Here is a 56,767-nt window from a genome sequence, read left to right on the forward strand (position 1 = left end):
AAAGAGTTAAATGTGTATCTTCGAGCATCTCGTGAGCTTGCACAGAAGCTGGATCACGAGCCATCTGCAGAAGAGATTGCTAACTTGTTAGAGAAGCCTGTAGAGGACGTCGAACGGATGCTGGGGCTCAATGAGAGAGTCACCTCCGTAGATACCCCTATAGGCCCTTCTTCCGAGAAGACGTTGGTTGATACTATACCCGACCAGCAGGAGTCTGATCCGGCAGAACTCCTTCAGGATAGCGACCTTTTCGATAGCATTAATCGCTGGCTTGGTGAGCTTCCCGACAAGCAGTGTGAAGTTGTTTCCAGGCGCTTCGGATTACGTGGATTTGAGGCGAGCACCCTAGAAGAAGTTGGGCGTGAGATTGGTCTCACTCGTGAACGGGTTCGCCAAATCCAAGTTGATGCACTGAAACGTTTAAGGGAAGTGATGGAAAAGCAGGGACTTGACGGGCAATCCCTGTTTGGAAATCTCTAATTTTGGCCCCTAAATAGGGAGGCCCCATGAAAGGTGTGTTTCGTGGGGCTTCCTCAAACTAACTGTGATAGCGATGTAATACGTCACAGTTTCCGTTTTTCTAATCCAAGAGCGCTTATTTTCTCACCCAGCGACCAAGGTTGTCCTGGTAGTACTCCCCATGGGATAGGCGGGCCTCTAGTTTCTCGGCAGCACGTGCCGCAACTTGGGCAATATCGACATTGTGGCTTTTGGCTATCTCGGTATAGGCCTGCTTACGTTCCGCATTTATTTTTTTTACCAGCTTCTCCAGTTCAGGCGAACTGGCGTCCACAATAGCGATATAGCCACTGTTTGCTTCTCCCACTAACCCTTGCTTTTTGGCCTCTTCTAAGGAAATCGCCATTGCGGGTAACGCCATTATCAAGCCCAGAACTAATAGAGCTTTCTTTACCATACTCATATTCTATCTCCTCAGAAAATGCCTTCCTTGTCGTCAAACAGGTTTTCAAGATCCTTGTCCACTTTGACCCGGATTTCATGTTCAATCTTAACATTCAGGTTTACAGTAATTGGCTCGCTGGGGGCCTTCACTGCTACAGTAGGTGTGCAACCTATAGCAATCAAAGTGTACAGTACTCCTAAAAGAATCAGCCGGCTGGCCCTCATCTGATACTCCTTATGGTGCCACTTAGGCGCCTTTTATTTGTTGCATCTTCAGCAGTTACGTCAAAAATCAGGCCAGGTTCGCCAACTGCGTCGGGAGTGACCACATTTGGCAATTGTAATGGCTCTACCTTAACCCGCTCTGAATTAGTCGACCTTATGCACTAGTGGGGAGAGCCTACTGTACTAGCAACCTATTGGTCCAGCTGCTTTTCTAACGCAGTTGTCAGGTCACGGCTGGCCTGTAACGAGCGCAACATTGCAGGAATATTATTCTCAAGGTTGAGGTTAATAATCAGGTCTCTTTCTGAATCCATCGATTCACTACGCCCGACAAGTTTTAAGTTGAGTAATAGGTCTCCACTGGGAGGATATTGCAAATTGCCTTCCAGGGTGCGGAAGTCATAGTCTTCAAGGGCATTTGAGATCAGTTTCAGTTGGGGATTGCCCTTGAGCATCTGCTGAGAAAATGCACCATAATATCTTAGCTCTCCGCCAGGCTCGACTGCTTCCAAATGACCATTTTTAACGGTAATCCCTTGGGGGCCTGTGGTAATAGGTATGGTTAAGTTTAGACGTCCTTTGGCCTTGAAACTTTCCGATTCGGTTTCTTGAGCTAGCTTTTCAAGAGATACATGCTCTGCGTACAAGGTACTGTTGCGCTCTATATTATCCAGATTCCAATACAAAGCTTCGGAAGACAGTTTTCCATCAAGAAACTCTGCAGAAAAATCGTTTAGGATAAGATCTTGTGTTTTATTTACAGACAGAGAAAAGGACAAATTATTTAGAGGTAATCCTGCGTTGATGGATTCTATAGTCAGAGGCTGTGGTTTAGATGTAAACCATTTTCCTCTATGAGTTTCCACCAGAACATTCCCATTAACTCCTGCAGCGAAGCTACTATCGTAGATCGCAGCGATATTAGTTAAACTTATGTCGATAGTATCAGTTGATTGACGAGGCCATGATATAGCGCCATTGGCAGAAAGCCCCCCAGAAACGATATCTAAAGGTAAGCCTTGGAAAACCTTACTGAGGGGTGCTGCGGAATTGAACTCAACATATGGCAGTGAAAATTGAAAAGCGCCAACTGCTAACTCGATATCATGATGCAAACTTGAGGTGAGTTGTAAATTACCGGCCTTAACTTGGCTTTGTCCCTCAAGCTTACTCCCGTCCAGGGAGAGAGAGCCAGTAAGAGAAGTCTCAAGGGTATAATTTTCAGGGGTAACGACCTTAAGTCTGTTACTACTAAAGTCACTGCTGAACTGTGTGCTATCTCTTGAAGATATTACTTTTATATTATTCAGATCTAGTGTTCCAGATAAAGTCGCATGCTCACTAGAGAGATTGCTAAAATGGTTGCTTGATTTTTCAATAATGCAACTTTTGATACCTGATAAAATTTCACAGCTGACTTTAGGTGCTATAAGTTCCGCTTCCCTAATCTTGAATTCTTTAGCTTTCAGCTCTCCAAGTGAGGCTTTAACTTGTTCCAGTTTTAAATTCTGAATGTCGCCATCTTCCTGGAAGTGAATGGTAGATGAAATATCCACTTTTCTGAGAACAGCACCCGCGGGCATATCAATTATTACAGGAGATTTGGCCTCGAACTTAAACCTGCACTCGGTAAAATTTTTGATGTTGCACTGAATGTGTTCAATTTTTGAAGAGGCTGAATTAGGGGTGTTTTTGGCTTTTAGCTGAGTGACAATTAATCCATCGTGAATTTGTAAGTTGAAGGAGTTGGATTCCGAGGGGCTCCCGGTAATATGAATGTTCTTCTTAACTTCGGCTTGAATTTGATTATGATTTAACCCGCTGGTGAGTAAGGGAGACTCTTCTTTCAGACCGGTTATTTCTGCATCAAACAGTAAATTGCTTTTTGGTAAGATAGTTAGACGAATTTGCTCAAGCCAGTTTTTATTTATAGATGATGTTTCGGTAAAATTTAAGTGAGCCTCACTTTGAAAGCTGAGATATCCTTTGGGATTGGTAATTTCGAGTGAAGGAAAGTAATTCTTAGTCAAAAGGGGCTTGATTAGTGGTTCTGCGCCAGCCAGATCGACAGAGCCCTTCAATTGGAACTTAGGGTTGGGTATTAGATCGCTATATTCGAACCTAAGATTTGCCAAAAGATTTTTGCTGCCAGAATCTTTTAGTGTTGAAACCTCAATTGAGCCAGAACCAGTGACGGACTCTAACTGAATAGGATTTAGAGTCTTTAGTTTGAGTTCTATGGGTGACTGAGTTGACAAGTGAGCTTGTATCTTTTTATTGGAAGATTCAATGGGTAAGCTCAATCCCAGGTTATCACTCTCAACTTTAAATAGAATATCCCGATAGTTTGCCTTGGATAAGATTTCGTCTGGAATGAAGGCGCGAGCATTAATCAGTATATTCCCACTGGCTCTCATCCCATCTACAGGGGTTTCGGCCAATACTTCAGAGATGTTTAGAATCGACTCAATGGAATTTAGGTTTGATGATGCACTCGCATCTAGTTTCCATTGATTTTTATGGGTTTTGGATATATCTATTTCCAGTCGAGAAGGTTCTTTAATTAAGTCAGAGCTTATTTCTGTAACTGTAGTAATGTCGCTTGAAGTCAAATTGGCTTTAAGTGAAAGTTCGTGATTTCCGGTTTTGATTGAGCTGAAAGGTGTTTGTATATGGATCTCTGTATTATGCCGGTTAATTTTCAGTGGGCCAGCCTTCAAATCATCACCAAATTCAATTTCTCTTACGAATACTGATCCAGGTATAAAGCTTATTATATTCTGAGTTAAATTACTTAAGGTGAGAGCGTTTTCTTTAGAGGGTATCTTTTCGGTTTTGTTAGGTTTGCTTGATGTAGAGTTTTTTATTTTAGAGTATGTGAGTTTGCCAATTGATAGCTCAATCTTTTGCGTATTATCCCGATCAAAAATAATATGAAAAGGATAGAGTATTTTAACCTTGTTCAGGATAAGGCTATTTTTTCGGTTGGACTGAAGGCGGACTTGTTCGATAGAAGCTTCCTTGATGCCTAATTTCAATCCGGATAATTGCTGAATAACAACTTCGCCTGCAAATAGGTTGATCATCTGAGAGACAACAATATCTTTTTTCCACCAACTACCAACTAGAGAGGTAGCTAAGAGTACTGTAGTCACAATGATAAGAATACGGGGTTTTCGCACTTTAAAACTCTTAACTTATAGAGTGGAGGTGATTTCGTATAATCGCTAAAAACTGTAGCAGTCATGTAACGGGTTAATAGCGTCTTTTGCAGATCTGTAACAAGATATCTTATCAGACTGTCAGGATAATACTTTGTGAGATTTAGATTATTGACTACAAAGATGGTTCACTTGCCCACCAAAATGAGAAATGAATATTGGGTCATAAGGTGTAAGCCACTCTGTCCTGCAGCAGTTTTAGGTGTCATTGCATCTGTTATTATTCTCCGGCTTTGGGGGTAAAAGCCAGAAAGCAACAGGTTTAGCCATGCAGTCCCATTCGAATGAAGTATTAAGGCTGTATTGGGCTTTGATAGCAATGCAGATACCTCATGAGGGAGGGGTATCTTGACCTGCAACACCTGGAATCTTTTGTAGGCTCACTCAGTGATTAAGGTGCATGTTAAATAGTTTGAGGCTATCAGTAAGAGCCTTATAATTGCTTTTGCTGTGAAGGTCCTCACGTACGATAGGGGGTAGTCCGCACGTGGTTAGAGTTGCTGTCCAGGCTGAAATCTGCCACAGGAGTGGCGGGCGGGTAACTAGAAGTTTTCATTGATTAGAAGATAGCCGATCAGTTTACCCCTACTAAACCACTGCCTCTGTCAATGGACCAACAAACAGTCCAAGAACCCCATTCTTATCAAACTAAAAATATAAGATTTTTAGTCGGTGATTGGTGGAGAGAGGCTTAAATAGCTAAAAAATTGACCATCCGCTAGAGGGATAAACACGGCGATGATTCTGGGTGGGTATTGAATCTGTTTAGGAGGCGTTGCTTGAGCTGTGCAAAATTAGCCTAATTTGTGATTGGTAAACGGGGGATGGATCTTAGAGATATTCAAGATTAGAAGAGGTATTATCTATTTATGTTTTCTTTAGCCTGTGTTGGCATATACGAGCCCAATTTACACGGAATTAATCTTCCATGGGGGCGAATTGAATGAGGATATTTAAAAAATGCAAGACGCTCAGCCGAAGACTATTTACCTCAAAGATTATCAAGTACCAGATTATCTGGTAGATAGCACAGATCTTCATTTTGAATTGGAGCCCAAGGCGACTCTGGTAAAGTCACAGCTAAAAATCCGTAGGAACCCCAAGGCGGGTCAAGGTTTGCCGCCTTTACTTCTGGATGGCGTCGATTTAGAGCTGTTATCTATTGCAATTGATGGTTCAATTCTTCCCGAGGTCTCATATCAAGAAACCCTCCAGGGATTGTCTATATTGGTGGATAAGCCTGAATTCATATTAGAAATCCATAATAGAATTAATCCTGAAGATAATACTTCTTTAGAAGGTTTGTATCTTTCAAATGGTATGTATTGCACACAATGTGAGGCAGAAGGGTTTAGAAAGATAACTTTTTACCCCGATCGTCCGGATGTGATGTCGAAATTCACCACTACTATCGTTGCGCCAAAAGATTATCCTGTATTGCTATCCAATGGTAATCAGATTGATTTTGGCGATTGTGAGGATGGTCGTCATTTTGCGACCTGGGAGGATCCTTTTGCGAAACCATCTTATCTATTTGCTTTGGTGGCAGGGGATTTGGAAAATGTAGAGGATACTTTTACTACTAGTAGCGGGCGTGAAGTAAAACTGCAAATTTTTACTGAAGCAAAAAACATCGGTAAATGCGAGCATGCCATGCGCTCCCTGAAAAAGGCTATGAGTTGGGATGAGGAAGTATATGGCAGAGAATATGATCTAGATATTTTTATGATTGTGGCGGTAGATCATTTCAATATGGGGGCGATGGAGAATAAAGGGCTAAATATCTTCAATTCAGCTTGTGTGCTGGCGAGTCCTGAGACAGCAACCGATTCTGCCTTCCAGAGAATAGAATCTATCGTTGGGCATGAGTACTTTCATAACTGGTCGGGAAATAGAGTTACATGCCGGGATTGGTTTCAACTCAGTTTAAAAGAAGGTTTTACGGTGTTTCGTGATGCCGAATTTTCTGCTGATATGAATTCTCGGGCTGTTAAGCGTATCGAAGATGTTTCACTATTACGAACCAACCAGTTTGCTGAAGACGCGGGCCCCATGTCTCACCCAATAAGACCAGATTCTTACATAGAGATTTCCAATTTCTATACATTAACAGTATATGAAAAAGGTGCGGAAGTAGTCCGGATGTTGCACACCCTATTGGGGAAGGAGAAGTTTCGCAAAGGTAGCGATCTCTATTTTGAACGACATGATGGAAGTGCAGCAACCTGTGAAGATTTTATTCTGTCGATGGAAAATGCTAATCAGGTAAACCTCACCCAGTTTCGACATTGGTATAGTCAAGCTGGAACTCCAATCTTAGAGGTTACAGACAGCTTTGATCAAGCAACGGGCAGATATAGCCTTAAAGTTTCTCAGTCTTGCCCAACTAGGGCGAACCAGGATAAAAGTCTACCACTTCATATCCCGATTAAAATTGGTTTGCTGGATGTGGATGGAAATAACTCTATTCTCAACAATGAAGGGGACATTGAGGAAGTTCTGGAGGTTACTCAGCCTGAGCAACTCTTTGAGTTTAGTGGATTTCGGAAAAAACCCCTGCCATCACTTCTGCGTGATTTTTCTGCGCCTGTCAAGGTTCGTTACCCCTATACCGGGAAACAGTTGATTTTCCTGATGCGTAATGATTCAGATACGTTTAACCGTTGGGATGCATCGCAGCGTCTTGCATTTATGGCCCTTACACAACTACAGCAAGACTATCGTAGTGGAGAGGCACTTCAGTTACAGCCTGAACTGATAGAGGCATACCGGGATGTGCTAAAAGATAGCACACTAGATCCCGCCTTAGTGGCAGAAATACTACGATTGCCAAGTGAGCAATCCGTTGCAGAGATGAATGATCTTATTGATGCTGAAGCGATAGTTGTAGCGCGAGACTTCGCATTAAAAACTTTGGCAACGGCATTGGCTCCTGAGCTGTTACAAAGATATACAGCGTTGGATCACCAGAAACCCTATAGTCCCAATGCAAAAGATATTGCTGAGAGAAGCTTGAAAAATACTTGCTTATCTTATCTTGCAGCTACAGAAAAAGATGATGCGTTAAATATTGTACAAAAGCAGTTTGAGACAGCTGGGAATATGACTGATAGCGCCGCAGCACTGAGTGCATTGATTAACTACGGAAGTGCTCCGAAGGTTGATTCGGCAATACAAGAATTCTATCAGCGCTGGAAAGATGATACTCAAGTTGTGGAGCTTTGGTTAGGGCTGCAAAGTAGCAGTGCCCGAAATGGAACTCTTACCAATATCAAAAATTTAACAAAGCATCCATCCTTTGAGATTAAAAATCCAAATAAAGTTCGAGCGGTACTCGGTGGCTTTGCTAATCGAAACTTTAAGCAGTTTCATAAGGAAGATGGTAGCGGCTTCTTCTTTATTGCTGAGCAGGTCGTTATGCTAGATAAAATTAATCCACAGATAGCAGCACGGCTTGTTGTGCCGATTACACGCTGGCAAAAATACAGTGATGATCTTTCGGATAAAATGAGAGAGGCTCTTCAGGGTATTCTTGATTCTGGTGGGTTATCTAAGGATGTTTTTGAGGTGGTGAGTAAAAGTATAAACTAAAGCTCAGTTGTCGAGTTCGTTAAATGGGGCGATAAATTGCCCCATTTTTGACTTGAGCGTGAAGCGCTCTAAATTTCTTTATAATATTGGTCTTATCCGCTCGCTGCCAAGTCTAACTAAGTTAAGTTTTTCGTTGAGTAGTTTTAGTTCGGTGATGGATGTATAGTCAGGACGGAACTGCTGAATTTTAGAGTTATCCAGAACATGTGCTACTACAGAATTGATTACCATAAAGTGGCAAAATACTATAGTGTCTTCTTGAACACTCAAAAGATAGTGAATGATTCCGTCACGCCACTTCTTTTGTTGTGTATTGTTGGGGTCCCAATTCTGATCTAATAAAGAACGTAGCCAAGGTAAGCGTTGTTGTAGTGTGACCCCTTTGGGTGTAGGGATTTCGCTGACTCTGTTTTCTAAAGTAACGATTTTCCTCCACTTCTCTGCTAAAGGTTGCGCAGTTTGCTGTGCGCGTAGTTTGGGACTACTAACTATATTGAGATCCGTATTTTCAGTGAAACTTTGAGCTAAAGTTGTGGCTTGTTTATGTCCCAAGGTGGTGAGAGTTGGGTCAGGTATTAGAGGAGCTTTTGCGGCCTCACCATGACGGGCAAGTAGAATTTTTATCATGCTTTTGATTTTATAGGTATTTATTTAAGGCTTCATTGGGAATATCTTGCCATAAGTTGAGTAAATCCGTGGCATTAAATTCTCTAGAGGTTGAATTTTGGCCTAATCGCTTACTGTTGGTGCCTGAATAGACAGCCCAATCCCCTCCAGGAGTACCTATTTCAGCAAAGCTAAGCCAGGATCCCTGAATAGAGGCGCTGAGCAGATGGGCCTCGGTTTCTCCACCGTACAGCATCTTAAGAGAATCTTCGCCATGGGTTCCAAATACATAGCCGAGCTCTACTGCATGACAAGCCCCTAACAGAGGTTGAGAGGCAAGGGGTTGTGTGAAATGGTAGTGAAAACAATTACCGGGATATCCATTGAGATGCCTGAGGCCTGGGAGGGTAAATACCATATCTGTAAGCATTAGATTCCAGGTTTTACTCCATATTGGCCAATGATTATCTTTAGTTATAGAGGCTTGTTGATAATAATAATTGATAATGGGTTTTAGCTTATCTTCAGGAATTAACCACTCTAGGTGTTTACAAATCTTTTGATAAGTAAGTGTATATATTTCCGGATTGGATGCACTAAACAAATTCCATTCTTCTAGATTGCTTCCTAAAAGGAGTGGGAGGCCTTTTTCTGTTGGTTTTCTACTAAGTTTTGTATCTTCTATAAGTTTATTGTCAATAACGGGTTTAAACGGAAGTTTTCCCCATTTTTGATGTAGCTGTGTATCTTCTAGAATTTTTTTCTGTGCTTGTAAAAGTTCTTTTGCTGTATAGTGATAAAGTGATTTTCCTTTACTTATTTTCCTGAGATGAAAAGTAAAGGCTTCTGCCATCTGGTTTGCCTGCTCGATAGAGTGAAGGGCTCTGGGGTGGCCGCTTTGCACAATGGCACGGGCATATAATCCTTGGCATTCAGAAATATTCAAAATAGAGGCGATACTCATAGCGCCTGCAGACTCGCCAAAAAGTGTAATATTGTCTGGATCTCCACCAAATACGGAGATGTTATTCTTTACCCACTTAAGTGCGGCAATTTGATCCAGAATGCCCTCATTACCGGTAGAGGGAATCTCGCTGATGTCCTTGAGGCGTAAAAACCCAAAAGAGCCTAGTCGATAGTTGAATGTAATGATGATGGCCCTGCCACTGGCAGCTAAGTAACTACCATTGTAAATAGGTTGACAGCCAGAGCCCATATAGAAAGATCCCCCATGAATCCAGAACATAACTGGTAGCTTCTGTGAGGGGTTGACTGGGGGAGAAAAAATGTTGAGATGTAAACATTCCTCCCGCTCAGGAATTTCGCCATCTCGTCCTCGGACTTCCATTAATGTGGATGGGTTTTGCGCAGCCGGCATGCCGAATTCTTCTGCATGATATGGAGTTGTCCAGGGGGGTAGCTCTTCAGGAGGACTCCAGCGTAGTTCTCCTACGGGGGGGCGGGCATAAGGTATCCCAAGAAACTTATGGATCCCCAATTTCAAATCACTTTTACCGATGATGGGGCCAGAGCTAGTTTCAATTATTGGCGTCAGATTTTTATTTAAGTGTTTGCCAATATCTGGATCCTTAGTCATTTCTGGCGCCCCTATCTCTAAAGCGAAATCTCAGATTTGTTTTTTCAGTGTGAATGGTTGCATGACTGTTACAGGCTCAACTGAAATCATATTTACAAAAAGGCGCTGTTGGGGAGTGCATACTTCTACCCTGAGTGTAATTTTAATGAGGTGAATTATAATTTAGTCAGCGGATTGCTGGCGGTGGGGTATTAGCTGTCTATTAGTCTGAGGTTTGTTTAGATTAGGGTTTTGAAGGATGATTAGTCATGGGGGAGTACACTGCTGGTCGGGTATTAAGCGATGGCCTTAAGAAGTGGTTGGAGATTTCATGAATTTTATGTTGCAAGCTGATTGGTCATGTTACATTCATAAAAAATTCATATTTTCAAATTTCTTGTCTTTGAAAACGCTGACTTCACTATTTATAACGTTTATGAGAAACATACCTCGTTCGAGATAATTTGCCCCACTTTTTAGTCGCTTGTTATTCTTATGAGATTGAAGATCTTCATGCGTTCCCTTAATGATGACCACTGTAACTTAGTTTGTGTGTTTAGTGATCATATCCAGTTGATATGTTGTGGTGGAGAGATGGTTGGTTGTCGCTTGGGCTTCGCATTCAAATTGATTTTTTGAAGTTTAGAGACTGCCTCTTCAATATTGCCATTCATTGCATAGATGATACTAATTACTGCTGCTATGCGATATAAAACTTCGTTACTTGAGTTTGGTAAACTTATCTCTAATTCTCGGTTTGGCAACTGTAGGGAAACCGAGTTATCATTGCCGTTTGCGCATATTTTATTGATACGGACTTCGGCATTAGTGCTTTCCCCAAATAGAATAACTCTTCGAGCGTGTTTCTTAGCCTTTTTGAATATATAGTCAAAGCATTGAAGGTGTTCTCCAACTATTGCAATAGCAGGACCGATTAAACCTTCAAAGATCCGGGAGCACAATTTGGCCATGTCGGCTACTGAAGTTGCCATTTGGTTAGTGGACGGTAAATCAATTTCAGTAATTAAAGATATTGTCGGTTTAATACGATGTGTAATTGGCCCAGGCTTCATACTGAGGGCACTTTGCGTAACTTCAATAATCGCAGCTTCATGATCCTTATTTAGACTGGCCAACACACATGGGGCTGCTATGCATGAGTTGTCTGCACCAGAATTGGTTAGAACTTTATCCTTTGGACCAAGTGTATGTGTGATCATGTTTCGTATAGGAAGCTCCTCTGATGTTCCAGTAATAGCAATGACTTCACCATCGAAACGCTCGCGGGCTGCAAAACCTAGCTCTATGATCGTCTTAAGAGGGTCATCCACCTTTAACACTGGCAGTCCTTTAGGCAGTCCGGGGATAGGGCGTGAGACTATTGCTCCGGCAATTCGGTCAGCAAACGATGGTAGTTTTTTATGAGAATCCCAGAATTTTGCTGAGACCTTCGGAATCGGCGCATGGTAGGAGCGATCCAAGTTTGTATGTGCAACGAAGAGAGCTGGCTCTGATGATGCTTCAATAAGTCCACTATCTGAAACTACACTGCTTACGAACCACTCTTTATCTTTAGGGGGAGGTTCCAGCCAGGTGCCTCCAGAGATAGTGGCCAGCTGTTCTGCATTCCAAGTTTGCCCAGGTAGATGATCATAAATAATGTCTGGAAACTTGGTTCTATAAACTGGAATTTTGCTCTTTTGGTATTCACGTTGCGGAGTGAGGCTTAGTTTGCTCATTACTCCTGGAATAGGTATTGGCTTGATTTTAGTTTTATTGGAAATCAAACCGACATATAGATGTAGCTCCGCATCACTAAGATCTCTGCTTGCAGGGGCTCTAAGCCCAAAAAAATCGCGGTAAATCGTGTTGGGCTCCCAGTGGCTAGTGGGGAGCTGCCAGTCACAGGGGTCGTGGTCCATAGAGGTTCCCCAGCAGGGCATGGAACTCTGCAAAGTTGGTATAGCGCGGAAGTCCAGTCTGAAGTCCTCAGAGAGTTTACTTTCGATTTTCCAAAAGGACTCCACCCATAGCATCTGCCGGGATATTAGCTCTCTAGGAGTTAATTTAACCCCCAGTAGCACTAGAGGGCCAATTTTTTGGGGGGGGATTTGGGCATCAACAGGTACCGAAGGAACCTGCCATTGGGGGTTTATTGGGCGTTTTGCCAATATCTTTTCTTGCCGATAAGTGGTTTTCCTACTAATAGAGAGTTTTCCTGCCAGGCGTGAGGGCGGAGTAAGCTTTAGATTGGCTGTGCCGTCTTCACATAAATGGAGTTGAGTTCCCAGTGACAAACAAATTTGGGAAAACCTTTTACAGTGTGCTTTAGCAGCTTCACCATATAACTGCTTTGAGTAGCCAAAACCAGCTTCAACAGGAGCAAATGTAATTTGCTCAATGCCACTGGTACTTAGATGCAGGCGAAAAACGCCACTATCGGACACGCTTTCACGGATACAATCAAAGAGTAAGTCCCCGGCACCGTGGATAATAGGGCGCTGTTGATAGAGTTCTATACCTTGTAGATTGTAACTGCCAGAGCCCAGAATACCATCTGCGCCAGCCTCTATAATTTTGTGGGCTGCGATGACTTGCTGCGGACAGGGTTGAGCCTTATGGTTTGCTTCCCAGTGCACGGCTACCAGAACCACCTGGGCTTTCTTGCGAGCTGCAGTAATAAGGGGCCGCAGAGTGTCGTACCATAGCTCTGGTACTGATAGGGGGAGGTGAGCACAACCAGGATGCGTGGGGCCGGCAGCATAACGAGGCTGGGTGGCATCAAGAGAGAATATCGCTACATTGATATTTCCAGCAGGTCTGATTACAGGGCTGAGTGCCTCCTCTAGATTCCTGCCGGAACCTGAATGTCCAATCCCTGTGCAATCAAGCCACTGCCCCTGTTCCATTAATGCGGTAGGCCCATAATCGCCACTGTGATTGTTAGCAGTACAGGCTATATCTATTCCTGCATTAATGAGTATGGACAGCATCTCTGGTCTAGCGCGGTAATAACATGGGGAGGCCTCTCCCTTTGGAATACCCTGCTCACCGCTAGTGGCGATCACGCACTCCAGATTGATAACGCTGAGATCGGCATTATTCATTGCTGGGACATGCCCCAGAACCTGTTCAATGCCCAGCTGGGCTGTACGGTAGTGTTGTCTGCGCCCCAGATTTACATCACCGCCCCAGGCAATCACTGGCCGATCTTGAGCGACAGAGGGCGCGGTGGCTTGCCCATCAGTAATGATTTTGGAATGGTATAGATTGGCGGTAGCCCCTGTTTTTTTAGGTGCTTGGGATAAAAGATATTTCCTATAGGCGATCAAGCTAGAAAGACAATGACTCACTTCGTCTAATCTGACCCTGAAGTTTTCATGACGAGTAAAAAAACTGCCAGTGACTCTCGTCGGATTCTTAAAGAACATGGCAATCTCAGGCCAAAAATAGCCGTTTAATAGGTGATTGGCCCTACCATGTAATGCACGATAAAAGTGTTCAAGATCAATTTGGTCCAGTAGATATTGATATGCCTCTTGGGTGATTAGATCCGAGATCATCTTTGCCGCAGCCACCATTAACTCGAGTAACCTTGGGGATGCAGTTATATGCTTCTCGACAAAGTCCAGAATACTGACAAAGTTACGGATACCGAACTGATAGTATTTCTCCTTCGGCCTATAAATCGTGAGCAGGTTTACACAGTGGCTCACCCAGTGATCGTGAGTGCGCCAGTGCTCAGTCGCTATAAAATGATCCAAGCTTTTCTCTACCAGCGTTAACCAGCGCGGATTCTTATCCCAGCCATAAAGGCATATTAATGCGAAAGCTGCTTTACCCAGAGGGTTATTCGAGGCCGGCTGTTGATGTTTAATGGTGAGAGAAGAAAACTCCAGAACAAGGGGAAGCTGCCCACTGTCCAGGCTCTGTATAAATTCTATGCCCCTGGCTAATTGCTCCATCAGGTCTGCATAAGTCCTGCACTGCAAAGCCTCAGAATATTTAACCAGGGCTAATAGGCTTGCCGCGTTACTAGCTAGGTTGATTTCACTATGCTGTTCTACCCAAAAGGCAGCGACTTCACTTGTGTTTGGGAAAGTTATTTGGATTAATTTAGAGGTAAGATATTTCAATGCCTCCTCTATGGATTCCAATAGAGAATACTCTTTGGTGACTTCCCAGGCCTCAACCATCGCGCAGATGCTACTTGCGTGGCATAAGTTTTTGTCATTGATGATCTCTTGATCGAAACAGGCATGCCATCCATAGTGAAAATACCCACTGGGCTTTACCTGACCAGCTAGATAATGGCTGCTACTTTCAATAATCTTTGTAACATTCTGGCTATCCAGCTCTTCAATAGCCCGGCGTCCAGTATTCAATCCCGATTCATATAGGCACAAAGGCTCCAGTTCTTTTTCGCAAAAAAGCCCTGCAGTGGTCAGAAGTACAATGCTTCGTTCATCGGAGAAATCCAGATCTTCTTGCTGGTTAAAACGTTTCTTGAAGTATGAAGTAAAATTCTTTTCATTGAGGAATCCATGCTCGATTTTATCGCCGCCATGTAGCATGGCATTCCCGTTAAGCTCTTGTTCGAGAAAAGCAAATTTGCAATCGACATCCAATGCAAGGCCGTAGCGGAAGTAGGAGCGCTTGGTGTCCTGGAGAAATTCATGTAAACCGGCAAGAGTCATTGTGCTCCTGCGGGTAACCCAATCTACCCGTAGCCAGCAGGGTTCTATTTTGGAGCTTTTAGCTGCCCTACGGGTAATTTCAGTGAGAGTCTGCCAAGCGCTTGGGAAGTCCTTAGCATGGGTGTGCCGTACTTGAGCTCGTTGCTTGGCGTCACTGATAGAAAAAAAAAGCGTATAGGGTGGGCTGAGATCACGCAGTGCCCGTTCTACCATGGGGCGTGCTCGTCTAAGCATGCTGGATAGGGACATGTCGCTGTTATTCTCTGTGGATCGGGGTGACGGCTACATTATTCGTATAGCTTTACTGGGTAACTAAAAGAGGACTTTCCTGCTGGAGTATAGACATGCGAACAGATTCTGCTGGTAATGAGAGAAATCTTGCAGGAAAAATCTGATTAGATAAATTTTTTATGAATATAGAAAATTAGGTTTTCAAAACTAATTCACTTGGATAGTATTAGGGATACCGCGCTTAAGAATGGAAGGCACGCAAAGTGCCGAAGGTTCTCACAATTAACCCTTAAGCAACTTAAAAGGGTTAACTCCAGGTTGAATGAGTTTGCAGGTTATACGCTTGCCAATCCCTAAAACCCGAAAGGCGACCCTTTCGGGTTTTTTGTCAGAAAACTATTAACCGACCAATTAAAGATTGGTTCTCGCGGTTGATTACCCTGTCGACTTTTAAGGCGGCACATGGGCGTTAAGTCTGTGCGAAGGGTTGTCCTCCCTGGTTTTGTTTGAATCTTACTACCTGGTGCGGAGCTCAAAGAGTCTTAGAGGACCTTTAGAGAACAAGGAAGAAATAGAAGTGGAGTATTAGGCAATGCGTTGGAATTGGTGGCAGAACCTCAGGGGATTTCCTCCTCTGGTCTGGATAATATTAGTAGGCAGTTTTTTTAGTCGTGGCACTTATTTTATGGTTTGGCCTTTTCTGGCCATTCTTCTTTTCAATAAATTTGAGTTGGGTGCAGCGGAAATTGGCTTGATTCTCAGTGCCTCAGCAATTGGTGCGGCGCTATTGGGCTTTTTTGTGGGGGCCTTGTCTGATCGCTATGGGCGTCGGAATATCCTGCTATTAGGTTCGCTAATAAACTTATGTTCTTTTGCGCTGTTGGCAGTGACCCAGACATTAGCGGGATTTATTCTGGCGATGACTCTTTGCTCAATTGGTCGCGCCGTTTGGGAACCGCCAGCCAGCGCATTGATTGGCGACTTAATGGATAACCAGGCGAGTCGTGAGTTAGCTCTGCAGCTGCGTTACTTCCTTATTAATGCGGGAGCGGCATTAGGGCCCATTGTTGGTGTCTGGGCGGGGCTAAGTGCGCAGCAGTCCACCTTTGGCTTAACTTCTCTCAGTTATCTGCTTTTGGCACTGGCGTTTATTTGGGGATTTGCAAAAACAGAGAAGGGACAGCTCTCAAAGAGCAATGGTGATGGTTCTGTCGATTTAGGCAGTACCCTGGCGATATTGCGCAGGGACCAAGTGTTTATGGTGGTGATTGTTGCCAATATCCTCACGATGTTTATCTATGCCCATATGGATTCCAGTCTGGTGCAATATCTGACACGGGCTGAGGCTCCGCGATTGGTTGAGCTGATATCCAGTATGATCTTTGTGAACGCAATGACCATCGTGTTATTGCAGTTTCCACTCATGCAGTTGATGCGCAAGCTGGATATTAATGGGCGAATTATGATCGGGCTGGTGATATTGGCTGCGGCACAAATGTGGTTTGCCCTCAATCCGGTGCACTGGTTTTGGGGCTGGATGGGGGCGACCTTTGTTCTCAGTTTGGCTGAAGCGATTCTCTTTCCAACCATGAGTGTACAGATAGACCGGTTGGCGCCTGAACATTTACGCGGTACCTATTTTGGGGCCTCTTCCTTTTACGCTCTCGGTTGGGCCCTGGCTCCTTTGGCTGGAGGGGTGGTTTTAGAGTGGTGGGGTGGACCGACGCTTTATTGGATGTTGCTGGCGCTTTGCTGTGTCGTATTCGCGCTTTATCGCACAACAGCTTACCTCTCCCGCCCACAGTGGCCGGAGCAGAAAGAGCAGACAATCTCTTCAGGTGAAAGTGCCAAAATCACTGGATAGTTAAAAAGAGGTTTTTCAGATATAGAAATAGATGGTGTCTGTGAGGCATAAAAAACGGGAAATCCAGTAGTAAGAATGGAGTTTCCCGTTCTGATTTGCCTGAGAAAATCCCCGACAAGAATATTGCCGGGGAATTTTTTTAGATCTCTGCAGCGAGGCGTGAGCCTTGGTCAATGGCGCGCTTGGCGTCGAGCTCCGCGGCCTCGTCGGCACCACCGATCAGGTGGGTCTTCACTCCGCGCTCCTGCAGTGCTTCATAGAGTTTGCGAGCAGGTTCCTGGCCAGCGCAGACAATAATGTTATCCACCTCTAGCAATCGCTCTTCATCGCCTACGCGAACATGCAATCCCTGCTCGTCAATTTTGTCGTAAAGAGCACCGGCAATCATCTCAACCTTGCGGTGTTGCAGACTGCCACGGTGAATCCAGCCAGTGGTTTTACCCAGGCCCGCACCCACTTTGGTGGTTTTACGTTGTAGCAGATAAACCTGGCGAGGGGTGCTTACCGCTTCGCGGGGTTTCAGGCCAGAGCGCTGTTCCAGCTCAATATCCACACCCCATTCACTAAAGAACTCTTCTTTATCGCTGGCAACCACTTCCTCTTCGGTGGAGTGGGGGCCGTCGTGAGTCAGGTATTCCGCTACGTCGAAACCGATACCGCCCGCGCCGATAATGGCCACTTTTTCGCCGACTGGTTTCTTATGCTTCAATACGTCCAGATAACCCAGCACCTTGTCGCTCTCAATACCGGGGATCGGTGGAGTGCGCGGCTCGATACCGGTGGCGATTATCACTTCGTCAAAAGACTGCAGGTCTTCTGCGGTAGCGATAGTGTTGAGTTTGACCTCAACGCCAGTCACTTCCAGGCGGCGTTTGAAGTAGCGCAGGGTTTCCTGGAATTCTGCCTTGCCGGGAATCTGCTTGGCGATATTAAACTGGCCACCGACTTTGTCGCTGCCTTCAAACAGGGTTACCTGGTGTCCGCGCTCGGCGGCAACGGTGGAGGCAGCCAAACCAGCGGGGCCGGCACCGATAACAGCAACTTTTTTCACGTTTTCGGTAGGCAGGTAGTTCAACTCAGTCTCATGACAAGCGCGTGGGTTGACCAGGCAGGAGGTGAGCTTCAGCTGGAAGGTGTGATCCAGGCAGGCCTGGTTACAGCCAATACAGGTATTGATTTCATCGGCGCGGCCCTCTGCGGCCTTGTTGACGAAATCGGAATCTGCCAGGAATGGACGCGCCATGGAGATCATATCGGCCTGCCCGGAGGCCAGCACTTCTTCGGCCACTTCCGGCACATTGATGCGGTTACTGGCAACTACCGGGATAGACAGGTGATGTTTCACCTTGGCGGTAATATCGGTAAATGCGGCGCGTGGTACATTGGTGGCGATAGTGGGAACGCGCGCTTCGTGCCAGCCGATACCGGTATTGATAATCGTGGCGCCGGCTTTTTCGATAGCCTGGCCCAGGGCAACTACTTCGTCGAAGTCACTGCCATCTTCCACCAGGTCCAGCATGGACAGGCGGTAGATAATAATAAAGTCTTCGCCAACAGCCTCGCGCACACGGCGAACGACTTCGATCGGCAGGCGGATACGATTCTCGAAGCTGCCGCCCCACTTATCGGTACGCTTGTTGGTGCGCTTTACGATGAACTGGTTAATAAAGTAACCCTCGGAGCCCATGATCTCTACGCCGTCGTAGCCGGCTTCGCGGGCCAGGGTGGCGCAGCGTACGTAATCATCGATCTGGCCTTCGATTTCCTCACTGGTCAGCTCGCGCGGAGTGAAAGGGTTGATCGGAGCCTGGATGGGGGAGGGAGCAATCAGGTTTTCGTTGTAAGCGTAGCGGCCGGTGTGCAAGATCTGCATGCAGATTTTGCCGCCTTCGGCATGAACGGCCTCGGTCACTTCCCGATGCTGTTGAGCCTCTTCTGGGGTGTTCATTTTAGAGGCACCCTTAAATACGCCACTCTCTTCGTTGGGCGCGATACCCCCCGTTACAATCAGGCCAACGCCACCGCGGGCGCGCTCAGCGTAGAATGCCGCCAAACGGGTAAAGCCACCGGGGTGTTCTTCCAGGTTGGTGTGCATGGAGCCCATCAGCACCCGGTTTTTCAGGGTGGTGAAGCCCAGGTCCAGGGGGGCAAGCATATTAGGGTAGGCTTGGGACATGGCAAAATTCTCTTCTTGTAACCTTTGGGGTTCATTTATATATGCAAAAAAGTGCATATCGTTGCCCAGCAGGATAACAAGAGCCTTTGACGCGAAACAGTGACCTTTCCGGTCGAATTCAGTGATCAATTCCTGACGTTTTATTAAGCTATTTGCGTCCCATTCTCATTTGGCTGAAATGCTTGTTTTTAAAGGGATTTTCCTCTGTTCACTTATACAGCCAAAACCGCCAGAAGTTGCTCTCGCAGCCAGCGATTGGCGGGATCTTCTTGTAGATTTTTGTGCCACAACAGATGCCAGTCCATTAGGGGTATTTGGAACGGAAGTTCAAATAGGCGTGCCGAATACTGACTGGCCAGACTCGCTGGCACGGTCAGAGCTAAATCTGTGCGTAATACGATTAAAGGCGCTACTCGGTAGTGTTGTACACGCAGTTTGATGGTGCGTCGCCGCCCAAGTTTGTTCAGTGCTATATCCGCCAGGCCAGGACCCGTGCGCCTACTGGAAACATGGATATGTTCCAGTTGTAAATACTGTTCCAGTGTCAGGCTCGACTCCCCAGCCAAGGGATGCTCATTGCGCAACATACAGAGATAACGGTCCTGGTGCAGGCGCTGTTGTTGCAGTTGGGGCGCTGTCGCCAGAGGGACATCCAGGGCGAAATCCAATGTATTGGCGGCCAGTTCCTTGGCAAGCTGATCCCTGGGAACGTGAAATGACTCTACTGTTACACCCGGCGCTTCTTTTTCCAGGCGCTCTAATAGAGGCGGCAGCAGTAGGGTTTCTGCCATGTCGTTCATAGATAGTCGCAATGTTTTGCGTGCCAGGGCGGGGTTGAATTGGCGGTGTTCATTCAGGCTGGTGCCCAGTAGGGAAAGGGCCTGCTGCACCCTGGGCATGATGGACTCCGTAAGAGGGGTGGGAGTCATGCCGGAGGGGCCGCGAATAAATAATGGGTCGTCCAGGGTACGGCGCAGACGTGCCAGGGCATTACTCACTGCCGGCTGGGTGATATGCAACTGCTCAGCGGCTCGGGTGAGGTTGCCCGAGTTATAAATGGCCTCCAGAACCAAGAACAGGTTCATATCCATTTTTTGCAACTGCATCTGTGCCTCAATCATAACCAGTGTGAATGATCATATATTCGCACAATAAACTTTGATGATTCAAACGAGAGGACTAGGGTTGGAGTTCCATAAAAAGAGGAACTCGCTGTGGCCGAATCAATCGTGGTGCGCCATGGACAGGCGTCCTTCGGCGCCGATGATTACGACAATCTCTCCGATATCGGCTGGCAGCAATCCCGCTGGCTGGGGGAATACTGGCGGGGCACTGGCCAGAAGTTTGACCGGATTTTCTGCGGCAGCCTGCGCCGTCATCGGCAAACTACCGAGGGTATCTGTGCAGGCCTTGGCATCGACTTAGAGGGCCACTTGACGGTGGTTCCCCAATTGAATGAGTTCGACTTCCTTGAAGTAGCTCGCCTCTACAGTGAGAAAAAACCCACAGCTACCCCGGGCCCCAATGCACCCCGTGCCGACTTTTACCGCTTTCTAATGCAGGGCATGCTCGCCTGGTCTGCAGGGGAAATTGCACCGGCAGAGAGTTGGCAGGCATTCGAAAATCGTATTCGTGAAGTTTTGGATTTCATCAGCGATAGTCCCAAGGGCAGTAAAACTCTGGTGGTCAGTTCTGGTGGGGCTATTGCCATGATGGTGCGGCAGGTATTGGGCGGTCCCCCCGAGTCGGTGATCAAACTCAATATGCAGATACAGAATACCGGTACTACCCGTTTTTTCTCTAGCGCAGGGCAGGGGCTCAGCTTGAACAGTTTTAATCACGTGCCTCATTTGGAGAGAGATGAGCGCCACACTTCCGTGACTTACAGCTGAATTAAAACCTACAACACAATTAAAGGTGAAAAGACATGGAGTTTGAATATTCAGAAAAGGTACAGGGCCTGTTGGAGCGGCTCAAAAACTTTATGCAGGAATATGTGTATCCCGCTGAGAGTACCTATATACAGCAGTTGCAGGATGACCCCTGGGGCGAGCCCCCTATTATGGAGGCTTTAAAAGAAAAAGCCCGTGAGGCTGAGCTGTGGAATTTATTCTTACCCGATTCCCGCTATGGTGCCGGCCTTACAAACTTGGAATATGCGCCTTTGGCGGAGGAGATGGGGAAGGTCTTATTTGCCTCAGAAATTTTTAATTGCAGCGCTCCGGATACCGGCAATATGGAAGTGCTGGCCCAGTACGGATCGGAAGCGCAGCGGGAAACCTGGCTGAGGCCATTGCTGGAGGGCAATATTCGCTCGGCATTCGCCATGACTGAACCCAAGGTGGCCTCCTCCGATGCTACGAATATTGAAACTTCTATCGTGCGCGATGACGATGAATATGTGATTAATGGTCATAAATTTTATATTAGTGGCCTGATGAATAAGCGCTGTAAGGTCATGATTGTGATGGGCAAGACCGATCCCACTAATCCGGATCGGCATCGACAGCAATCGCAAATCCTGGTTCCTACAGATACCCCTGGGGTAAAAATAATTCGGCCCATGCAGGTATTTGGCTACGACGATGCTCCGGAAGGTCATGCGGAAGTGATTTTTGAGAATGTTCGGGTGCCTGCGTCTAATCTGATTTTCGGAGAAGGGCGTGGTTTTGAAATTGCCCAGGGGCGTTTGGGACCGGGCAGAATCCACCATTGTATGCGTCTGATTGGCCAGGCCCAGCGCGCCCTGGAAATGATGGCAGGCCGCGCGGAAAATCGTATTGTGTTTGGTCGCCCGATGAGCAAGCAGGGCTCAGTGCGGGAGGATATTGCCAGATCTGCCTGTGAAATTGAGCAGGCACGTTTGCTAACTTTAAAAGCTGCGGCGCAAATGGATCGACTTGGCAATAAAGAGGCCAAAGACCTGATTGCCATGATTAAAATTGTTGCACCGCAAATGGCCTGTAAGGTGATTGACCGCGCTATCCAGATTCACGGTGCGGCAGGGTTGAGCCAGGACTATAGCTTGGCCCACCACTATGCTTACGCGCGGACTATCCGTTTAGCCGATGGACCAGATCAAGTACATATGATGCAGCTGGGGCGCAACTTGGCTGCCCGTTATGCCGCAGAGACTGCACAGGGAGAGGAGCATGTCTGAAACCGTAAAGGAGTCACGTAACTCAGTGGAAGCTTTGCCGCTGGAAAAGTTGCAGGAATACCTCAGCGCAAATGTTGAAGGTTTTTCCGGGCCACTGAAAGTCAGTAAATTTTCCGGCGGTCAATCCAATCCCACCTTTAAGCTGGAAACGCCTTCAAATACCTATGTATTGCGTCGGCAACCCCCGGGAAAACTATTGAAATCTGCTCACGCAGTGGATCGTGAGTACCGTGTTATGTCTGCACTGGCAGATACCGATGTACCGGTGCCCAAAGTTTTTCATTTATGTGAAGACCGGGATCTGATCGGCTCCATGTTTTACCTGATGGAATACTGTGAGGGGCGGATTTTCTGGAATGCGGCAATTCCTGAGGTAGATGCTCCTGCGCGCAGTGCTATGTACGATGAAATGAATCGGGTGCTCGCCGCATTACATAGTCTCAACATCGACGCCATGGGCTTATCCGATTACGGCCGCCCGGGAAACTATTTTCAGCGGCAGCTGGAACGCTGGACGGGGCAATACCGGGCTTCCGAGACACAGCCTATTGCGGCGATGGAAGAGTTGATTGAATGGCTTGGCAGTGCGCTCCCAGAAGACGATGGTCGGATAGCTCTAGTGCACGGTGATTACCGCCTCGACAATATGATTTTCCACCCTAAAGAACCCAAAGTGATCGCCCTGCTGGATTGGGAGCTTTCTACGTTGGGCCACCCATTTGCCGATCTTGCCTATCAGTGTATGCAAATGCGTATGCCTGCTGGGGGTGACAAGATGTCCGGTCTGTTGGGGCTGGATATTGCCTCGCTGGGTATCCCCTCAGAGCAGGCCTATGTGGCCAAGTATTGTGAGCGTATGGGGATTGAGGGCATTGACCACTGGCCTTTTTATTTGGCGTTTAGTTTTTTCCGTTTAGCGGCGATAGTCCAGGGCGTGGCCAAACGCGCACAGGATGGCAACGCCTCTAATCGCAATGCGGCGAGCCTCGGCGCCCTGGTAGCGCCACTGGCACAAACGGCAATGAGCATTGCCAGTGAGGCGAGTTAGTTAGAAGGTCATCTCGATACAATTTATTTCGCTTTTATTGTGCTTTGGAAAAATGATAAGGATAAAAAAATGGCAAAGAATCTTTTTGATCTCACCGGAAAAATTGCTCTGGTAACCGGTGCTAGCCGGGGTATTGGTGAGGCAATTGCAAAACTTTTGGCAGAGCAGGGCGCCCATGTGCTGGTATCCAGCCGAAAAATTGAAGGCTGTCAGGCTGTTGCCGATGCGATTGTCGATGCCGGCGGTAAAGCGGAAGCGGTGCCTTGCCATATCGGCAATATGGAAGATATCCAGAAAATGTTTTCCGATGTCCGCGAACGCTTTGGGCGGCTGGATATCCTAATTAACAATGCGGCTACCAACCCCTATTTTGGTCATATTCTTGATACCGACCTCGCGGCTTTTGAAAAAACGGTTGAAGTGAATATTCGTGGCTATTTCTTTATGTCTGTGGAAGCGGGCAAGTTGATGCGTGAGCAGGGTGGTGGTGTGATTGTGAATACTGCCTCGGTCAATGCCCTGCAGCCTGGTGTGGGGCAGGGAATCTATTCCATCACCAAGGCGGCAGTAGTCAATATGACCAAAGCCTTTGCCAAGGAGTGTGCCCAGTTTAATATCCGTGTTAATGCCCTATTGCCTGGGCTGACCAAAACCAAGTTTGCCGGGGCACTCTTCACCCACGAGGATATTTATAAAACCGCAATCGGCCATATCCCTATGCACCGTCACGCCGAGCCTGAGGAGATGGCGGGTACAGTACTCTACTTAGTTTCCAACGCCTCCAGTTACACCACGGGCGAATGCGTAGTGGTGGATGGCGGAATGACTTCCTGTGGGGGAATTTAATATGCAAGATCCAATATTGGATTTCGACAACCAGGTTGCCCTAATTACCGGCGTCGCCAGTGGTTTTGGCAAACTGCTGGCTAAAGAGTTGGGATCTCGCGGAGCGCGCTTGGTACTTGGAGATATTAATGAAGAGGGCCTGATGCAACTCGCTGATGACCTGGGTAGTGATGGTATCCAGGTGCGCGCTCAACGTTGCGATGTTTCCTCTGAAGCGGATTGCGTTGCTCTGGTGCGACTGGCCGAGTCTGAGTTCGGTGGCCTGAATATGGCGGTTAATAATGCCGGTATCGCTCCGCCGATGATGTCCCTGAAGCAGACTGACGAAGCGATGATGGACCATCAATACAATGTAAACCTGAAGGGCGTATTTTTCGGTCTCAAACACCAGCTGCCATTAATGAAAGATCGTGGCGGTGTGGTTCTCAATGTTTCCTCTATGGCAGGGCTGGGGGGTGCACCCAAAATTGCCTCCTATGCGGCCGCCAAGCATGGGGTTATTGGACTGACCAAAACTGCAGCAATGGAAAATGCCAAGTACGGTATTCGAGTGAATGCCATTTGCCCATTCTATTGCCTGACGCCAATGGTGACTTCTGTGGAGGCCCCAGGGGCCAGCCCGGAAGAGGTTCAGGCTTTTCTCGCCGAAGGTTGTCCGATGAAGCGTCTTGGTGAGCCGGAAGAAGTAGTAGCGGCTATGTTAATGCTCCTCTCTCCGAAGATGACTTATGTTACCGGCCAGGCACTGGCTGTGGATGGCGGTTTATCGGCTTATTGATAGCTGAGGTGGATCAAAATAAGTGTTGTTAATACCTGCACTGCCACCCCTGAAGGTTTATTGCCGAGCAAGGGAGAAGGCAGGTAGGTGTTAACAGCCCACAACCTGATATTTTTTGGGTTGATGAAAACCAGTCCGCGATGGAGAATCCTAAAAGCAAGCTTATTGCGAAAGGTTTTTGCAGATGTTGGCTTCTGGTGCAACGCTATACCGCTTTAGAAGAGCTTCGTATATTCCTTTATTGCATAGCTGTCTGAGACCGTGATTGAAGGCATCTCTGTCTGCTTTATTTTTAAATGCCATTTTAAATGTCAGAACAGGTACAACGATTGTATGGATATCGACCTCATTCATAGAGTGGCCATCTTTAGAGGAGAAATAAGAAAAAATACTTTTATCAATGATTATAATTGAGTTGTCTTCCCTCCAGAATTCCCTTACCTGATCTTGAGAGCTTTCTAATTCTACATAATTCTTTGCACCTATCTTTCCGGGAGAGAAGAGCTGGCTAAATTCTGGCCCAAGATCCTTGTGTGCTCCTGTCCAGGTTATTACGTGGTGTCCTACTAGATCCTTTAGTTGATTGATTTTAATTTGATCTTTTTTACGGCTGATTGCGTAGTTGATAAAAGCTATATAGTCATTTGAATAATAGAGGTCTCCATTATTTCCGTGTACGTTCGCTTCGGCCTCTGCCATACCTCGCTCTATTGCTCCAAGAATCTCCCCCCAGCCCATTTGGATAAATGAGATGGTGTAATCTGGAAGAGACTGGGTGATGACATCGACTTCTAACCCACTCTTCGCCTGATTGATGACATAGGGAGGGGCATCCTGAGATATGGCAATTTTCAATTCTTTGGCGTGGCTTGAGAAGGCGAAGCAGATCAGGAGTAGGCTAAGATGCGATAATATTTTTGATGGCATATTGATTTCACTTGCTTAGCGGATATCTGAGGTTAATAGGGTAATGTAGATATATTAGGTTAAAGACAATATTTTGTTTGATATAGAGTTGTTATCTTTTTTTGAATGGGTGCAGGAATATGAGTCTTCAATGTAATAAGTTATCAATGAAGATAGTGCTCTAAAGGGAATATTCCCAGTCAAAATTAATTTCCAAAAAGAATATGGGAAGTCTTTAATGCGCTGGGAGAGACTCTGTAAGAAGATTAGAGATTACTCAGCGATGCATTAATTGTTTCCCTAAGTGAATCATGGGTAAACCATCTATTGATACGAACCCAGAAGCAGCCAAGAAACCAGTTTGGGAGTAGATGGTTGAAATTAAGTGATTACTTATGCTGAGGAAAACTGCTGGGGTTTATGAGTAGGTTATCCTTCTGCTCTGTCTGGGGTTTTAAGGATGAAGAATTTTTGTTGCTACTTTTTATCGCTGTCTTTGAGTTTAAGAAGTCAGAGCGAAGCAAGAGATTGACGGACGATGTTTAAATGGGAAACCGGCATCCCTCTTCTAAAGAATGCACCGGTAAAGTCAATTTCTTGAACTTTTATAAAGTTAGAGACTAGTGGGCTTCCCCAGTAGGGATTTGTTCCCCACCAGCCATATCGACCAGCGCTTCTGGGGTTTCTCTGCAGAAAATTGGTAGCTTGCTGAACATTGTCATATCTGAGATAAAAAATTCTATTATCGAAGACACTATGTGCATCGAAGATTATCAGGTGGTTTAGGGATATGCCTTTGCGACCGAGTAAATTGGCCAGGTTGATGGCCGTGGTTCCCCCACGGCTGTAGCCAAGCAGTAATAAGTGCTTCTGCTGTAGAGATGCCCCCACTAGAAAATCCCGGGCTTTACTTTTTTCAGTTGGACCGAACATGGCCCCACCCATTTCGGTAACCCAAGCTCTCAAAGCTTGGTTATCACCGGCATTGGAGCCACCCGCGCCATAGATGCCCACCACGGCCAGCTCACCCTTTGTAACTTTATTGTTTATAAGTGTCATTTTGCACTGCAACGACACTGATGCTTAAGTGTAGAAATAGGCGTAGCACACTGGTAAGAGAGCTACTGTTTCTATGGCAGAATCCGACAGCGTTTCTGCGCTGCCTTACGCAGTTCTCGGGGTAAGACCGGTTCCGCAATATTATTTTGTTGTTGGCGCCATTCTTGGCAAAGAGCAACATAGTTTTCGGCACTAACCTGGCTGCGTAATGTTCGCCATGGGTCTTCCTTTACTTCAGGTTCTGGCCGAGGAGGTTGCCACTGGGCAATTTCCTGAGTGGTTAGTTGAATCTCATGATTCTGAGTCATAGCGGGGGTTCGGGCACCAAGGTGCTGTGCCGGATGTACCAACATTAAAAAAGCGGTCACCAAAGCACAACTCAGGGAGGCTCCGGATAAGATTCGGCCTATATCCTTTTTCGGTTGATAGCCTTTTGCCTGTAATAAGATTCCACTGTCTAACTGTTGCGGTGAGGTAAAAGCTGACGCCTCTTCGCGGTATTGGTGCTCCCAGTTACTCATGCTTCTACCTCAATCACTCTTTTATGGCCTCCACTTGCCAGGGTTTTGCTTGAGATCCGTAGATCAGGGTTTCAATTTGTTGTCGAGCCAACTGGTAATACTCTCGACATTTTTTCAGTGAAATACGCTCTATATCCGCTACTGAGGCCAGGGAGAGTTTGCACTCCATATGCAGTAGCAATACGTTGCGCTGAAGCTTGGGGAGTTTTTGAATAGCTGCGACAACCTTACTCTCACTGGTTAATGCCTCAGATTGTGTAGTGCTGTCTACGTGTTCCCGCAGAGCTTTGTTGACTTGAATAAACAGCCAGTTTCTAAATAGCCGGCCATGAAGTTGCGGAGGGTTCTGTAAGATATTTTCCCACAGGGCCTGTAGCAACTGTGTGGTTGAAGAGGGTGCCATTTGTACGCAGTAGCGATAGAGAGCGTCTTTGTGGCGGTTATACAGTGGCTCAAATACAGCAAGACTGCGTTTCTCCCGGTAATGCTCGAGCAGTTTTTCATCAGAAAATTGTTGGAACGCTTTGCGAGACAAAGTGTTGTGCCTCCGTACGCAGTGAACCCGAAAGCCAGAGGTGGCTTAGGTCTGGATTTATGCGTCGTTGATCATAAAAATTGTAGTCGGTTTAGACATTAAATTTTTTATCCAAGTGAACAACTTTGGGTGCCTATTGCTTTTAGATCCGCCCAAGTTCTCTTGGCCTGCGAAGTATAGATGCCCCTGCTTAGCCAGGGCTTACAGAGGGTAACGGGTAACGCCATAACTTGATGAACGGTCGTTTGGCGCTTTAAACCTTTTTCTGAGGGGTAATTGGCGCGCAATGAATTTTTTTGACTCAAAAATTCTCTTAATAAAGAGTGTTTTCTTTAAAATTGTCGATGTTCGCTTTGTTTGAAAATATGACAGAAAAAATCCGACCGGTTCTGCGGGGGCAGGGCAAACTATTTATAAAAAATAATTTGCTTGAGAAGTCTCCCGGTTAGTGATGTGTCGGCAAATCCGGCAGTGGTAGAGGCAGTTGTAAGGGACCGTGTTCGGCGCGCAGATCTGTTAGCCTCAGACCTACGCCAAGCAGGCGAATGGGAGTCGATCGTTTATCCCAGCATTCCTGCAGTAACTGGCGAAATTCAGAAATTCGACCTGCGCGACTATTGCGTTCATGAGTACTCTGGGAAAAGTCAGCATATTTTACCTTTACGGTGGCACCATTTACCTCATAACGATCGCCGAGTTTTTCCAGGCGTTCCAGCAGTCGCGTATACAGGTGAGTCATTTCCTCCAACCATTCGTTAAACTCACAGAGATCCTTGTTAAAGGTGCGCTCCACACTGACACTCTTGCGAGAGCCATCTCCACTCACTGGGCGATCGTCGATGCCGCGGCTCAGTTCATAGAGACGGCGCCCAAACTTCCCAAAGGTTTTACTCAACTCCACCTGGGAATAGCGCCTGAGGTCGGCACAGGTGTGAATTCCTTGGCGGTGCATTTTCTCTGCTGTTACTCGGCCCACACCATGGATTTTGTTCACCGGTAAACGCAATACGAATTGATCCACTTCCTCTGGCGTGATTACCGTGAGTCCATCGGGTTTACGCCAGTCACTGGCGATCTTGGCCAGGAACTTGTTTGGGGCAACGCCGGCTGAGATCGTAATGCCAAGGGTCTCTCTCACTCTTTGGCGGATCTCCTCCGCCATTAATGTAGCGCTACCGTGGCAGCGCCCACTATTACTGACATCTAGAAAAGCCTCATCCAGCGATAGGGGCTCAATATCGTCACAGTAATCGAGGAAAATTTCGCGGATCTGCTGGCTGACTTCACGGTATTTGGCCATGTTGCCGGGTACTACAATCAAGTCAGGGCAGAGTTTTTTGGCCTGGGCGGTTGGCATGGCGGAGCGCACACCGTAACTGCGAGCTTCATAATTGCATGTGGAGATTACCCCGCGGCGGTCACTGCTACCACCTACGGCGAGCGGGCGCCCGCGAAGATTGGGATCGTCTCGCATTTCGACCGAAGCGTAAAAACAATCACAGTCGCAGTGGATAATCTTTCTCATGCTGTGATTATATACAGTGTTTTATGGCGCCAGGAAGTTATTTCTACCATTAGACAGAGCCGGTTTGACAACGGATAGGTGAACGATGAGTAGCATTCCTCTAGTGGAGACCCCTGATTCAGATGAAGCCATCAGGGTATTTGCAGAAATTCAGGATGAGCTGGGTGGGATTCCCAGCCTGTTTAGGATTTATGCCCACCACCAAGGACTGCTGCTAGCTAATTGGCAGAAGTTCAAGGCAGTGATGTTACACGGCTGTCTTTCCGCCCAGCTGAAGGAGGCTATTGGCTTGGCGGTCTCTGCGGATAATCACTGTGATTATGGCATTTACCACCACAGTACCTCCCTGCAAATGCTCGGGGTAACCCCCGATGAAGTCATGCGTATTCGCACAGATCCAAAGAATGTGCACTTTTCCGAGAAGGAGCATGCGCTGTTTGACCTAGCTCGCAACGCCAATACATCCCCAGACGATCACCGGCAGCACCTGATCGCTGAGGCACGCAAGCTGGGAGCGGGGGATGATGAGTTATTGGAAGCCTTGGGGGTTATGGAGCTGGTGCTGGGCTTCAACCACCTGGCAGAAGTGCTGGATCTGGTGCCAACCAGAACGCCCCACCAAAAATAACCCCGGTGAATTGCCGGGGTTAAATCTTGTATAGCGCAAGGGTACTACTTGGGTGGCCGGCCCCTGCCAAAAATCAATGTCAGGACAAAAAGCACAATAAAGATGAAGAAGAGGATTTTAGCGATTTCTGTCGCTGTGGTGGCGATACCACTGAAACCGAAAAATGCGGCTATCAGTGCAATAACCAGGAAAATAATGGCCCAACGTAGCATGGTGGTCTCCAGTTAAGATAGAGGGAACCGGTTGCAAAACTTTGGGGGCAGACTCCCAACCTCTTAATTGGTAGTGAATGGAGTCGGTAATTACAAATTTCTATCACCGCCAGTGTCTGTGACCTTATCCAGGCTAACAAAGTAAAACCCCTGTTTCGTGGTCTGCGCATGGATGAGAGGCAGTGCTGCTGTCACCTCCTCACCATGCGCATACATTGGGTGCAGCATCACCACGCTGCGGTCTTTGGCATTCTGAACTATGTAGTCGGCGATGAGCTCGGGCCTGCTCATATCCACATGCAGGTGAGGCTCCAGGTCCCATTGAGCCAACTCGAAATTTTGTGCAGCCAGAAGGCTGCCAAGTTCTTCAGAGATACGTCCAAAAGGGGGCAGGATCGCCGGTTTTTCTCGATAGCCATGATGCTGTAAAAGCAGACAGGTCTTTTTAATCTCTGCTTTGGCACTACTCAAAGGTAGATTTGCCAAGTCGACATAAGAGTAACCGTGACTTCCCACCTGGTGGCCGGCACGCACTATGGCGTGTGTTTGATTGGGATAACGCTCCATATCCTTGCCAACCAGAAAGAAAGTTGCGGGTATTTGCAGGGCTTCAAGCTGGTGTAACAGGGATTCGGTTATGCCCGGCACAGGCCCGCCACTAAAAGCCAGGGCAATACGTTTTTTCTCTTTGGGTTCTGCCAGTACTGCCAGAGACAGGCATAGGAAAATGCTCGATACCGTAAATATTATTATTCTCATTTAATGCGGCAATTTTATCTGGACCAGAAAAGAAAAAAGCCGTCAGAGACGGCTTTTTGTGCTTTGCTATCGCTCGAGAAGGTCGAGCTTGCCTTTCTTGCCATCCCACTCTTCGGCATCGGGTAGCGGGTCTTTTTTCTCGGTGATATTTGGCCAAACCTCGGCGAGTTCGGCATTCAACTCGATGTATTCCTGTTGATCATCGGGCACTTCGTCCTCAGAGAAAATCGCATTGGCGGGGCACTCCGGCTCGCACAGGGCGCAGTCGATACACTCGTCGGGATGGATCACTAGAAAGTTAGGGCCTTCGTAAAAACAGTCTACCGGGCAAACCTCTACACAGTCGGTGTATTTGCACTTAATGCAGTTTTCCCCAATTACGAATGTCATGATTGTCCCTCAATAGTGCACTGATTCTTTCGTGCACGGATTCTATCAATTACTGGCGCGAATTGTAGTGGCTTTTCAGTCGATTTAGTTCACTGTTTATAACAAGTTGCACTGGGCGACAATTGCCGCCCGGCCTTTTACTTCAATAACTTGCGTAAAGCATAGAGCGCTTCCAGGGCCTCGCGCGGGGTCAAATCGTCTGGGTCCAGCTCCTCCAGCGCATCCACTGCCGGGTGGCTGGGACTGCCGAACAGATCGACCTGTTGGGGAGAATCAGCTTGAGTTGGTGCTGAGAGTACTGGCGCTATAGTCGTTTCCGTTGCCTGCTCAGGTGCTTGAGTGGACTTGGGAGTCGCTACGGGTACATCTACTGACTGGGCGCCGGCCTCCAAGGCCGCCAAGCGAGTACGGGCCTCTGTGAGTACATCGGCAGGAATCCCCGCCAACTTGGCCACCTGCAAACCGTAACTTTTGGAGGCGGGTCCCTCCTGAATGCGATGCAGGAAGACGATGCCCTCACCGTGCTCCGTGGCGTCCAAGTGGATGTTGGCTGCTTCGGCACATTGATTGGGTAGATCGGTCAGCTCGAAGTAATGGGTGGCGAATAAGGTGAAGGCGCGCACTTCTCCGGCCAGGTAATGAGCGCAGGCCCAGGCCAGGGAAAGACCATCATAGGTACTGGTGCCGCGGCCGATTTCATCCATCAGCACCAGGCTGTGTTCACTGGCATTGCGCAGGATATTCGCGGTCTCGGTCATTTCCACCATAAAGGTGGAGCGGCCACCGGCCAGGTCATCGGCACTGCCGATACGGGTAAAGATGCGATCCAGCAGACCGATCTGGGCGCTGTCTGCTGGGACATAGCTGCCGCAGTGCGCCAGCAGGGCAATCAGCGCAGTCTGGCGCATATAGGTAGATTTACCACCCATGTTCGGGCCGGTAATGACCAGCATACGGCGATCGTCGCGCAGCTCGATATCGTTAGCGACAAAGGGTTCGTCCAATACCTGTTCCACCACCGGGTGACGTCCACCGGTGATATGCAGGCCAGGATCGGTGCCCAGCTCAGGGCGGCACAGGCGCAGGTTGTCGGCACGTTCAGCCAAGCAGGCCAGAACATCCAATTCAGAAATACCAGCCGCAGCGGCTTGCAGCTCAGCCAGAGACTCATTCAGTTGATTAATTAGCGCCTCATAGAGGGCCTTCTCTCGCGCCAGGGCGCGGCTTTTGGCTGAAAGTGCCTTGTCTTCGAACTCTTTTAATTCGGGAGTAATAAAGCGTTCGGCATTCTTCAGGGTTTGGCGGCGGATATATTCCGCCGGTGCCTTGTCACTCTGTCCACGGCTGATTTCAATAAAGTAGCCGTGGACCCGGTTGTAACCCACCTTCAATGTGGGGATACCGGTGCGCTCTTTTTCACGCAGTTCCAGCTGTACCAGGTAATCCCCTGCGTTCTCACTGATAGCGCGCAGCTCATCCAGCTCTTCATCGTAGCCGGTGGCGATTACGCCGCCATCACGTATCACGACAGGCGGATTTTCAATAATCGCTTTTTGCAGCAACTCAACGGTTTCAGGCCATTCACCGATCTGACCGCATAACTCTTTTATTAGAGTGGCATTTGATTCATTTAGCTGATGTTGGATTTCGGGGAACTGTGCCAGAGACTGACCCAGCCTTGCCAGGTCGCGGGGGCGTGCGGAACGCAGTGCCAGGCGGCCCAGAATGCGCTCCATATCACCCACGGGTTTGAGGGCGTCGCGCAGGGGCTCGAAACCATACTCTTCAATCAATGCAGCAATGGCATCCTGGCGGTTGCGCAGGGTAGTGAGCTGGCGCAGCGGGTTGTTCAGCCAGCGGCGCAGCAGGCGACTACCCATGGCGGTTTTACAGCTGTCGAGAACCGACAGCAGGGTATTATCATCGCCGCCATTCAGGTTCAGATCGATTTCCAGATTGCGACGGCTGGCGCCATCCAGGGCCACGGTTTCATCGCCGCTTTCGGTGTGCAGGCCGCGAATGTGTGGCAGCTCGGTGCGCTGGGTATCCCGTGCATATTGCAGCAGGCAGCCGGCGGCCACTATGGCGCCGTGCATATGACTGCAACCAAAGGCTTCCAGGTTCATGGTGCCAAATTGTTGATTGAGCAGGCGCAAAGCGCTCTCCAGCTCGAACTCCCAAGGTGCCCGGCGGCGCACGCCCGCGCGGCGCTCGATCTCAGCCGGTAGGCTAAGGTCTTCCGGCGCAAGCAGTTCAGCCGGGTTATGGCGCTGAACCTGCTCGGCCAGGGCTTCCAGAGAATCTGTTTCCTGAACCACAAAACGACCAGTTGCCAGGTCCAGCAGTGCCAGGCCAAATGCATCGCCCAAGTGCGAAATAGCAGCCAGGAGGTTATCGCGGCGATCGTTGAGAAGTGCCTCGTCCGTGACCGTGCCCGGAGTAACAATACGTACTACCTGGCGCTCAACCGGCCCTTTGCTAGTGGCGGGATCACCGATTTGTTCGCAGATGGCAACGGAAACACCAGCTTTAATCAGCCGCGCCAAGTAGCCCTCAGCTGCATGGTAGGGAATGCCGGCCATGGGTATAGGCTCACCCCCCGACTTGCCACGCGCAGTAAGAGTGACATCCAACAGCTCAGCTGCCTTCTTGGCATCATCAAAGAACAGCTCGTAAAAGTCCCCCATACGATAGAACACCAGCTCTTGGGGATGCTGGGCCTTGATGCGCATGTATTGCTGCATCATAGGAGTAAGTGCGGAAGTCTTTGATTTATCTACAGTTTTTGTCACTTTTCTGCCTTTTGTCTAAAAGCTGTCTAAGGCTGGGGCCGGCTACATTATCAGTTTCGCGCAAACGAATGTAGCGCTCTGTCATAGCTGGACTTACGTGTCCCGCTAGGACCTGGGCGTCGATGCCGGAACGCTTTGCATCTGTCAGTGATTTAGCCCGGATATCATGAATGGTTGTATCCTCGACCCCGGCTTTAACGCGGGCTCTCTCGTAGGCATCTCTAATACCTCGATAGCTGTATCGGGTGTTCTTGCCTCTAGGGTGAAAAAGGAAGAGGCACATCACTTTATGCAGCTGCTTGGCCTCAGTAATTATCCGTTCTAGCTCAGGCTCCATCTGCACTAGTAATCTTTTCCCGGTCTTCTCTTGCTGGAACTTAATGCCATCTTTACTGATGTCGCTGTGTTGGATTGCCAGTACATCTGATATGCGCTGCGCTGTCAGGTAGCACATGTCCATCACCAACTTGATGGTTGGGTTGGCCTTCGAGCGAATAGCCCTAAATTCACCATCAGTGAGATAGCGGTCTCGCTTCTTCTCTTCAAATCGTTTGATACCAAAGGCCGGGTTGATGTCGGCAATACCTTGCCGAACAGCTCGCTCAAAAATTGCCTTGACCACCGTTAGCATTCGGTTGGCAATATTGGGTGTATCTTCATATAGATCGAGGAACTGAGTTATATCACTGGTGCGGACAATGTCGGGCGTGAAGTCTGAAAATCCATACTCAATGCGAGGACGCATGCTCTGGTATTGCTTGAGTGTGTTGAGTGCTAGCTTCCCGTCTGCATGCCTGCGTTCATATCGTTCGTACACTTGGCTAACCAACTCACTCCATTGTGGTGTTGGTGCCTCAATGGCGGCAACCATGGCCAAAGACTTATGGTACTCCTTGGCTAAAGGTCGCCATTTATTTTTTTGGACGTAATAGTAGCGACCATGCTTTTGGTGCATTCGAGGGGGCAAGGGTCGTCCCTGACTATCCTTTCTCATAACCTTTTAACCGTTGGGCGCGGGAAATCTGATTGATTCATAGGGGCTAGACTCTGAATAAGAACAACAGGGCGGCCCCCAATCATCCTGAATGGAATTTCAGCTTTCTTGAGTTCTTCAGCTTGGCTCTTTGCACGTTTCTTTTTAGTCAGTTCTTCAAGCTGAGCGTCGGTGAGCCATGGTAACTGCTTTGCCTCGCTGGGTGGAAAACCGTTTTTTAGTCTCGCGGCCTCTTTTTTCATGGGTTCTCCTTACTTAGTTTTGAGCCAAGGCAAAGCCCTGGCCTTTCCGCTCAAGTGCGCCTGTCTGTTGCAGGGCGTCGAAAACGGGTTTAACGGTTCTGTATCCGCCGGTGATGCTGTTGCTGATGTTGCGCAACACTGGGCGGTTGCCGAATTCACCGGTGCGGATGCGCTGGGCTAGTAGCTGCTGTTCTTCGCTCAGGTGGCTGGTGTGTTCTGGCTGTTGTTCAGCTGTTTCGGGCTGCTGAAACGGTTGTAAAACACGTTTACCAACCGTTGCAGCGGCGTTAAACGCGAGTAACGCGACCAGTCCCACTATGTCGGTGATGATCGCCAGGGCGAGGTAGCCGATATGCTGAAGCCGCGCGGGGTCTGTGTTTAGGGTGTTGGCGAGACTGTTAAAGGCGCTGTGTGTGTTGGCGGTTTGGCCGATGGTGGATAACTTCTCTATCAGCTGGGTGCGCTCAGTCTCCAGTGTGAATAACTGCGCTGCGGTATTAAGGGCGCGCTGGCGGTAGCCGTTATTGGCATCGGTGTTGATCAAGCCGTTTAGGGTGTTTATCTGTTGTTGCAGGCTGTTGAGCTGCTGTTGCAACGCTCGGTATTCCTGGCTGTTGCGGGCGCTGCGTTGTTGCTGCTCTTCGCTGTGGGTGGCTAGGAATCCAACGGTGGCGACAATGCTGATCACTACCAGCAGGGGCCAGAGACAAAGCAAGGCATAGCCGCTCTTTTGCCCTTGGCTGCATAACCAGAGGCCCAGCGGGGCGAAGCTGAATTTGCACAGTTCCAGGGCCACCGCAGTGGCACCAGCCACCAGCTGCCCGCCTAAACCTGTGGGCATGGATACCCATAGCTGCACGGTAAAGGCCAAGCTGGTGCCGCAGAAGATTAGGGCGGCGATGCCGGTGAGGGATTGCCATAGTTTCATGCTGCATACCCTTTATCTTGTTGGTTGTTCAACAAGTAATAAAGTGATGCTTCGCCTGCATGTTGTGTGCAAAGCGCGATTCCGTTCACTTTGAATCGAGCCATACGGCCACAGCGGATATTGCGATGTTTAAACTTGTGCTTCCCTTCAGTGCGGATGATTCGGCAGCAAGATTTTTCTCGCCATGGCTTTGCATCTTTAGGGAGGTTTAAGCGTTTAATATTCATCTTTAAGCTGCTCTCCCTTTTTCCTGTTTACGATTGGGCAGAATCTCTGCCTGCCATCCGTGGTCTTTGTAGTGGTTGGGATTGGCTTTGTTTTTAATGGTGTCCAGTTCCGGGCGCACTAATTCGGCCAGGTCATTCAGGCGAACGCCGTAGGACTCGAACTCGGTGGAGTCTTTATAGAAATCGCCCTCTGGGGTTTCGCACTCGACAAATACCGTCACCTGCCAGTGGTGTTGCCAGCTGAGGATTTCGTGCTGCAGCTTGGCTCGGGCTATATCACCAACGGCGCCGCCTTGGCGTCGATGGCTAATAGCTAGGATGGGGTCGCCATCCGTATCTAGGCCGGTGCTGCTGCGGGCGGTGAGGACCAAGCCGGGCAGCCAGCGGTTTACCAGGCGGGCGTGTTGGGCCTGCTTGCTCATGGGTTTGCGGGGTTTACGCTTGGCCACTGGAGCTTCCCTCTGCTAATTGTCGCGCTTGGATTTTTATTCTTTCAAGCGCAACTCCACCAGCTTTGTCTTCAATTTTTACAACCGGGGTGCCGCATACATCCCAAGCAATTGATCGAGTATGTGTACGTGTTTCTTTGCCAAAATCATCAACATAAATTACGGAGGTGCCAGGTGGGTATTTGCTGTTGAATTCAGTGGTGTTCATTGCTAGATACTCTCACTATGCTTTTCTACCCACTTAGCCCGCACTGGGCGGGCTTGGGTCAGTATTTAATTTTCAGCAGGTTTTTGGTTGAGCGGTTTCGAATAACCCTGCAGGGCAAGTCTTATCTTTCCGTTCTTTCAACTTTCCATCCACTACGCTGAAAATCTTTACGGTGTCTGTTTTCTTGTCGAATATCTGTACCCATCTAGTGAAAATATCGTTTTTGGCAATTTGTGTTGCCTCTTCAAAGGCTTCTTTTTCTGTGTGGTATGACTGCTTAAAATCTATTACGCCACCCATCTCAAGGGTGTAAGTGCCGTAAAATAGGGCGTATGGTTTCATTGGATCTTGGTCCTGTATTAGGGCCCAGTACCTGCGGCCCGGTTATAGCTGTATGTCGACCCTTGATTACGCGGCGAATTCGCCGATGTAGGTTTTCATTTGAGACTGAACTAGCACTGAGCTGAGGTGCATCTCTAGTTCTCGGCCCATGGCTTCCTGTATGGCTTCTAGGCGTTTGATGCGGGCGGTAAGGCGTGGGGCTTCTCCTCCAGTAAGGATGGATAAGCGAAGATCAAAGCTACGGGAATTCAAGCCGTTGTAGGGGGTACACTCAAATTTAAAGCCTGCCGGCAGGCCCTCTTCGCTACGGGCTTCGATATTCTCCAAGGCGCTACGGCTAGATTTAAAGTCATCAACGGAGTGATCCTCTTTGCGAGAGGATTCGATAGTGAGTCGACGTACGGCGGCAATGGCTTTGCTGGTGTTGATCACCTCACCATTGGCTGAATAGCAGATTATATTTTCCGCATAATCCTCCATAAATTCCGCCATGATTTTTTGTGAGCATCTATCGCCATTAAGTTTCAATAGGGTTTTATATTCAGCAGTTCTAATCAGGCGTAATTTTGCGGAGAAGTCGGCGTGTCCCGGCTCTTGGGTGGTTCCCAGGTTGAAAATGGTTTTTGCGGTCATGCTTTCGGGGTCGACAAAACATTTGGCATTCTCATTGCCAAAATCCATACAGTATTTTTCGAAATCTTCAAGGGATGTAGTTTCCATTTCTCCGCGATAGCGTGTGCGACCCTGTTGATATTTCTCCAGGTTTAATATCTTGAAACCATCTGGGGCGGCTATTGCTGGTGTGGAAAGTCCAGCTCGGTCAATTACTGCTGCCAATTCGGCGGTAGTTTGTGACTCCTTGATTTCCTTTACTGCACTTTGATCCATGGTCATAAATAAATCCTTATTTCTTTTCTTGGGAGTTGTGGGTGGGTTAGGGGTTGATGGTTTGTGTTAGCCGTTGCTTTGCAGCTTGGCCACCTTGCCGTTGCTTTCTTGGTCAAACAGCGGCGGCTGTTTCACAGGGAAGAAGCTCAAGGCTCCTTTTACGCCGACATACATTGGGGTAGAGGTAGCATCATCTTGGATAATGGAACCGCGTGGAGTTGGCTTTTTGAACTTCACGGTGTGTTCAATCTGGACCTGATCACTATTCTGAATTTTTGACATTTTCAGGGTGATAGATACTTCGCCCTTCTTCTCATGGTCGGTAACGGCGCCGGCGACTTCACTGAGAGTGTGGGCTAGCTTTTCTATAAATACACCGCCGTCTAAGTCCGCGAAAAGCTGGGTTACATTTGTGCTCATTGGATGCTCCAAGTTATTTAAAATCGGGCTCCATACCGGCAGCCCTAACGGTTACAGCTGACTGATGCGCCTGGGGCGCGGTTAAATTTTTTAGCTGGCTTTAGGTAAGGTTTCTTTTTCGCTCAAGTCACGAATCCAGACCATGCCTTTGGCTGTCACCAGTGCGGTGATGTACTGCGCTGTCACAGGCCCCCTGTTGAATTCAGAGGTTTTGGGAACTAAAAGTCTTTGCCTAACTGCATATTTCGTTGGCGAATTGCGCATAGGTTCGTGTTCGTGCAATAAGCCATTTTTACGCATTAGTTTCAGAAGATTGTTTCTGCCTATTTTTACTGCTCGGGCAGCTTGGGTAATGGTGAGTAGCTTTTCTTTTTTCACATTGCCTCCTGAATTTTTTTTCTGTTCTGGAGATTGGCCTTGAATACTTTCGGAAAGCGTGGCGATCTGCTCGCACATACCCTCTCTTTCACTTTCCAGCAGTTTCAATTTGCTGCTTAGTTCCTCGTAGAGGTCTAAGATTCGCGAGAACTCGCTCACTACTGGGTCCTGGCTTTCGCGGCGGCTTCACCGGCTAGGGCAACGTAGGCGGCGCCGTCTTCATAGTCGTCAGCTACAAATACGCCGACGCTTGCGCGGGATTGTTTGAGGATCGCCATAAACATCCAGCCTTGCTCCTCGGTGACACAGTGTCCGTAAAGGGCATTAAATGCGTTTACGGTTTTGACCATGGAGCGCTCGCCGTCTTCGCTGTCGCGTTGCTCGGCACGGTCGCGCATGTGTTGGACGCCCTTTTCCAGAAAGGCGGGGGCGCTGTAATCCGGTGGTAAAAATTCTTGAGTGCTCATACGACCTCGCTTTCATTGATTTGCTGAGCAAGATGATTGAGGGCTGCAAGATAATCAGTTGCAGATTCCCGGCTTTTACTGAGGGCGTTTTGTATGGCTTCTGTGCGGCTTTTCCCGAAGCCCTGTGCTAGGCCTGAACCCACGACACTGGGAAATATGTCGTAGGTGACGTTTAGGCATGCGTGAAAATCCAATGCCCCATCCGAATTGCGCCGGCAGGTCATATCCCCGAGGGGCAAATCCACCGGGAGTTGTTCGCCCTTCAGCACAATGGCTTCCATGCTGACTACCGTCTGGTTAGGGTTTTTCCCTGTGTCGGCGACTGAGGCCGGCATAAATTTGATGCTATTCATGCGGCGTCACCTCCAAAGGGTGGCCAGTTATTGGTTTGTGTTGGTCGTGAAAAAGTGGGTTTTGGCTGCACTAAACGGATGTGCGCTTTGTGGCCGGCGTTGACGATATCGATGCGGTGCTTGAGGCGATCAACATCGTTTTTGCTCATGGCCGTTGGATGTACAAATACGGTAGCGGTCATGCGATTCCCTCCCGGTTGTTGCGGATGCGAATAGTTCGAACTGTGGGGCGGCGTTGGATACGGGTGCGCAGTTGTTCCTGTGCATCTGAACCAATGCCGTTAAGAACTGAGGCGATCAGGGCGAATTGAATTAATCCGTGTTTTACCGCTTTGGCCACAGCGTCTGTGCTGTTGCGGGCGTGCAGTTTGTAGAAGCATTCCGCTAGCAGGTTGGTGACGTTTGCTACTGAGCACTTCATTGCCTGGGCTGTCTCGCTATTTGAGAGCCCCCTGGCGCGATGTGTTAGCGCCTCGGCCTGGCGCGGGGCCAGTGGTCTGAAGTTGGTTGCGGTGTGCATTTGAGCGCCCTTGGTTATTGGCTGTTGGTAAAATATTAGCAATGACGCTTTTAATGTGTCAACGTCATTGCTAATAATTTGAGTGTGCCTTGTCTGATAGAGGCGGGTGGTATCCTCAAGGCTCGCCTCACACTAAAAATGCAGGGAGCATTGATATGGCTGCAAAGAGGTGGTTATTAGATGTCTGTTTGCTGTTGCTCGCGGGTTCAGTGTTTGCGGATTTTAAGAAAGGAATAGCGGCCTGGGCGGTGAAGGATGGCGATCTCACTCGATTGGAATGCTACGATCAGCTGGGTTGCAGATCTAGATAATGCAATTAGGCCCCTGAGGGAAACCTGCAATTGGTAACCGGAAATAATGTCCTCATAAGAACATAGCCCGTGAATACGGGCTTTATTTTTTCTTGGACAGCGCTTCAACAGTGTTTTTGATGAGCTCGATATCTTCTTTGCTTATTGAGCCTTCTTGGAGTTTTTCCGTAATCAGTCGGACGAGCTCTATGAACGCTTTATTGGGCGGTGATGCCGGCGTCTCTCCTGCCGAGATTTGCTGAAGGATCTTCCGTTCGGACCAATCATCGGCGTCTTTTTCTGAGGTGGCGGGATAATCTAAAGATCCTGGGACTAATTGCAGTTCCCTCTCAATATAGCGAGCGGCCCGATTACCAATGACTAGCTCTCCGTTGAGGGCCTTGGTAAGGCTTGGGAGTATATCTTGGAGTTCTTGTTCCAAGGCTCCTTCACCATGTTCTTCTGCCAGTATTAGTAGGTTTCGACGGCGGATTTGCCCAATATTGGCGAACTCGGTCATTGCGTGGTTAGGATCAATTTCCCAAGGCTCAACTTGGAGCAGCTTGGAAAACCTCAAGATGGCATCAGTGTTAAGGGGTATCCGGCCGGTCAGGTATTGGGCCACGGAACCTTGGGAACTCCAGCCAATAAGTGCAGCGGCCTTCTCCTGTGTAAGGCCGAGCTCTTTCTTTTTTTCATCCCATATATTTCTCAGCCTTTCTATACAGGTCTGCTCATGGGCGGTTAATGGGCGTCTTTTCATAGGCGCGAGCTTATTAGCGTTGCTACTTTTCGACAATCGTCATTGACGTTGACGTTGACACATAATAGCGTCAATGCTAATTTTTATTGTATGAAGCCGATTGAACTTGCCATTAAAGCTGTGGGGACACAGCAGAAACTAGCGACTGCCTTGGGGCTTTCTCAGGGAGCTGTTGCGCAGTGGGTGACAGGCCGTAGGCCGGTGCCGCCTCGCCAATGCATACCAATAGAGATGGTGGCGGGCGGATTAGTGACTCGTCATGACTTGCGTCCAGATGTTTTTGGGCCGATGCCTGCGGGCAGCGATCCTGGAGAGCTTCCAGAAGTCCAGCGGGCAAGCTGAGTGGGTGCGGGTTAGTCGGTGAAACCAGAATAACGATCATTTTCAAGTCCCTATTTTATTGTCCTGCCATTTTGTTGTTTATGGGATGGGGCGTTAATCAGGTGCGGTAGATGGGTATTTATACAGGTTTCTAACGGATACCCACAGGAAGGGCCGGTGAGGGATACCAATCCGGCCCGCTTTGATGACAGCGGGAAAGACCGCTGACAGCCGGGAAAGACCGGCTCTCTTCACTGCGCCTTAGGCGCTTCTGTTTTAGGGGGAATTCTTTATGTACGAACAGTGCACTATGGATGATGTGCGCCGTGCGCTCACGTTTGTTCTCGATTATGCCGTGCGTGATAGCTGGGTTGAGATGGGTATGGCGATTAAAGCGGAGTTTGGTGATTCCGCATTTGATATCTGGGATGAATGGAGCCAGCAAGCTGACAACTATTGCCCGGGCGCTGCGAAAAGCACTTGGAAAAGTTTCAAGCGTTCTGCGGGTGGTATTGGTATCGGTACATTGTTCGCTAAGGCGAAAGAGGGTGGCTATCAGTTTGAGCACCGGGAGTTTACGCCAGAAGAGAAAGCGGCCTGGGCGAAGGAAAAGGCAGAGCGCGATGCTCAGCGTGCTGAAGATATTCGTCGAGAAGAGACGGAAACGGCGGCTTGGCATGAGGCCGTAAAAAAGCAAGCTCAAGATATTTGGTCGGAGCTGAAGCCTGTAGGGCGTAGTAAATATCTAGGGGCAAAGAAAATTGGCTCTCACGGAGTTCGGTTTTTTCACACGGGAATGATACTCGTGAAGCGAGATGATCATTTAGAGCTGATTAAGGGTGGAGAGAAAATAACTGAGTTCTTTGCGACCCCGAAAGAAGATCGTCCCAAATACAATTACTTCAAGAAAGGATACTTTGCGATCCCGGTTACCGATATTGATGGTGTAATTTGGAACCTACAAACTATCACGCCAAATGGCAAAAAATTATTTCTACGTGAAGGGCGAAAATCTGGGTTGTTTCTTCTCCTTGGTAAATTGGACCCACGTAAGCCATTGATATTATCCGAAGGATTTTCGACAGGTGCTAGCGCATTTGAGGCTACTGGGTGTTCGGTCTTGATCTGTTTCGATAGCGGAAATTTACTACCGGTCGCCGCGCAGATTCGTGAAAGATTCCCTGATCAGCATTTGGTTTTTGCTGCTGATAATGATCTGCACCTGGATGTTAATGAAGGTGTAGAGAAAGCGAGAGCGGCAGCTAGATCCGTTGGTGTCTCTTCTGTGTGGATTCCCTCATTAAAAGATGAGATGGAGGAGAAAGCTGCGTGAGTAAGAAAAAGCCAGAGGGATTTGATTTTAATGACATCCATTGCCGCTATGGATTAGGGGAGGTGCGTCGGCAGTGGGATGCTTTTATGGCGAATGTAGTGTTCTTCCCGCGCCCATCTGATGAGGTGTCTCCTGAGATTTCAGCAGGAGCTCCGACTATTAGTGATCCTCCTCCTATTGGTGAAATTCCCCCTGAATATTCAGATCATTCTGTATCTCCCGCGCCCTCTGAGCCTGGGAGCGATTCCAATAAGCTATTGGATGAGTTTGGCCGATATTCATATAAGACGCTAATTGATCATTTTTGGTATGTGTGGGGAACTCGTCATGCCTGGGACAATATTAACCAGAAGCAGATTGAGCTCTCGCACTTGCGCCATGGGGTGGGGAGGGAGCGGTATAAACTTTGGGATGAGTCTTCTGATAGGAGGTGGGTTAAGGATATTGTTTTCTCGCCTGATAAGGATATGGGGCATAAGTATGTAAACCTGTATACCGGCTTCAATATGACCCCTGACTCTCGTGGGAGGAGTGGATGTGCTCGTATTCTTCATCATATATATCGGCTATGCGGTTTGCGTGATGCGGAGTTCGATTGGTTAATGCGTTGGATTGCCTATCCTCTTCAAAATCCTGGGGCCAAGATGGCGAGCTCAGTGATTATGTACGGAAGTGAGGGGCCGGGTAAGTCGATAGTCTGGGAGGAGGTTGTTAAGAAAATATATGGCGAGTACTCAGTGACTATTGGTCAGGCACAATTGGAAAGCCAGTTCACAGGGTGGAAATCCCGTAGGCTCTTTGCATTGGCAGAGGAAGTGGTGAGTCGCTCTGAGAGAAATCATCATAAAGGCGTACTCAAGCAAACGGTAACGGGTAGCACTCATATGATTAATGAAAAGATGCTGCCTGAGCGGGAAGAGTCGAACCACATGAATTTTGTGTTTCTCTCCAACTCTACGGTTCCTCTTGAGTTAGATATGGGTGATCGCCGATACCTGGTGCTTTATGTGGACAAGGTGCCTGAGAAGCAATACTTTGTTGATCTCTTTGATGAAATTGCAAATGGTGGGGTGGAGTGTTTTTATCACCATTTATTAAACCTTGATATGGGTGATTTCTCTGCGCATACAAAGCCACCAGTAAACCAAGAGAAAGAAGAGCTTATTGATGCTAGCTTGCCCTCGCCAGCCTATTTTCATAAGCTCTGGAAGCAAGGAGAATTAGATATCCCTTATAAGTCGGCTGTGGCTGGGGATTTATTTAAAGAATTTCAGCGATGGTGTGAGCGTTCGGGAGAGTTCAAGCGCACTGAACGTTACTTTGGTGCTGAATTAAAACGTGTGATGCTTCAGGTTAGGCACAATATTAAATACCCTGAGGTTTTGAGTTCCCATATTACAAAGCGAATCTATGTTACTGAGGATGATATGAACTTCAAATACGATAGGCATTTTGCTGAACGCTTGGGGGAGTCGTGCCGAGAGTTTCGGATGGCGACCGTTGCCAGTTCTAGCGAGTGATTAAATAGTGAACGGTTTTGTGACACTATGACACTTCTTATGACACATAGTATGACACTAGGAAACCCAGTAAATACGGGGCTTGTGACACTTATGACGCTTTTTCTGTAAATACCCTTACGCGTGCGCGCGCACATACGTACGTGTATGCACCTCTTTTTTTAGTGTCATAAGTGTCATAGTGTCATAAAAATAAATAACTAACTGATTAATAAAGATTTTTTTTGTGACTCAATTTGTGACGCTTATTTTGAAAGTGTCATAACCAGTAAGGAGATGGAAATGCGCTACGTAGGTGATGAAGCTACACGGATTCAGGTTGCAACGTTGATCGCTGACATTTTGATTCATGATTACAAGGTGAATGGCTGGAGACGTATTCATGGCTTTCCAGAGGTCATTGTCTCTGAGAATGACCATACTTTTGACGTGACTCTCCGTATTGGAACACATACTTCTAGAACCATTAGCCTCGATTGTAAGGATGCGAGAGACCAGGCTGCTGCCCGTGAAAGTGGTTTAGAGTGCAGGGCTGGATTATTCAAGCAGATTCAGAACTTGATGGTTGACTTAGAATCCTCTGATGTTGATCTCCCCGAGGAAGTGGCAAATGATTGATCGAGTCGAAGAGCGTTTGCTTGATTGGGCGGCTCAAGTGATTGGAAACATGACCAGACAATATAAATCACCACTTGCGGCGATTATGGAAAATGGTATTTCCAGTGAGTCTGGTGGCAAGGGCTCCTCAATCCTGATTGATGAAGAGCCTATGCAGGTCGAAGAGGCTGTGCGTAAATTACCTGAAGTTCTGCGTCAGGTGGTGAAGGTGCAGTATTTACGTGAAGGTCTTTCGGCAAGAGGTAAGGCGCGCGCAGCTGGAGTTTCAGTATCAACTTATTATCGCCACCTAGATGCCGCACACGTTTTGCTTGATGTTGAGCTGTTTGGTGCTCGTGGGCCAAGAGTGGCGTAATTATTTCTAAGTTGGGGGTTTACATTCGCGATAATAAAATATTAAATGTAGGCAACCTGCCATAGGTGGGTAAGAAGAAACCCGGCTCCCCCAGCCGGGTTTTTTCGTTTCTGAGGTTTTATTTTCATTGTTCAATCTCACCTGTACTTAACGGCGCTCATTTCGGGCGCCTTTTTTTTGCTTAAATGTTGAGGCTTTATGTTCCAGAACGACTATTTCATAGAGTCGGAATTGGCCTGTCGTTGTTGTGGCAAAAATCATTTTAAAGATGAAACGCTTAGACGGTTAATTCGAGTTAGGGAGCGATATGGCAAGCCGATGATTATTAATTCCGGCTACCGTTGCCCAGCTCATAACGCCAGATTAAATGCGACCATGACCCATACCACCGGGCAGGCCGTTGATGTTTCTGTGGCTGTGAGCGGGGCGCACAAGCTTATGAAAATTGCCTTAGAGGAGGGTTTCACCGGTATAGGGGTGAAACAGAAAGGGCCGATCAAAAGGCGGTTTATCCACTTGGATGATCTTGATTCTATTCCTGGCGAGCGTGCGCGCCCTACGGTGTGGAGCTACTAATGATTTCAGCTATATCCAACTTGCTCGGCAAGGTCATAGATAAGGCGTTCCCGGATAAGACAGAAGCCAATCGCCTAAAGGCGCAGGTGGATTCAAAGTTAATCTCAATGGACCTGGAGGAGCTGAAAGCGGCATCTCAGGTAATCACTGCTGAAGCAGGGGGAGAATCATGGCTACAAAGAAACTGGCGGCCAGTAACAATGCTCACGTTCGTGGGGCTGATCGTTTTTCATTGGTTGGGGTGGACAGCGCCAAACCTCAGCGAGAACCAGACGCTGGCATTACTGGAGATCGTAAAAATCGGCCTCGGTGGTTATGTCGTGGGGCGCAGCGTTGAGAAGGCAACTATTGCCTGGAAGCAGTCATGACACTTCAGGATGCCCTCAGAGAAATAGCGGATAAGGCTGGCTATATGACTGCTATTGGTGCTGGAACTTTCGCGGGTTGGCTTGCAAACAACTGGCTTGGCCTTGCTGGTGTGCTGATAGCTGCGGCCGGTTTAATGGTTAATTGGTATTACAACCACAAGCGCTTGAAGCTGCAGGAGCAGCAGGGCGGGGACGATGGACGTTAGTGTAAAGCTGGATACTTCAAAGTTTGATCGAGCATCTGCTGAATTAAAAAAGCAATTACCTTATGCCAGTTCGGTTGCCTTAAATAACGTGGCCTTTCGTATACGTGGAGAAGAGCGCTCAGCGATGGGGCGTGTATTTACAAACCCGGCAAAGTTAACGCTGAACTCTGTATTGGTAAAGAAAGCCACGAAGCGCTCTGGCATTGCCAAAGTCTTTATCCGTGATCAGGTTTCCAACGGTACCGCCCCTAGCAAATATCTGGCCCCGTCGGTCATGGATGTGAACCGGAACGACAAGCGCTTTGAGCGAGCTCTTCGGCATATGGGTGTCCTGCCTGCGGGTATGTATGTGGTGCATGGCGCGGCTGCGAGATTAAACAAGCATGGGAATATCTCAGTCGGGACCTATAAAAAAATCCTGGCTGAATTACGGGGCAGCTCTGGCACTGCTGGCAGTGCAGGTAGTACGCAGAGTAAGAAGGGTAAATATTTCGTTGGCAAAGTTAATGGTGTCTTAGGGGTATGGAAGAGGGCAGGCGGTAAACGCCGGCCCACGGTTAAACCTATCCTGATTTTCCTCAAAGGCAAGCCAGACTACCGCAAGCGTTTCCCATTTATCCGAATTGCTGAAGGCATAGCGCTGCGTCACCTGCCGATTGAATTGGATAAGGCCATGGACCATGCGATTGCGACTGCAAAGAGACGTTGAACGGGTCCTCCTGAGGGGGCCAACACACGGGTAATTCGGACCGTGTTCTTTTAACAGATATCTGAAATTTCCTAGGGGGTTATACCTTGGCTGACAACCTATCACTTGATGATCAGGCCACTCAGTCTGGTTTTGCTCGCCTGGTTGGTGCCTCTCAACCTGCTATTGCCAAACACTACAAGGCAGAGGTTTTTACCGTAGGTGCCAGTTACAAAGTTTGGCTTCATGAATACTGCGAGCGACTGCGAACTGAGGCTGCAGGCCGCCAGGCGAATGAGGCCCGAAACCGTCGCGATATGGCGCAGGCGGTTGAATCTGAGGCGAATGCCCAATTAAAAATGCGCGAGCTGTACAAGCAGGATCAATTAATTCTGGATATTGAATCTGTACGCAAAGCGATGGTGGAGTGGTCCACCGTTGGAAAGAATGAATTTATAGGAGCGGTAGAGAGCATCATTATTGCTATCGAAAGTCAGTATGCCATTACCGTCAACAGAGAACCCCTACAGTCAAACATTGAAGCTGCCCTCAAAACTATTGGCGGTTACGAGATTGAATTTACAGAGGCTGGTGAAGGAAGTACGCCAGACCTGGATACCGCAGCCTAAAATTCCTCTGATTGAGTGGTTGCCAGAAAATATCAAACTGCCATCCGAAGATAGCGATAACGCAGGCTATTACCGAGTAGATTTTGTGCCCTATTTCTGGGGCGTAATGCACGCGCTTGATAGCCAAGTCTCTTGGATGGTCGTAATGCAAAAAGCGGCGCAGATCGGCTGGACGGTATTGCTTGCGGCAGATATCTGTAAGGTGGCTGTGACTGATCCCGCGCGGGTGTTGATGCTCTTTCCAAAGGACTCTAAAGGCCAGAACTTCATGGACGAAAAGTTCGTGAAGATTGTTGAGGGCTCGCCGAATGTAGCGCGTGTGATTGATGTCTCTACCAGTCGCAAGCTAGGCAACAGATCTACCAGAAAAGTATTCCCTGGCGGGGAAGTGCGTACTGTCGGTTCTAATTCCGTCTCTAATGTTAAATCCACCACTGCCAAGCGTGGCTATGTGGAGGAGCCAGACGATACCAACAAAGACGTCGGTGATCAGGGCGATTCCATTCGCCATCTGCGTGAACGTCTAAAACGGATGCGCAATAAGAAATTGATTATTGGTGGCACGCCGGCGGTTGCTGATCTTTCCCAAGTGGAGCACTACACCAAGCTCGGCACCATGCGTGTGCTACCGGTTACCTGTCACGACTGCGGTGAGTCCCATGTGCTGGACTGGGAAAACGTCAGTTGGTTGGAGAAAGAGGGCGGCACACCGCACCCAGTATTCGGCCTGAATCAGCCAGAAACCGCCGTTTATACCTGTCCTAAATGTGGCAGTGCTTGGGATGACTACCGCCGCCAGGCCAATATTCTACAGACCTGTAAAACCGCGCGGGAAAATGGGGATGACTTTGCCGGCTGGGTCAAAACCCAATGCGGCGAGGACTTTGCAGAGGATGAAATCGAACCGATAGAAACCTTTATGGAGCTATCAGAGCTTTATGTGTGTATCCCTGGTACTGGCTTGGCGGAGGTCGTCAGGGATTTCTTGGAAGCCGAACACGAAGCCAAAAGCGGCGATGAATCTGCGCGCATCGTATTCCAAAACAACAAGTTAGGCAGGCCCTATAAATATGCGGCCAACCGGTTGCTGGATCATGAAAAACTGCAAGAAACGGCGGAAGACTATCCAGAGCTATTTTGTCCGGCTGGTGGGTTGCTGGTTACTGTCGGTATTGATGTTCAGCATGACCGGCTTGCCATCACCATCCGCGCATTTGGTCGCAATGAAGAAAGCTGGCAAATGTACTGGGGCGAAATCGATGGCGACACGGTAGATAAGCGCGATAGCTGCTGGGATGCCTTGGACAAGTTAGTTTTCCAAGGCTTCAAGCATGAGCGCTTTGGTGAGATTTACGCATCTGCAGTCAGTATCGATTCCTCTGATGGTACTACCAGCGGCGCGGTGTATGAATGGGTAAGAACTAGAGAAAAAAAATATCGCCGCGTCCTAGTGATGGCAATTAAGGGCGATAGTAGAGACTTTGGCAGCAAAGAAATATTTTCACATCCAAGGAAAGCAGAGGTTAGTAACCCAACACGCACTACTAAAGCAGATCGCCATCAAGTGAAGGTGTACATGGTGGGCACCCACAAGGCCAAGGATCTTATTGCCAGGCGATTGTTAGGCACCAGCGCCTATATGCATAGCTGCAAGCATGTGCGTCAGGATTACTGGGAGCAGGTCACCGCTGAAGTAAAAGCTCCAAGCAAAAAATATTCAGGAAGGGAAGTTTGGCAGAAAAGACCTGGAAAGAGTAATGAAGGGCTAGATACTGAGGTCTATGCCCTACACGCGGCCTATGCCATGGAGGTGCAAAAAAAGACTGAGAAAAAATGGTCAATTCTTGAGGCACGTCTAGGCCAGCGCACGTTGTTTAGTGAACCTGACCAACCCCCAGCATCCAAGCAATCTGCTAGAAAACCACCCCGGCCAGCACAGCCTGTTGGCTCCTTACTGGATAGTTAAATGTCTAAAACTGCACAAGAGATGGTCGGCCTCTATATTGATGCCGAGATAGACGTGCTCGCTGGTAAAACCACGGTGATCAATGGCCGGCAATTTACTGCGGAGAACCTGCAGGAAATCCGCGCAGGCCGTCAGGAGTGGGAGCGCCGCGCATATCAAGAAAAACTGAAGGCTGCAGGTAAACGCTGCGGGCCCGCCTACGCGAATTTCTACTAATGAACAAACTAGATTCTGTTATCGGGTTTTTTGCACCCGAGGCTGCCTTGCGCCGTGTGCAGGCGCGCCGGGCATTAGAAGTGGTCGCAGCCTACGAGGCCACGCGGCCCAGTCGTACAAGAAAAAACCCCGGTGATAATCGCAGCGGGGATCTAGTGGTAGAGGGGGATCTGGAAGCCCTAAGAGGTCAAGCCAGGCACCTTGAACAAAACCATGATTTTGCCTGTGGCATTCTCACCACTCTGGTAAACAACATCGTCGGCCCACGCGGTATCGATGTGGAATTCCAACCCAAAACCTGGGAAGGCGATATCCATGACGGTCTAGCCAGCCAAATGAATGATGCCCATAAAGAATGGGCGCGACGCCCGGAATGTACCCGGCAGTTCAGCTGGGGAAAATCTCAACGGCTTTTATGTAATACCTGGCTGAGGGACGGGGAAACCCTACTTAGGCACCTGCAGGGCACAGTACCTGGCTTAAAGCACCGCACCAATGTGCCTTACACCATCGAGTGCCTGGAGCCGGATTTCTTACCGGTTGGTTACAGCGACCCCAGTAAGCGTATTGTTCAGGGTATACAAAAGTCTGCCTGGGGCGAGCCCGCTGGGTTTTGGTTGTACGACGAGCACCCCGGTGCCTCTTTGAACTGGCGTATGAAGCGCAGGTTCCATAGTGCCAAAAATATTGAGCACCTTAAGTTTGTACGCAGGCTACATCAAACCCGAGGGGTTTCCATCTTTGCTGCGGTGATGAATCGCCTTAACGATATTAAAGACTATGAAGAAAACGAGCGCGTCGCCGCTAAGATCGCCTCGGCTATGGTTGGATTTATTCAAAAAGGTGGCCCTGAAGATTACAAGCCAGATGACAGAGACGATGAAGGAAATCGCACCTTGGCTATCCGCGCTGGTGCTATCTATGACGATCTACGGCCTGGGGAATCTGTCGGCACCATTCAAAGTAATCGCCCCAGTGGTTTACTAACCCCATTTTTGGAAACCATGCACCGTATGACTGCCGCCGGCACCATGGCCAGCTTTAGCAGTATCAGCAAAAACTACAACGGTACTTATAGTGCGCAGCGCCAGGAACTGGTAGAGCAATGGACAAACTACGAAACCCTCAGTCTGGAATTCTGCGAGGAGATTGTGGAGCCGGTCACTCGGCGCTGGGTGCAAATGGGGCTACTGGCCGATGCCTTCCAAGTGCCGTCTGAAGTCGACCCGGCAACCCTGATGCATGTCGATTTTATTACCCCGGTGATGCCCTGGATTAACCCGGCCCACGAAGCCAGCGCCGATGAAACCCTGCTGGAAAATGTTCTGGTCAGCCCGCAGCAAACCATTCGCCGCCGTGGCAAAAAGCCGGACGATGTCATTAAGCAAACCGCTGCCTGGCAGAGAAAGCTGAAAGAAAACGACATCACAACCCCAATCAAACGCGCTGCGGTCCCCGCAGAAAAAACTGAGTCCGACTCCGACTCTAAATAGGAAACTGCTATGCCCAAAAAATCTTGGTACAGCATTACCGCTGCCGCAAATAACACTGAAGCCGATATCTATTTGTACGACACCATCGGTTATTGGGGCGTAACTGCAAAAGACTTTGCCCGCGATCTTAAAGCGCTAGGCAATGTCAGCAAGATCAATCTGCATATTAACTGCCCCGGTGGTGATGTGTTCGACGGCACCGCTATTTACAACCTGCTCAAAGACCACAAAGCCGAAGTGGAAACCTGGATTGAAGGTATCGCAGCCAGTATGGGCAGTGTGATCGCTCTCGCCGGGGACACGGTTCATATCGCTGAGAATGCCTATTACATGGTGCACAACCCTAGTGCCGGTGTGCGAGGCGATGAGCGCGCCCTGGAAAAAACCAAGAGCCTGCTGGCAAAAGTCAAAACCACCATGATTGGTTTGTATTCCTCCCGCACCGGCATGTCGGATGAGGAAGTCAGCCAAGTCATGGATGACGAGACTTGGTATACCGGCGCCGAAGCCGTGGAAGCGGGTTTTGCCACTGACACGACAGCAGCAATGGAAATGGCCGCAAGCTTCAGTGCTGATCACTTAAACCAGTTCAAAAACACCCCTCAAGCCATTAGTGCACTGGTAATGCAGGGGCCCACTGAATTTAGATTCCCGTCTGCGGTTGCAGGCAACCTAAACCAAACCCATAGCCAGGAGGCGCAAGCCATGACTACACCTACCTCCACCACGCCAGCTGCAACCGCTGCGACTGAGGTTACCCCAGAAATGAAAGCGCAGATTGCTGCCGATGCCAGAGCACAATTTGCAGCGGATGAGAAAAAACGCAAAGACACTATCAAAGCCGTATTCAAGGGCTTCGAAGCACACAGCACCGTGATGCAATCCTGCTTGGATGATATGGACTGCACCGCTGAAAAGGCCAAAGATAAACTGCTCACAGCCCTGGGTAATCAAACCCCAACCCCAGTGCAAAGCTACAGCGTAGTAGTGCAGGAAGGTGAGGGCATTAAGCGCATCAAGGCAGACGCTGAGAATGCCATTGCCATGCGTGCCTTTGGTGAGAAACGCACAGATGGTAATAGCATGGCCGGCTATACCATGCTGGAAATTGCCCGTATGTTTATGCACGCCCACGGACAGAATTTAGCGGGCCTGGATAAAATGGGCGTGGTTGCCTCAGCGTTTACCCATAGCTCTGGTGACTTCGCTACCGTCCTCGGCAATATTGCTAATAAATCCATGCTGAAGGGTTACTCTGAAGCGGCAGAGGTGTTTCCGCAGTTTACCGCCATTGGAAACTTAAGCGATTTCAAGATAGCCACTCGCACGGATCTTGGTACCTTCCCCTCACTACGCCAAGTGGCACCTGGGGCAGAATTTAAATACGTGAGTATTGGAGAGCGCGCCGAAACTGCCGCGCTGGCCACTTACGGGGAAATGTTCTCTATAAACCGCCAGGCAATTATCAATGACGACCTGGGGGCCTTCACCCGAATCCCACAAAAGATGGGGCTCGCTGCTATTCGCACAGTGGGGGATCTGGTGTTCAGTATTCTGATCAACAATCCCAATATGGCCGATGGCAAGGCCTTATTCCATACCGACCATGGCAACCTAGCTACTAAGGCAGGTATCAATACAGCTAGTATCGATGCCGCACGGGTCTTGATGGGTAAACAGAAGGACGGTACCGCTTTCCTAAATATCCGCCCCAAATTCCTGCTGTGTGATATTGCCGATGAGGGTGCCGCAAAGGTTGCGTTGGAGTCAGAGTTTGAAGTGGGTGCTTCTGAGAAATCCAACACTGTGCCCAACAGTGTGCGCAATATTGCCAGCGTGATCTCCGATGGTCGCCTCAGCGGGCACAATGGTTGGTACCTCAATGCCGACCCGGTAGCGCACGACACCATAGAAGTGCTCTATCTGGATGGCCAGCAAGCCCCAGTACTGGAGCAGCAAAACGGCTGGAATATCGACGGGGTGGAGTTCAAAGTGCGCCTCGATGCCGCTGCAAAAGCCTGGGACGCAAAAGGCATGGTGAAAACGCCCAAGACCTAATACCCAGCTCAAACCGAACCAAACCTTAAAGAATCCGAAAAGGGCCGCACATCGCGGCCTTTTTGCTTTTAGTAATTTACTCAATTGAGAGAAAGAGAATGGCTACTAATTTTGTACAAGACGGCCGCATGCTGGATTTCACCAACAACACAAGCTCGCTAATTACCTCTGGCCAGGTGATAGCAGTAGGCGCAGTGCTGGGTGTGGCGATGGATGATATCGCCGTGGGTGAGTCCGGTGTGATCGCTATTGAAGGTGTATTTAGTGTACCCAAGGTATCCGCCGCAGAGATCAGTCAGGGGGAAACCCTCACCTGGGATGCATCCGTAGCAGCCTTTGATAGCAGTGCCGCAGCAGCCGCAACCGGCGATATTACCGGCCCCACCGTCTTTGCCGCAGAGGCAGCCGGTAATGGCATTGCTAGCTTAGCGGTCAAGTTTACCGGTGTTCCGGGCACTGTGAAGGCCTAGGTGATCCATGGATCTGGACCAAAGAGCCGCGGAGCGCGCGTTTCGAAAATGGGGCAAGCCCGCTACCTATACAGACGGTAGCGGTGCTGAACCTATTGATTGCCGGGTGATTAAAGATCAAGAGATCGACGAGTTCGAAGATGATGAGCGAGTGCGGGTACCGCGTATCGAGTTGAGTCTGTTGGTGAGCGAAGTAGGGGCTTACAACTCAGAGGCGGTGATTACCCTTGGTGGTGTGGCGTATTTAGTACGCAAGCGGCTTTCGGATGATGGGGTGGTTTGGCGGGTGCTGGTGGATGGGTAGCCCAAAAAGTCGAGTTATTGGATTAAGACCTTTAGGTGTATTAAGGGTGGTCGAAAAATGTACAGTCGTGCATTTTATAACAAAGATCAGCAGCAGATGCTCCTATTTCTAGATGAAACTCTGTAACCCATTGATACTTAAAGGGTTCCAAAAGTGATATAAAGCAGAGAAAATACAGAATTATAAAGACGCTGCTTTATATCTTTTTTTGTACATTTGCGCCAAGTGCAGATAGCTTATTGATTTGCTGAATTTTTTTCATCTTCGAAGGAAATGGGGCTTAGAAATATAGAGCAGGGTGATATAAAGAAGATTCTTTTGAATTAACTGTTAGCAATTCAGGATTAAAGTCAGGAAATAATTAAGTGATAGCAGAGTGCTTTATCAATCTAAACCAGAATGAACTAGACAAGCCAATCTATCGAATAATGCCAGTAAATAGGTTGCTCGAAAGCATTGTGAGCAAGCAGAACGTTCTAGTGCCGCCACACAAATGGGATGATCCATTTGAAAACTTGTTGCTCAAACATAGAACAAAGTTCGAAATAAAGCACATTGAAAAAGGCGGTCACTTAATCCCAAGTAGTAGTAAAGTTTATGGTCAATGTTGGACTATGCACAGGGAAACAGATGCGATGTGGAGGATTTACTCCAACGATAAGAATGGAGCAAAAGTAAAAACAACCCCAAGACTTCTACTGAATGCAATAAACGATAGTTCTAACAATTCGAACGCATACATTGGTAAGGTTCAATATTTAAATCAAGGTGACTTGCTAAATAAGATAGATAGTCTTGATGCATATACCTCTGATAAAGATGTAGCTGAGTCATTGTTGTATAAGAGAAAAGAGTTTAGTCATGAAAAGGAAGTACGTCTTGTCCACACTAATGGTAAAGGTGAAATCTATAAGCATGCAGTTAATCCAAGTTCTCTTTTTGAAGAGGTTGTGTTTGATCCAAGAATTGACGAGCCTCTTTACGAGGCCTATAAAAGTGCTTTGCTTGGGCATGGCTACAGCGGCAAAATTGCTAAGTCAACCTTATATCACCTACCTAACGAACTCATGCGCAGAAAATAATATTGCTAACAAGGCGCTGCTACGGAAAATTTATTCGCTGGCGCTCCTAAATTTCCGCAGAGCGCGGCGCTAAGTTTTACACACAAGTTTTTTCAGTTTTATTATAAAAATCAATGAGTTACAGTTTGTGCGGTATAGGAGCTACAGATTTGGCTGGATAATTATGCAGGACTGGGTCAGGGACGAAGTGAAAAATCAGGTTATGGGTGATACACGATTGAATAAGCGGTTGTCCAATATTCTCAGTAATTTAAGTTCCGACCCAAAGAGCAGTATTCCCTGTGCAAACAAGTCTTGGGCAGAAACCTTTGCAGCCTATCGATTTATCGAAAATGATAAAGTCAGCTTTGACTCCATTATGAGTGGCCATAAATCAGCCACTCTTGAAAGAATCAAGGTTCAACCAGTTGTTCTTATCCCTCAGGATACCACTTTCCTAAATTTTGCTACCGATTTAGAAAGCAAAGAAATGGGAACACTCCGACGCAAAGAGACTAATCAGCAGCTCCTACATACGTCTATCGCTATAACACCATCCAGAGATAATCTGGGTATTATTGAGGGTAGCATGTGGCAGCGAGATAAAGAATCTAGTGCTAATTCTCGATATACCAAGTCGATACAAGATAAAGAGAGTCGACGTTGGCTAGACCATTATGAATCAGCTTGTGAGATACAAGAGCACTGTCCTGAAACCACGATTGTGAGCATCGCGGATAGAGAGGGGGATATTCATGAGTGGTTTCAATTAGCTGAAGATCAAAATGAACATCGGCGTGCAAGCTATATTGTTCGAGCCAAGGCTAATCGTAGTTTAGAGATCGAAGGAGAAGATACGACTTTACT

60 protein-coding genes (2 of these 60 cut by a window edge) are annotated in these 56,767 nt (G+C 48.1%); 28 read left to right on the forward strand and 32 right to left on the reverse strand.

Going from position 1 to position 56,767, the window contains the following annotated elements; all coding sequences use genetic code 11:
* Positions 1-480: the 3' end of an RNA polymerase sigma factor RpoS gene (rpoS, locus tag ACJJJA_RS07415; RefSeq protein WP_252085093.1), read on the forward strand. The gene continues 570 nt to the left of window position 1, outside the view; only the last 480 of its 1,050 coding nucleotides appear in the window; its start codon lies off the left edge, out of view; its stop codon occupies positions 478-480.
* Between the two features lie 115 nt (positions 481-595).
* Here the strand turns inward: rpoS and ACJJJA_RS07420 are convergent, their stop codons facing one another.
* From ACJJJA_RS07420 to ACJJJA_RS07430, 3 genes are all read right to left on the reverse strand, one after another.
* Positions 596-922, reverse strand: a complete 327-nt coding sequence (locus ACJJJA_RS07420) for a YdbL family probable chaperone protein (RefSeq protein ID WP_444904174.1) — start codon at positions 920-922, stop codon at positions 596-598.
* A gap of 11 nt (positions 923-933) precedes the next feature.
* Positions 934-1,128 carry a YnbE family lipoprotein gene (locus ACJJJA_RS07425; protein ID WP_252085095.1) on the reverse strand — a complete coding sequence of 65 codons (195 nt, stop codon included), beginning with the start codon at positions 1,126-1,128 and terminating at the stop codon, positions 934-936.
* 191 nt (positions 1,129-1,319) lie between these two features.
* Positions 1,320-4,310 carry an intermembrane phospholipid transport protein YdbH family protein gene (locus ACJJJA_RS07430; protein ID WP_444904175.1) on the reverse strand — a complete coding sequence of 997 codons (2,991 nt, stop codon included), beginning with the start codon at positions 4,308-4,310 and terminating at the stop codon, positions 1,320-1,322.
* A 999-nt stretch (positions 4,311-5,309) separates the two neighbouring features.
* On the opposite strand from ACJJJA_RS07430, the gene pepN reads away from it, so the two are divergent.
* On the forward strand, positions 5,310-7,940 hold the full coding sequence (pepN, locus tag ACJJJA_RS07435; RefSeq protein ID WP_444904176.1) for an aminopeptidase N: 2,631 nt from the start codon (positions 5,310-5,312) through the stop codon (positions 7,938-7,940).
* Between the two features lie 78 nt (positions 7,941-8,018).
* Here the strand turns inward: pepN and ACJJJA_RS07440 are convergent, their stop codons facing one another.
* From ACJJJA_RS07440 to ACJJJA_RS07450, 3 genes are all read right to left on the reverse strand, one after another.
* Positions 8,019-8,567, reverse strand: coding sequence for a histidine phosphatase family protein (locus ACJJJA_RS07440; RefSeq protein WP_444904177.1), 549 nt, complete (start codon positions 8,565-8,567; stop codon positions 8,019-8,021).
* A gap of 10 nt (positions 8,568-8,577) precedes the next feature.
* The gene (locus ACJJJA_RS07445; protein ID WP_444904178.1) at positions 8,578-10,143 is read right to left on the reverse strand and encodes a carboxylesterase/lipase family protein; all 1,566 of its coding nucleotides are present in this window, start codon (positions 10,141-10,143) and stop codon (positions 8,578-8,580) included.
* 542 nt (positions 10,144-10,685) lie between these two features.
* The gene (locus ACJJJA_RS07450; protein WP_444904179.1) at positions 10,686-15,068 is read right to left on the reverse strand and encodes a CapA family protein; all 4,383 of its coding nucleotides are present in this window, start codon (positions 15,066-15,068) and stop codon (positions 10,686-10,688) included.
* A 574-nt stretch (positions 15,069-15,642) separates the two neighbouring features.
* On the opposite strand from ACJJJA_RS07450, the gene ACJJJA_RS07455 reads away from it, so the two are divergent.
* Positions 15,643-16,914 (forward strand): MDR family MFS transporter, encoded by a 1,272-nt coding sequence (locus ACJJJA_RS07455; RefSeq protein ID WP_444904180.1) that lies wholly within the window; start codon positions 15,643-15,645, stop codon positions 16,912-16,914.
* A 139-nt stretch (positions 16,915-17,053) separates the two neighbouring features.
* Here the strand turns inward: ACJJJA_RS07455 and ACJJJA_RS07460 are convergent, their stop codons facing one another.
* Both ACJJJA_RS07460 and ACJJJA_RS07465 read right to left on the reverse strand, forming a co-directional pair.
* Complete coding sequence (locus ACJJJA_RS07460) at positions 17,054-19,090, reverse strand: oxidoreductase (protein ID WP_444888404.1); 2,037 nt, start codon at positions 19,088-19,090, stop codon at positions 17,054-17,056.
* A 212-nt stretch (positions 19,091-19,302) separates the two neighbouring features.
* A complete protein-coding gene (locus ACJJJA_RS07465) occupies positions 19,303-20,196 on the reverse strand; it encodes a LysR family transcriptional regulator (RefSeq protein ID WP_252085103.1) in 894 nt (297 codons plus the stop codon).
* A gap of 108 nt (positions 20,197-20,304) precedes the next feature.
* Here ACJJJA_RS07465 and ACJJJA_RS07470 point away from each other — a divergent pair, with 108 nt between their 5' ends.
* The 5 genes from ACJJJA_RS07470 (at position 20,305) to ACJJJA_RS07490 (ending at position 24,922) form a co-directional block, all read left to right on the forward strand.
* The gene (locus tag ACJJJA_RS07470; protein ID WP_444904181.1) at positions 20,305-20,982 is read left to right on the forward strand and encodes a histidine phosphatase family protein; all 678 of its coding nucleotides are present in this window, start codon (positions 20,305-20,307) and stop codon (positions 20,980-20,982) included.
* Positions 20,983-21,017: 35 nt separating this feature from the next.
* On the forward strand, positions 21,018-22,250 hold the full coding sequence (locus ACJJJA_RS07475; protein WP_444904182.1) for an acyl-CoA dehydrogenase family protein: 1,233 nt from the start codon (positions 21,018-21,020) through the stop codon (positions 22,248-22,250).
* Positions 22,243-23,298 carry a phosphotransferase gene (locus tag ACJJJA_RS07480; protein ID WP_444888408.1) on the forward strand — a complete coding sequence of 352 codons (1,056 nt, stop codon included), beginning with the start codon at positions 22,243-22,245 and terminating at the stop codon, positions 23,296-23,298. Before ACJJJA_RS07475 ends, ACJJJA_RS07480 begins: the two co-directional genes overlap by 8 nt.
* Positions 23,299-23,367: 69 nt before the next feature.
* Entirely contained in the window at positions 23,368-24,144 is a 777-nt protein-coding gene (locus ACJJJA_RS07485) for an SDR family oxidoreductase (RefSeq protein WP_252085107.1), read from the forward strand.
* Between the two features lies 1 nt (position 24,145).
* Positions 24,146-24,922, forward strand: coding sequence for an SDR family NAD(P)-dependent oxidoreductase (locus ACJJJA_RS07490; protein ID WP_444904183.1), 777 nt, complete (start codon positions 24,146-24,148; stop codon positions 24,920-24,922).
* Between the two features lie 162 nt (positions 24,923-25,084).
* Here ACJJJA_RS07490 and ACJJJA_RS07495 read toward each other — a convergent pair whose 3' ends face one another.
* From ACJJJA_RS07495 to dinB, 5 genes are all read right to left on the reverse strand, one after another.
* On the reverse strand, positions 25,085-25,849 hold the full coding sequence (locus tag ACJJJA_RS07495) for a substrate-binding periplasmic protein (protein ID WP_444904184.1): 765 nt from the start codon (positions 25,847-25,849) through the stop codon (positions 25,085-25,087).
* 489 nt (positions 25,850-26,338) lie between these two features.
* Complete coding sequence (locus ACJJJA_RS07500; protein ID WP_444904185.1) at positions 26,339-26,887, reverse strand: hypothetical protein; 549 nt, start codon at positions 26,885-26,887, stop codon at positions 26,339-26,341.
* A 71-nt stretch (positions 26,888-26,958) separates the two neighbouring features.
* Entirely contained in the window at positions 26,959-27,408 is a 450-nt protein-coding gene (locus ACJJJA_RS07505) for a hypothetical protein (RefSeq protein WP_444888413.1), read from the reverse strand.
* A 13-nt stretch (positions 27,409-27,421) separates the two neighbouring features.
* Positions 27,422-27,943 (reverse strand): RNA polymerase sigma factor, encoded by a 522-nt coding sequence (locus ACJJJA_RS07510; RefSeq protein ID WP_252085112.1) that lies wholly within the window; start codon positions 27,941-27,943, stop codon positions 27,422-27,424.
* Between the two features lie 445 nt (positions 27,944-28,388).
* Positions 28,389-29,468 (reverse strand): DNA polymerase IV, encoded by a 1,080-nt coding sequence (dinB, locus tag ACJJJA_RS07515; protein ID WP_252085113.1) that lies wholly within the window; start codon positions 29,466-29,468, stop codon positions 28,389-28,391.
* A gap of 85 nt (positions 29,469-29,553) precedes the next feature.
* Between dinB and ACJJJA_RS07520 the strand changes: the two genes are divergently transcribed.
* A complete protein-coding gene (locus ACJJJA_RS07520; protein ID WP_252085114.1) occupies positions 29,554-30,096 on the forward strand; it encodes a carboxymuconolactone decarboxylase family protein in 543 nt (180 codons plus the stop codon).
* A gap of 44 nt (positions 30,097-30,140) precedes the next feature.
* Here ACJJJA_RS07520 and ACJJJA_RS07525 read toward each other — a convergent pair whose 3' ends face one another.
* The 18 genes from ACJJJA_RS07525 to ACJJJA_RS07610 form a co-directional block, all read right to left on the reverse strand.
* A complete protein-coding gene (locus tag ACJJJA_RS07525; RefSeq protein WP_252085115.1) occupies positions 30,141-30,308 on the reverse strand; it encodes a DUF1328 domain-containing protein in 168 nt (55 codons plus the stop codon).
* Between the two features lie 90 nt (positions 30,309-30,398).
* Entirely contained in the window at positions 30,399-31,067 is a 669-nt protein-coding gene (locus ACJJJA_RS07530) for a polysaccharide deacetylase family protein (RefSeq protein ID WP_444904186.1), read from the reverse strand.
* 66 nt (positions 31,068-31,133) lie between these two features.
* Positions 31,134-31,457: a ferredoxin FdxA gene (fdxA, locus tag ACJJJA_RS07535; RefSeq protein WP_252085117.1), complete on the reverse strand. Its 324-nt coding sequence runs from the start codon at positions 31,455-31,457 to the stop codon at positions 31,134-31,136.
* A 137-nt stretch (positions 31,458-31,594) separates the two neighbouring features.
* Positions 31,595-34,189, reverse strand: coding sequence for a DNA mismatch repair protein MutS (gene mutS, locus ACJJJA_RS07540; protein WP_444905234.1), 2,595 nt, complete (start codon positions 34,187-34,189; stop codon positions 31,595-31,597).
* Between the two features lie 40 nt (positions 34,190-34,229).
* Positions 34,230-35,216, reverse strand: a complete 987-nt coding sequence (locus ACJJJA_RS07545; RefSeq protein WP_444904187.1) for a tyrosine-type recombinase/integrase — start codon at positions 35,214-35,216, stop codon at positions 34,230-34,232.
* Positions 35,217-35,239: 23 nt separating this feature from the next.
* Positions 35,240-35,485, reverse strand: a complete 246-nt coding sequence (locus ACJJJA_RS07550) for a DUF4224 domain-containing protein (RefSeq protein WP_444904188.1) — start codon at positions 35,483-35,485, stop codon at positions 35,240-35,242.
* Between the two features lie 13 nt (positions 35,486-35,498).
* The gene (locus ACJJJA_RS07555) at positions 35,499-36,413 is read right to left on the reverse strand and encodes a hypothetical protein (RefSeq protein ID WP_444904189.1); all 915 of its coding nucleotides are present in this window, start codon (positions 36,411-36,413) and stop codon (positions 35,499-35,501) included.
* Positions 36,410-36,640 (reverse strand): hypothetical protein, encoded by a 231-nt coding sequence (locus tag ACJJJA_RS07560; protein WP_444904190.1) that lies wholly within the window; start codon positions 36,638-36,640, stop codon positions 36,410-36,412. The genes ACJJJA_RS07555 and ACJJJA_RS07560 overlap by 4 nt, the downstream gene beginning before the upstream one ends.
* A gap of 2 nt (positions 36,641-36,642) precedes the next feature.
* Positions 36,643-37,089, reverse strand: a complete 447-nt coding sequence (locus tag ACJJJA_RS07565) for a hypothetical protein (protein WP_444904191.1) — start codon at positions 37,087-37,089, stop codon at positions 36,643-36,645.
* Positions 37,076-37,297 carry a hypothetical protein gene (locus ACJJJA_RS07570; protein WP_444904192.1) on the reverse strand — a complete coding sequence of 74 codons (222 nt, stop codon included), beginning with the start codon at positions 37,295-37,297 and terminating at the stop codon, positions 37,076-37,078. Before ACJJJA_RS07570 ends, ACJJJA_RS07565 begins: the two co-directional genes overlap by 14 nt.
* A gap of 72 nt (positions 37,298-37,369) precedes the next feature.
* A complete protein-coding gene (locus ACJJJA_RS07575) occupies positions 37,370-37,639 on the reverse strand; it encodes a hypothetical protein (RefSeq protein ID WP_444904193.1) in 270 nt (89 codons plus the stop codon).
* A 66-nt stretch (positions 37,640-37,705) separates the two neighbouring features.
* Positions 37,706-38,533 (reverse strand): DUF2303 family protein, encoded by an 828-nt coding sequence (locus tag ACJJJA_RS07580; protein ID WP_444904194.1) that lies wholly within the window; start codon positions 38,531-38,533, stop codon positions 37,706-37,708.
* A gap of 60 nt (positions 38,534-38,593) precedes the next feature.
* Entirely contained in the window at positions 38,594-38,947 is a 354-nt protein-coding gene (locus ACJJJA_RS07585) for a YfdP family phage-associated protein (RefSeq protein WP_444904195.1), read from the reverse strand.
* A 90-nt stretch (positions 38,948-39,037) separates the two neighbouring features.
* Positions 39,038-39,484 (reverse strand): phage antirepressor KilAC domain-containing protein, encoded by a 447-nt coding sequence (locus tag ACJJJA_RS07590; protein WP_444904196.1) that lies wholly within the window; start codon positions 39,482-39,484, stop codon positions 39,038-39,040.
* Positions 39,484-39,792: a DUF6378 domain-containing protein gene (locus tag ACJJJA_RS07595; RefSeq protein ID WP_444904197.1), complete on the reverse strand. Its 309-nt coding sequence runs from the start codon at positions 39,790-39,792 to the stop codon at positions 39,484-39,486. The genes ACJJJA_RS07590 and ACJJJA_RS07595 overlap by 1 nt, the downstream gene beginning before the upstream one ends.
* The gene (locus ACJJJA_RS07600; RefSeq protein WP_444904198.1) at positions 39,789-40,145 is read right to left on the reverse strand and encodes a hypothetical protein; all 357 of its coding nucleotides are present in this window, start codon (positions 40,143-40,145) and stop codon (positions 39,789-39,791) included. Before ACJJJA_RS07600 ends, ACJJJA_RS07595 begins: the two co-directional genes overlap by 4 nt.
* On the reverse strand, positions 40,142-40,327 hold the full coding sequence (locus tag ACJJJA_RS07605) for a hypothetical protein (RefSeq protein WP_444904199.1): 186 nt from the start codon (positions 40,325-40,327) through the stop codon (positions 40,142-40,144). Before ACJJJA_RS07605 ends, ACJJJA_RS07600 begins: the two co-directional genes overlap by 4 nt.
* Positions 40,324-40,665 (reverse strand): LuxR C-terminal-related transcriptional regulator, encoded by a 342-nt coding sequence (locus ACJJJA_RS07610; RefSeq protein ID WP_444904200.1) that lies wholly within the window; start codon positions 40,663-40,665, stop codon positions 40,324-40,326. The genes ACJJJA_RS07605 and ACJJJA_RS07610 overlap by 4 nt, the downstream gene beginning before the upstream one ends.
* A gap of 155 nt (positions 40,666-40,820) precedes the next feature.
* Between ACJJJA_RS07610 and ACJJJA_RS07615 the strand changes: the two genes are divergently transcribed.
* Positions 40,821-40,976 (forward strand): hypothetical protein, encoded by a 156-nt coding sequence (locus ACJJJA_RS07615; protein ID WP_444904201.1) that lies wholly within the window; start codon positions 40,821-40,823, stop codon positions 40,974-40,976.
* Between the two features lie 82 nt (positions 40,977-41,058).
* Here ACJJJA_RS07615 and ACJJJA_RS07620 read toward each other — a convergent pair whose 3' ends face one another.
* On the reverse strand, positions 41,059-41,718 hold the full coding sequence (locus tag ACJJJA_RS07620) for a helix-turn-helix domain-containing protein (protein ID WP_444904202.1): 660 nt from the start codon (positions 41,716-41,718) through the stop codon (positions 41,059-41,061).
* Between the two features lie 90 nt (positions 41,719-41,808).
* On the opposite strand from ACJJJA_RS07620, the gene ACJJJA_RS07625 reads away from it, so the two are divergent.
* From ACJJJA_RS07625 to ACJJJA_RS07710, 18 genes are all read left to right on the forward strand, one after another.
* Positions 41,809-42,060, forward strand: coding sequence for a transcriptional regulator (locus tag ACJJJA_RS07625; RefSeq protein WP_444904203.1), 252 nt, complete (start codon positions 41,809-41,811; stop codon positions 42,058-42,060).
* A 271-nt stretch (positions 42,061-42,331) separates the two neighbouring features.
* Positions 42,332-43,372, forward strand: coding sequence for a PriCT-2 domain-containing protein (locus tag ACJJJA_RS07630; protein WP_444904204.1), 1,041 nt, complete (start codon positions 42,332-42,334; stop codon positions 43,370-43,372).
* Positions 43,369-44,892, forward strand: coding sequence for a primase-helicase family protein (locus tag ACJJJA_RS07635; RefSeq protein ID WP_444904205.1), 1,524 nt, complete (start codon positions 43,369-43,371; stop codon positions 44,890-44,892). Before ACJJJA_RS07630 ends, ACJJJA_RS07635 begins: the two co-directional genes overlap by 4 nt.
* Positions 44,893-45,174: 282 nt before the next feature.
* Positions 45,175-45,510 (forward strand): hypothetical protein, encoded by a 336-nt coding sequence (locus tag ACJJJA_RS07640; RefSeq protein ID WP_444904206.1) that lies wholly within the window; start codon positions 45,175-45,177, stop codon positions 45,508-45,510.
* The gene (locus tag ACJJJA_RS07645) at positions 45,503-45,865 is read left to right on the forward strand and encodes a hypothetical protein (protein WP_444904207.1); all 363 of its coding nucleotides are present in this window, start codon (positions 45,503-45,505) and stop codon (positions 45,863-45,865) included. The genes ACJJJA_RS07640 and ACJJJA_RS07645 overlap by 8 nt, the downstream gene beginning before the upstream one ends.
* A 198-nt stretch (positions 45,866-46,063) precedes the next feature.
* On the forward strand, positions 46,064-46,441 hold the full coding sequence (locus ACJJJA_RS07650; protein WP_444904208.1) for a D-Ala-D-Ala carboxypeptidase family metallohydrolase: 378 nt from the start codon (positions 46,064-46,066) through the stop codon (positions 46,439-46,441).
* Positions 46,441-46,809, forward strand: a complete 369-nt coding sequence (locus ACJJJA_RS07655; protein ID WP_444904209.1) for a 3TM-type holin — start codon at positions 46,441-46,443, stop codon at positions 46,807-46,809. The genes ACJJJA_RS07650 and ACJJJA_RS07655 overlap by 1 nt, the downstream gene beginning before the upstream one ends.
* Positions 46,806-47,015, forward strand: coding sequence for a holin (locus ACJJJA_RS07660; RefSeq protein ID WP_143732445.1), 210 nt, complete (start codon positions 46,806-46,808; stop codon positions 47,013-47,015). The genes ACJJJA_RS07655 and ACJJJA_RS07660 overlap by 4 nt, the downstream gene beginning before the upstream one ends.
* Complete coding sequence (locus ACJJJA_RS07665; protein WP_444904210.1) at positions 47,005-47,724, forward strand: hypothetical protein; 720 nt, start codon at positions 47,005-47,007, stop codon at positions 47,722-47,724. Before ACJJJA_RS07660 ends, ACJJJA_RS07665 begins: the two co-directional genes overlap by 11 nt.
* Before the next feature lie 86 nt (positions 47,725-47,810).
* Complete coding sequence (locus ACJJJA_RS07670) at positions 47,811-48,332, forward strand: hypothetical protein (RefSeq protein ID WP_444904211.1); 522 nt, start codon at positions 47,811-47,813, stop codon at positions 48,330-48,332.
* Entirely contained in the window at positions 48,295-50,298 is a 2,004-nt protein-coding gene (locus tag ACJJJA_RS07675; RefSeq protein WP_444904212.1) for a terminase gpA endonuclease subunit, read from the forward strand. Before ACJJJA_RS07670 ends, ACJJJA_RS07675 begins: the two co-directional genes overlap by 38 nt.
* Complete coding sequence (locus ACJJJA_RS07680) at positions 50,299-50,514, forward strand: DUF6148 family protein (protein WP_444904213.1); 216 nt, start codon at positions 50,299-50,301, stop codon at positions 50,512-50,514.
* Positions 50,514-52,007, forward strand: a complete 1,494-nt coding sequence (locus ACJJJA_RS07685) for a phage portal protein (protein ID WP_444904214.1) — start codon at positions 50,514-50,516, stop codon at positions 52,005-52,007. The genes ACJJJA_RS07680 and ACJJJA_RS07685 overlap by 1 nt, the downstream gene beginning before the upstream one ends.
* 9 nt (positions 52,008-52,016) lie before the next feature.
* On the forward strand, positions 52,017-54,065 hold the full coding sequence (locus tag ACJJJA_RS07690) for a ClpP-like prohead protease/major capsid protein fusion protein (protein ID WP_444904215.1): 2,049 nt from the start codon (positions 52,017-52,019) through the stop codon (positions 54,063-54,065).
* Between the two features lie 98 nt (positions 54,066-54,163).
* Positions 54,164-54,535 (forward strand): capsid cement protein, encoded by a 372-nt coding sequence (locus tag ACJJJA_RS07695; RefSeq protein ID WP_444904216.1) that lies wholly within the window; start codon positions 54,164-54,166, stop codon positions 54,533-54,535.
* 7 nt (positions 54,536-54,542) lie between these two features.
* The gene (locus ACJJJA_RS07700) at positions 54,543-54,839 is read left to right on the forward strand and encodes a head-tail joining protein (protein WP_444904217.1); all 297 of its coding nucleotides are present in this window, start codon (positions 54,543-54,545) and stop codon (positions 54,837-54,839) included.
* A 458-nt stretch (positions 54,840-55,297) separates the two neighbouring features.
* A complete protein-coding gene (locus tag ACJJJA_RS07705) occupies positions 55,298-55,921 on the forward strand; it encodes a DUF2971 domain-containing protein (RefSeq protein WP_444904218.1) in 624 nt (207 codons plus the stop codon).
* Between the two features lie 163 nt (positions 55,922-56,084).
* On the forward strand, positions 56,085-56,767 hold the 5' portion of the coding sequence (locus tag ACJJJA_RS07710; protein ID WP_444904219.1) for an IS4 family transposase. The gene runs 682 nt beyond the window's last position; 683 of the gene's 1,365 nt are visible here — the first part of the coding sequence; the start codon lies at positions 56,085-56,087; its stop codon lies beyond the right edge, outside the window.

The sequence above is a fragment of the Microbulbifer mixtoriginis (SeqCode) genome (assembly GCF_052466865.1).

Coding starts and splice junctions, on each gene's coding strand:
- ACJJJA_RS07420 (WP_444904174.1), bottom strand. CDS start 922: ATGAGTATGGTAAAGAAAGCTCTATTAGTTCTGGGCTTGATAATGGCG.
- ACJJJA_RS07425 (WP_252085095.1), bottom strand. CDS start 1,128: ATGAGGGCCAGCCGGCTGATTCTTTTAGGAGTACTGTACACTTTGATT.
- pepN (WP_444904176.1), top strand. CDS start 5,310: ATGCAAGACGCTCAGCCGAAGACTATTTACCTCAAAGATTATCAAGTA.
- ACJJJA_RS07440 (WP_444904177.1), bottom strand. CDS start 8,567: ATGATAAAAATTCTACTTGCCCGTCATGGTGAGGCCGCAAAAGCTCCT.
- ACJJJA_RS07445 (WP_444904178.1), bottom strand. CDS start 10,143: ATGACTAAGGATCCAGATATTGGCAAACACTTAAATAAAAATCTGACG.
- ACJJJA_RS07450 (WP_444904179.1), bottom strand. CDS start 15,068: ATGTCCCTATCCAGCATGCTTAGACGAGCACGCCCCATGGTAGAACGG.
- ACJJJA_RS07455 (WP_444904180.1), top strand. CDS start 15,643: ATGCGTTGGAATTGGTGGCAGAACCTCAGGGGATTTCCTCCTCTGGTC.
- ACJJJA_RS07460 (WP_444888404.1), bottom strand. CDS start 19,090: ATGTCCCAAGCCTACCCTAATATGCTTGCCCCCCTGGACCTGGGCTTC.
- ACJJJA_RS07465 (WP_252085103.1), bottom strand. CDS start 20,196: ATGCAGTTGCAAAAAATGGATATGAACCTGTTCTTGGTTCTGGAGGCC.
- ACJJJA_RS07475 (WP_444904182.1), top strand. CDS start 21,018: ATGGAGTTTGAATATTCAGAAAAGGTACAGGGCCTGTTGGAGCGGCTC.
- ACJJJA_RS07480 (WP_444888408.1), top strand. CDS start 22,243: ATGTCTGAAACCGTAAAGGAGTCACGTAACTCAGTGGAAGCTTTGCCG.
- ACJJJA_RS07485 (WP_252085107.1), top strand. CDS start 23,368: ATGGCAAAGAATCTTTTTGATCTCACCGGAAAAATTGCTCTGGTAACC.
- ACJJJA_RS07490 (WP_444904183.1), top strand. CDS start 24,146: ATGCAAGATCCAATATTGGATTTCGACAACCAGGTTGCCCTAATTACC.
- ACJJJA_RS07495 (WP_444904184.1), bottom strand. CDS start 25,849: ATGCCATCAAAAATATTATCGCATCTTAGCCTACTCCTGATCTGCTTC.
- ACJJJA_RS07500 (WP_444904185.1), bottom strand. CDS start 26,887: ATGACACTTATAAACAATAAAGTTACAAAGGGTGAGCTGGCCGTGGTG.
- ACJJJA_RS07505 (WP_444888413.1), bottom strand. CDS start 27,408: ATGAGTAACTGGGAGCACCAATACCGCGAAGAGGCGTCAGCTTTTACC.
- dinB (WP_252085113.1), bottom strand. CDS start 29,468: ATGAGAAAGATTATCCACTGCGACTGTGATTGTTTTTACGCTTCGGTC.
- ACJJJA_RS07520 (WP_252085114.1), top strand. CDS start 29,554: ATGAGTAGCATTCCTCTAGTGGAGACCCCTGATTCAGATGAAGCCATC.
- ACJJJA_RS07525 (WP_252085115.1), bottom strand. CDS start 30,308: ATGCTACGTTGGGCCATTATTTTCCTGGTTATTGCACTGATAGCCGCA.
- ACJJJA_RS07530 (WP_444904186.1), bottom strand. CDS start 31,067: ATGAGAATAATAATATTTACGGTATCGAGCATTTTCCTATGCCTGTCT.
- fdxA (WP_252085117.1), bottom strand. CDS start 31,457: ATGACATTCGTAATTGGGGAAAACTGCATTAAGTGCAAATACACCGAC.
- mutS (WP_444905234.1), bottom strand. CDS start 34,189: ATGCGCATCAAGGCCCAGCATCCCCAAGAGCTGGTGTTCTATCGTATG.
- ACJJJA_RS07550 (WP_444904188.1), bottom strand. CDS start 35,485: ATGAAAAAAGAGGCCGCGAGACTAAAAAACGGTTTTCCACCCAGCGAG.
- ACJJJA_RS07555 (WP_444904189.1), bottom strand. CDS start 36,413: ATGAAACTATGGCAATCCCTCACCGGCATCGCCGCCCTAATCTTCTGC.
- ACJJJA_RS07560 (WP_444904190.1), bottom strand. CDS start 36,640: ATGAATATTAAACGCTTAAACCTCCCTAAAGATGCAAAGCCATGGCGA.
- ACJJJA_RS07570 (WP_444904192.1), bottom strand. CDS start 37,297: ATGAACACCACTGAATTCAACAGCAAATACCCACCTGGCACCTCCGTA.
- ACJJJA_RS07575 (WP_444904193.1), bottom strand. CDS start 37,639: ATGAAACCATACGCCCTATTTTACGGCACTTACACCCTTGAGATGGGT.
- ACJJJA_RS07580 (WP_444904194.1), bottom strand. CDS start 38,533: ATGACCATGGATCAAAGTGCAGTAAAGGAAATCAAGGAGTCACAAACT.
- ACJJJA_RS07585 (WP_444904195.1), bottom strand. CDS start 38,947: ATGAGCACAAATGTAACCCAGCTTTTCGCGGACTTAGACGGCGGTGTA.
- ACJJJA_RS07595 (WP_444904197.1), bottom strand. CDS start 39,792: ATGAGCACTCAAGAATTTTTACCACCGGATTACAGCGCCCCCGCCTTT.
- ACJJJA_RS07600 (WP_444904198.1), bottom strand. CDS start 40,145: ATGAATAGCATCAAATTTATGCCGGCCTCAGTCGCCGACACAGGGAAA.
- ACJJJA_RS07605 (WP_444904199.1), bottom strand. CDS start 40,327: ATGACCGCTACCGTATTTGTACATCCAACGGCCATGAGCAAAAACGAT.
- ACJJJA_RS07610 (WP_444904200.1), bottom strand. CDS start 40,665: ATGCACACCGCAACCAACTTCAGACCACTGGCCCCGCGCCAGGCCGAG.
- ACJJJA_RS07615 (WP_444904201.1), top strand. CDS start 40,821: ATGGCTGCAAAGAGGTGGTTATTAGATGTCTGTTTGCTGTTGCTCGCG.
- ACJJJA_RS07620 (WP_444904202.1), bottom strand. CDS start 41,718: ATGAAAAGACGCCCATTAACCGCCCATGAGCAGACCTGTATAGAAAGG.
- ACJJJA_RS07625 (WP_444904203.1), top strand. CDS start 41,809: ATGAAGCCGATTGAACTTGCCATTAAAGCTGTGGGGACACAGCAGAAA.
- ACJJJA_RS07630 (WP_444904204.1), top strand. CDS start 42,332: ATGTACGAACAGTGCACTATGGATGATGTGCGCCGTGCGCTCACGTTT.
- ACJJJA_RS07640 (WP_444904206.1), top strand. CDS start 45,175: ATGCGCTACGTAGGTGATGAAGCTACACGGATTCAGGTTGCAACGTTG.
- ACJJJA_RS07645 (WP_444904207.1), top strand. CDS start 45,503: ATGATTGATCGAGTCGAAGAGCGTTTGCTTGATTGGGCGGCTCAAGTG.
- ACJJJA_RS07650 (WP_444904208.1), top strand. CDS start 46,064: ATGTTCCAGAACGACTATTTCATAGAGTCGGAATTGGCCTGTCGTTGT.
- ACJJJA_RS07655 (WP_444904209.1), top strand. CDS start 46,441: ATGATTTCAGCTATATCCAACTTGCTCGGCAAGGTCATAGATAAGGCG.
- ACJJJA_RS07660 (WP_143732445.1), top strand. CDS start 46,806: ATGACACTTCAGGATGCCCTCAGAGAAATAGCGGATAAGGCTGGCTAT.
- ACJJJA_RS07665 (WP_444904210.1), top strand. CDS start 47,005: ATGGACGTTAGTGTAAAGCTGGATACTTCAAAGTTTGATCGAGCATCT.
- ACJJJA_RS07680 (WP_444904213.1), top strand. CDS start 50,299: ATGTCTAAAACTGCACAAGAGATGGTCGGCCTCTATATTGATGCCGAG.
- ACJJJA_RS07685 (WP_444904214.1), top strand. CDS start 50,514: ATGAACAAACTAGATTCTGTTATCGGGTTTTTTGCACCCGAGGCTGCC.
- ACJJJA_RS07690 (WP_444904215.1), top strand. CDS start 52,017: ATGCCCAAAAAATCTTGGTACAGCATTACCGCTGCCGCAAATAACACT.
- ACJJJA_RS07695 (WP_444904216.1), top strand. CDS start 54,164: ATGGCTACTAATTTTGTACAAGACGGCCGCATGCTGGATTTCACCAAC.
- ACJJJA_RS07700 (WP_444904217.1), top strand. CDS start 54,543: ATGGATCTGGACCAAAGAGCCGCGGAGCGCGCGTTTCGAAAATGGGGC.